General features: G+C 46.5%; 63 protein-coding genes and 1 riboswitch (1 of these 64 running past the window's edge). Of the genes, 53 read left to right on the top strand and 10 right to left on the bottom strand.

Annotated features, from left to right (window positions below; all coding sequences use genetic code 11):
* Positions 1-250 carry the 3' portion of a pyrimidine/purine nucleoside phosphorylase gene (gene ppnP / locus KJS65_RS22670; protein ID WP_213652120.1) on the top strand. It extends 68 nt beyond the left edge of the window, so only the last 250 of its 318 coding nucleotides appear in the window; its start codon lies off the left edge, out of view; the stop codon is at positions 248-250.
* Between the two features lie 135 nt (positions 251-385).
* On the opposite strand, the gene KJS65_RS22665 is transcribed toward ppnP, so the two are convergent.
* Positions 386-1,285: an NAD(P)-dependent oxidoreductase gene (locus tag KJS65_RS22665; protein ID WP_213652119.1), complete on the bottom strand. Its 900-nt coding sequence runs from the start codon at positions 1,283-1,285 to the stop codon at positions 386-388.
* 286 nt (positions 1,286-1,571) lie between these two features.
* Here KJS65_RS22665 and KJS65_RS22660 point away from each other — a divergent pair, with 286 nt between their 5' ends.
* The 3 genes from KJS65_RS22660 to KJS65_RS22650 all read left to right on the top strand — a co-directional run bounded on the left by KJS65_RS22660 (position 1,572) and on the right by KJS65_RS22650 (position 4,251).
* Complete coding sequence (locus KJS65_RS22660; RefSeq protein WP_213652118.1) at positions 1,572-2,927, top strand: glucose-6-phosphate isomerase; 1,356 nt, start codon at positions 1,572-1,574, stop codon at positions 2,925-2,927.
* A gap of 101 nt (positions 2,928-3,028) precedes the next feature.
* On the top strand, positions 3,029-3,661 hold the full coding sequence (locus KJS65_RS22655) for a YigZ family protein (protein WP_213652117.1): 633 nt from the start codon (positions 3,029-3,031) through the stop codon (positions 3,659-3,661).
* A gap of 5 nt (positions 3,662-3,666) precedes the next feature.
* Positions 3,667-4,251, top strand: coding sequence for a TetR/AcrR family transcriptional regulator (locus KJS65_RS22650; RefSeq protein ID WP_213652116.1), 585 nt, complete (start codon positions 3,667-3,669; stop codon positions 4,249-4,251).
* 140 nt (positions 4,252-4,391) lie between these two features.
* On the opposite strand, the gene KJS65_RS22645 is transcribed toward KJS65_RS22650, so the two are convergent.
* Complete coding sequence (locus KJS65_RS22645) at positions 4,392-4,793, bottom strand: secondary thiamine-phosphate synthase enzyme YjbQ (RefSeq protein WP_213652115.1); 402 nt, start codon at positions 4,791-4,793, stop codon at positions 4,392-4,394.
* Positions 4,794-5,117: 324 nt separating this feature from the next.
* Between KJS65_RS22645 and cysT the strand changes: the two genes are divergently transcribed.
* The 8 genes from cysT (at position 5,118) to melA (ending at position 13,600) form a co-directional block, all read left to right on the top strand.
* Entirely contained in the window at positions 5,118-5,933 is an 816-nt protein-coding gene (gene cysT / locus KJS65_RS22640) for a sulfate ABC transporter permease subunit CysT (protein ID WP_213652114.1), read from the top strand.
* Positions 5,930-6,727: a sulfate ABC transporter permease subunit gene (locus KJS65_RS22635; protein WP_213652113.1), complete on the top strand. Its 798-nt coding sequence runs from the start codon at positions 5,930-5,932 to the stop codon at positions 6,725-6,727. Before cysT ends, KJS65_RS22635 begins: the two co-directional genes overlap by 4 nt.
* A gap of 1 nt (position 6,728) precedes the next feature.
* Positions 6,729-7,793: a sulfate/molybdate ABC transporter ATP-binding protein gene (locus tag KJS65_RS22630; RefSeq protein WP_213652112.1), complete on the top strand. Its 1,065-nt coding sequence runs from the start codon at positions 6,729-6,731 to the stop codon at positions 7,791-7,793.
* 362 nt (positions 7,794-8,155) lie between these two features.
* Positions 8,156-9,223, top strand: a complete 1,068-nt coding sequence (locus KJS65_RS22625) for a sulfate ABC transporter substrate-binding protein (RefSeq protein WP_213652111.1) — start codon at positions 8,156-8,158, stop codon at positions 9,221-9,223.
* Positions 9,224-9,698: 475 nt separating this feature from the next.
* Positions 9,699-10,178, top strand: a complete 480-nt coding sequence (locus tag KJS65_RS22620; RefSeq protein WP_213652110.1) for a GNAT family N-acetyltransferase — start codon at positions 9,699-9,701, stop codon at positions 10,176-10,178.
* A 28-nt stretch (positions 10,179-10,206) separates the two neighbouring features.
* Positions 10,207-10,977: an MBL fold metallo-hydrolase gene (locus KJS65_RS22615; RefSeq protein ID WP_213652109.1), complete on the top strand. Its 771-nt coding sequence runs from the start codon at positions 10,207-10,209 to the stop codon at positions 10,975-10,977.
* Between the two features lie 88 nt (positions 10,978-11,065).
* The gene (locus KJS65_RS22610; RefSeq protein ID WP_244864730.1) at positions 11,066-11,968 is read left to right on the top strand and encodes an AraC family transcriptional regulator; all 903 of its coding nucleotides are present in this window, start codon (positions 11,066-11,068) and stop codon (positions 11,966-11,968) included.
* Positions 11,969-12,091: 123 nt separating this feature from the next.
* Positions 12,092-13,600: an alpha-glucosidase/alpha-galactosidase gene (melA, locus tag KJS65_RS22605; RefSeq protein WP_213652108.1), complete on the top strand. Its 1,509-nt coding sequence runs from the start codon at positions 12,092-12,094 to the stop codon at positions 13,598-13,600.
* 65 nt (positions 13,601-13,665) lie between these two features.
* Here melA and KJS65_RS22600 read toward each other — a convergent pair whose 3' ends face one another.
* On the bottom strand, positions 13,666-14,463 hold the full coding sequence (locus KJS65_RS22600; protein ID WP_213652107.1) for a Cof-type HAD-IIB family hydrolase: 798 nt from the start codon (positions 14,461-14,463) through the stop codon (positions 13,666-13,668).
* Between the two features lie 36 nt (positions 14,464-14,499).
* Positions 14,500-15,402: a DMT family transporter gene (locus tag KJS65_RS22595; RefSeq protein WP_213652106.1), complete on the bottom strand. Its 903-nt coding sequence runs from the start codon at positions 15,400-15,402 to the stop codon at positions 14,500-14,502.
* A gap of 162 nt (positions 15,403-15,564) precedes the next feature.
* Here KJS65_RS22595 and KJS65_RS22590 point away from each other — a divergent pair, with 162 nt between their 5' ends.
* Positions 15,565-15,825, top strand: coding sequence for a YqkE family protein (locus KJS65_RS22590; RefSeq protein ID WP_213652105.1), 261 nt, complete (start codon positions 15,565-15,567; stop codon positions 15,823-15,825).
* Between the two features lie 102 nt (positions 15,826-15,927).
* Here the strand turns inward: KJS65_RS22590 and KJS65_RS22585 are convergent, their stop codons facing one another.
* Positions 15,928-16,845, bottom strand: coding sequence for a hypothetical protein (locus tag KJS65_RS22585; protein ID WP_213652104.1), 918 nt, complete (start codon positions 16,843-16,845; stop codon positions 15,928-15,930).
* 147 nt (positions 16,846-16,992) lie between these two features.
* Entirely contained in the window at positions 16,993-17,997 is a 1,005-nt protein-coding gene (lplA, locus tag KJS65_RS22580) for a lipoate--protein ligase (protein ID WP_213652103.1), read from the bottom strand.
* Between the two features lie 188 nt (positions 17,998-18,185).
* On the opposite strand from lplA, the gene KJS65_RS22575 reads away from it, so the two are divergent.
* The 13 genes from KJS65_RS22575 (at position 18,186) to KJS65_RS22515 (ending at position 31,908) form a co-directional block, all read left to right on the top strand.
* Positions 18,186-19,262: a pyridoxal phosphate-dependent aminotransferase gene (locus tag KJS65_RS22575; RefSeq protein WP_213652102.1), complete on the top strand. Its 1,077-nt coding sequence runs from the start codon at positions 18,186-18,188 to the stop codon at positions 19,260-19,262.
* A gap of 30 nt (positions 19,263-19,292) precedes the next feature.
* Complete coding sequence (locus tag KJS65_RS22570; RefSeq protein ID WP_213652101.1) at positions 19,293-20,015, top strand: adenosylcobinamide amidohydrolase; 723 nt, start codon at positions 19,293-19,295, stop codon at positions 20,013-20,015.
* Complete coding sequence (gene cbiB, locus KJS65_RS22565; protein ID WP_213652100.1) at positions 19,997-20,977, top strand: adenosylcobinamide-phosphate synthase CbiB; 981 nt, start codon at positions 19,997-19,999, stop codon at positions 20,975-20,977. The genes KJS65_RS22570 and cbiB overlap by 19 nt, the downstream gene beginning before the upstream one ends.
* On the top strand, positions 20,968-21,594 hold the full coding sequence (locus KJS65_RS22560) for a histidine phosphatase family protein (RefSeq protein WP_213652099.1): 627 nt from the start codon (positions 20,968-20,970) through the stop codon (positions 21,592-21,594). Before cbiB ends, KJS65_RS22560 begins: the two co-directional genes overlap by 10 nt.
* Before the next feature lie 137 nt (positions 21,595-21,731).
* Positions 21,732-21,945: riboswitch (cobalamin riboswitch) on the top strand.
* Between the two features lie 302 nt (positions 21,946-22,247).
* A complete protein-coding gene (locus KJS65_RS22555; protein WP_213652098.1) occupies positions 22,248-23,255 on the top strand; it encodes an ABC transporter substrate-binding protein in 1,008 nt (335 codons plus the stop codon).
* Positions 23,255-24,301 carry a FecCD family ABC transporter permease gene (locus tag KJS65_RS22550; protein WP_213652097.1) on the top strand — a complete coding sequence of 349 codons (1,047 nt, stop codon included), beginning with the start codon at positions 23,255-23,257 and terminating at the stop codon, positions 24,299-24,301. The genes KJS65_RS22555 and KJS65_RS22550 overlap by 1 nt, the downstream gene beginning before the upstream one ends.
* The gene (locus KJS65_RS22545) at positions 24,298-25,080 is read left to right on the top strand and encodes an ABC transporter ATP-binding protein (RefSeq protein WP_213652096.1); all 783 of its coding nucleotides are present in this window, start codon (positions 24,298-24,300) and stop codon (positions 25,078-25,080) included. Before KJS65_RS22550 ends, KJS65_RS22545 begins: the two co-directional genes overlap by 4 nt.
* A 48-nt stretch (positions 25,081-25,128) precedes the next feature.
* Complete coding sequence (gene cobT, locus KJS65_RS22540) at positions 25,129-26,199, top strand: nicotinate-nucleotide--dimethylbenzimidazole phosphoribosyltransferase (protein ID WP_213652095.1); 1,071 nt, start codon at positions 25,129-25,131, stop codon at positions 26,197-26,199.
* Complete coding sequence (gene cobU / locus KJS65_RS22535) at positions 26,196-26,753, top strand: bifunctional adenosylcobinamide kinase/adenosylcobinamide-phosphate guanylyltransferase (protein ID WP_213652094.1); 558 nt, start codon at positions 26,196-26,198, stop codon at positions 26,751-26,753. Before cobT ends, cobU begins: the two co-directional genes overlap by 4 nt.
* Positions 26,750-27,559: an adenosylcobinamide-GDP ribazoletransferase gene (cobS, locus tag KJS65_RS22530; protein ID WP_213652093.1), complete on the top strand. Its 810-nt coding sequence runs from the start codon at positions 26,750-26,752 to the stop codon at positions 27,557-27,559. Before cobU ends, cobS begins: the two co-directional genes overlap by 4 nt.
* 20 nt (positions 27,560-27,579) lie before the next feature.
* Positions 27,580-29,172, top strand: a complete 1,593-nt coding sequence (locus KJS65_RS22525; RefSeq protein ID WP_244864728.1) for a cobyric acid synthase — start codon at positions 27,580-27,582, stop codon at positions 29,170-29,172.
* 395 nt (positions 29,173-29,567) lie between these two features.
* The gene (locus tag KJS65_RS22520) at positions 29,568-30,962 is read left to right on the top strand and encodes an L-cystine transporter (RefSeq protein WP_213652092.1); all 1,395 of its coding nucleotides are present in this window, start codon (positions 29,568-29,570) and stop codon (positions 30,960-30,962) included.
* 244 nt (positions 30,963-31,206) lie between these two features.
* Complete coding sequence (locus KJS65_RS22515; RefSeq protein ID WP_213652091.1) at positions 31,207-31,908, top strand: queuosine precursor transporter; 702 nt, start codon at positions 31,207-31,209, stop codon at positions 31,906-31,908.
* Positions 31,909-32,015: 107 nt separating this feature from the next.
* Here the strand turns inward: KJS65_RS22515 and KJS65_RS22510 are convergent, their stop codons facing one another.
* The 3 genes from KJS65_RS22510 to KJS65_RS22500 all read right to left on the bottom strand — a co-directional run bounded on the left by KJS65_RS22510 (position 32,016) and on the right by KJS65_RS22500 (position 34,597).
* Entirely contained in the window at positions 32,016-33,107 is a 1,092-nt protein-coding gene (locus KJS65_RS22510) for a M24 family metallopeptidase (RefSeq protein WP_213652090.1), read from the bottom strand.
* Positions 33,108-33,201: 94 nt separating this feature from the next.
* On the bottom strand, positions 33,202-33,936 hold the full coding sequence (locus tag KJS65_RS22505) for an MBL fold metallo-hydrolase (RefSeq protein ID WP_213652089.1): 735 nt from the start codon (positions 33,934-33,936) through the stop codon (positions 33,202-33,204).
* Positions 33,937-34,153: 217 nt separating this feature from the next.
* A complete protein-coding gene (locus KJS65_RS22500; RefSeq protein WP_213652088.1) occupies positions 34,154-34,597 on the bottom strand; it encodes a DUF2231 domain-containing protein in 444 nt (147 codons plus the stop codon).
* Between the two features lie 216 nt (positions 34,598-34,813).
* On the opposite strand from KJS65_RS22500, the gene KJS65_RS22495 reads away from it, so the two are divergent.
* From KJS65_RS22495 to KJS65_RS22375, 27 genes are all read left to right on the top strand, one after another.
* Complete coding sequence (locus tag KJS65_RS22495; protein WP_213652087.1) at positions 34,814-35,659, top strand: SDR family oxidoreductase; 846 nt, start codon at positions 34,814-34,816, stop codon at positions 35,657-35,659.
* A 78-nt stretch (positions 35,660-35,737) separates the two neighbouring features.
* Positions 35,738-36,253: a GNAT family N-acetyltransferase gene (locus KJS65_RS22490; protein ID WP_213652086.1), complete on the top strand. Its 516-nt coding sequence runs from the start codon at positions 35,738-35,740 to the stop codon at positions 36,251-36,253.
* A 262-nt stretch (positions 36,254-36,515) separates the two neighbouring features.
* Positions 36,516-38,051 (top strand): copper amine oxidase N-terminal domain-containing protein, encoded by a 1,536-nt coding sequence (locus KJS65_RS22485; RefSeq protein WP_213652085.1) that lies wholly within the window; start codon positions 36,516-36,518, stop codon positions 38,049-38,051.
* 100 nt (positions 38,052-38,151) lie between these two features.
* Complete coding sequence (locus KJS65_RS22480) at positions 38,152-38,799, top strand: nucleoside/nucleotide kinase family protein (protein ID WP_213652084.1); 648 nt, start codon at positions 38,152-38,154, stop codon at positions 38,797-38,799.
* Between the two features lie 182 nt (positions 38,800-38,981).
* On the top strand, positions 38,982-39,473 hold the full coding sequence (locus tag KJS65_RS22475; protein WP_213652083.1) for a DUF2199 domain-containing protein: 492 nt from the start codon (positions 38,982-38,984) through the stop codon (positions 39,471-39,473).
* Positions 39,474-39,542: 69 nt separating this feature from the next.
* A complete protein-coding gene (locus KJS65_RS22470) occupies positions 39,543-40,088 on the top strand; it encodes a GrpB family protein (RefSeq protein WP_213652082.1) in 546 nt (181 codons plus the stop codon).
* A 205-nt stretch (positions 40,089-40,293) separates the two neighbouring features.
* Complete coding sequence (locus tag KJS65_RS22465) at positions 40,294-40,746, top strand: VOC family protein (protein ID WP_213652081.1); 453 nt, start codon at positions 40,294-40,296, stop codon at positions 40,744-40,746.
* Positions 40,747-41,003: 257 nt separating this feature from the next.
* On the top strand, positions 41,004-41,099 hold the full coding sequence (locus tag KJS65_RS29970) for a putative holin-like toxin (RefSeq protein ID WP_244864726.1): 96 nt from the start codon (positions 41,004-41,006) through the stop codon (positions 41,097-41,099).
* Positions 41,100-41,309: 210 nt separating this feature from the next.
* Complete coding sequence (locus tag KJS65_RS22460; RefSeq protein ID WP_213652080.1) at positions 41,310-41,789, top strand: hypothetical protein; 480 nt, start codon at positions 41,310-41,312, stop codon at positions 41,787-41,789.
* A 295-nt stretch (positions 41,790-42,084) separates the two neighbouring features.
* Positions 42,085-42,798 carry a ferritin-like domain-containing protein gene (locus KJS65_RS22455; RefSeq protein ID WP_213652079.1) on the top strand — a complete coding sequence of 238 codons (714 nt, stop codon included), beginning with the start codon at positions 42,085-42,087 and terminating at the stop codon, positions 42,796-42,798.
* A 224-nt stretch (positions 42,799-43,022) separates the two neighbouring features.
* Entirely contained in the window at positions 43,023-43,556 is a 534-nt protein-coding gene (locus tag KJS65_RS22450) for a GNAT family N-acetyltransferase (RefSeq protein WP_213652078.1), read from the top strand.
* A gap of 274 nt (positions 43,557-43,830) precedes the next feature.
* Positions 43,831-43,953, top strand: a complete 123-nt coding sequence (locus KJS65_RS30120; protein WP_280531350.1) for a hypothetical protein — start codon at positions 43,831-43,833, stop codon at positions 43,951-43,953.
* Positions 43,950-44,267, top strand: coding sequence for a GNAT family N-acetyltransferase (locus tag KJS65_RS22445; RefSeq protein WP_244864724.1), 318 nt, complete (start codon positions 43,950-43,952; stop codon positions 44,265-44,267). The genes KJS65_RS30120 and KJS65_RS22445 overlap by 4 nt, the downstream gene beginning before the upstream one ends.
* A 285-nt stretch (positions 44,268-44,552) precedes the next feature.
* Positions 44,553-45,188: a histidine phosphatase family protein gene (locus KJS65_RS22440; RefSeq protein WP_213652077.1), complete on the top strand. Its 636-nt coding sequence runs from the start codon at positions 44,553-44,555 to the stop codon at positions 45,186-45,188.
* 233 nt (positions 45,189-45,421) lie between these two features.
* Entirely contained in the window at positions 45,422-46,555 is a 1,134-nt protein-coding gene (locus KJS65_RS22435) for a serine hydrolase domain-containing protein (RefSeq protein WP_213652076.1), read from the top strand.
* Positions 46,556-46,729: 174 nt separating this feature from the next.
* On the top strand, positions 46,730-47,089 hold the full coding sequence (locus KJS65_RS22430; RefSeq protein WP_213652075.1) for a hypothetical protein: 360 nt from the start codon (positions 46,730-46,732) through the stop codon (positions 47,087-47,089).
* Between the two features lie 74 nt (positions 47,090-47,163).
* Positions 47,164-47,715 carry a DinB family protein gene (locus KJS65_RS22425; RefSeq protein ID WP_213652074.1) on the top strand — a complete coding sequence of 184 codons (552 nt, stop codon included), beginning with the start codon at positions 47,164-47,166 and terminating at the stop codon, positions 47,713-47,715.
* Positions 47,716-47,736: 21 nt separating this feature from the next.
* On the top strand, positions 47,737-48,528 hold the full coding sequence (locus KJS65_RS22420) for a class I SAM-dependent methyltransferase (RefSeq protein ID WP_213652073.1): 792 nt from the start codon (positions 47,737-47,739) through the stop codon (positions 48,526-48,528).
* A 172-nt stretch (positions 48,529-48,700) separates the two neighbouring features.
* Positions 48,701-49,201 carry a GNAT family N-acetyltransferase gene (locus KJS65_RS22415; RefSeq protein WP_213652072.1) on the top strand — a complete coding sequence of 167 codons (501 nt, stop codon included), beginning with the start codon at positions 48,701-48,703 and terminating at the stop codon, positions 49,199-49,201.
* Between the two features lie 467 nt (positions 49,202-49,668).
* Positions 49,669-50,235 carry a chloramphenicol phosphotransferase CPT family protein gene (locus KJS65_RS22410; RefSeq protein ID WP_213652071.1) on the top strand — a complete coding sequence of 189 codons (567 nt, stop codon included), beginning with the start codon at positions 49,669-49,671 and terminating at the stop codon, positions 50,233-50,235.
* Positions 50,236-50,330: 95 nt separating this feature from the next.
* Positions 50,331-50,825, top strand: coding sequence for a CHAP domain-containing protein (locus KJS65_RS22405; RefSeq protein ID WP_213652070.1), 495 nt, complete (start codon positions 50,331-50,333; stop codon positions 50,823-50,825).
* 70 nt (positions 50,826-50,895) lie between these two features.
* Positions 50,896-51,765, top strand: coding sequence for a serine hydrolase domain-containing protein (locus KJS65_RS22400; RefSeq protein WP_280531349.1), 870 nt, complete (start codon positions 50,896-50,898; stop codon positions 51,763-51,765).
* A gap of 105 nt (positions 51,766-51,870) precedes the next feature.
* Positions 51,871-52,458 (top strand): HAD family hydrolase, encoded by a 588-nt coding sequence (locus KJS65_RS22395; protein ID WP_213652068.1) that lies wholly within the window; start codon positions 51,871-51,873, stop codon positions 52,456-52,458.
* A gap of 43 nt (positions 52,459-52,501) precedes the next feature.
* Positions 52,502-52,876 (top strand): RidA family protein, encoded by a 375-nt coding sequence (locus KJS65_RS22390; protein WP_213652067.1) that lies wholly within the window; start codon positions 52,502-52,504, stop codon positions 52,874-52,876.
* A gap of 103 nt (positions 52,877-52,979) precedes the next feature.
* Positions 52,980-53,468, top strand: a complete 489-nt coding sequence (locus KJS65_RS22385; RefSeq protein WP_306432987.1) for a group-specific protein — start codon at positions 52,980-52,982, stop codon at positions 53,466-53,468.
* A 133-nt stretch (positions 53,469-53,601) separates the two neighbouring features.
* Positions 53,602-54,204 (top strand): cysteine peptidase family C39 domain-containing protein, encoded by a 603-nt coding sequence (locus KJS65_RS22380; protein WP_213652066.1) that lies wholly within the window; start codon positions 53,602-53,604, stop codon positions 54,202-54,204.
* A gap of 44 nt (positions 54,205-54,248) precedes the next feature.
* The gene (locus KJS65_RS22375; RefSeq protein ID WP_213652065.1) at positions 54,249-54,728 is read left to right on the top strand and encodes an NUDIX hydrolase; all 480 of its coding nucleotides are present in this window, start codon (positions 54,249-54,251) and stop codon (positions 54,726-54,728) included.
* A 539-nt stretch (positions 54,729-55,267) separates the two neighbouring features.
* On the opposite strand, the gene KJS65_RS22370 is transcribed toward KJS65_RS22375, so the two are convergent.
* Positions 55,268-57,031 (bottom strand): sulfatase family protein, encoded by a 1,764-nt coding sequence (locus KJS65_RS22370; protein WP_213652064.1) that lies wholly within the window; start codon positions 57,029-57,031, stop codon positions 55,268-55,270.
* Between the last annotated feature and the right edge of the window lie 211 nt (positions 57,032-57,242).

The raw sequence follows: 57,242 nt of genomic DNA, 5'->3' as shown, positions 1-57,242 counted from the left end.
CCGGACCGTGATCCAAGAAGACGGAAGCAAGGTAACGCTCGGCATTATGCTTCCAGGCACTTATGAATTCGGTACGGACGGCCCGGAAATTATGGAGATTGTTTCCGGTCAGCTAAAAGTTCTTCTGCCCGGTGAAAACACGTGGCAGGAAATCAACGGATCGGCAACTTTCCATGTGCCTGCCCGTTCCAAGTTCGCTTTGGAAGTGTTCAGTGTAACGGATTACTGTTGCTCCTATCCGGCGGAATAATGAAGAAGGGTAAGATTGCCGAATCGGCAATCTTACCCTTCTTATCATCCATGCACACGGCGATTTGAACCTGCATGCCGCTTTTCTCGAAACGTTACTTGCTTTATGAATAGTTTGGATGGATACAAGTCAAACTTATTGCAGCGGCTTGCCGCCGATGGTTTGTCCGATCCAAGCCTCATAGCATTTGACAACGGCTGAGAGATCTTCGTCTCCATACCCTTGGGTTTGACCAGCCTGGAACAGGTTCTTGGTCAGATTGAGCAGAGGGGTTGGAATCCCGGAGCTGTCGGTCAGGGAAGAAGCAAGCTTTAGATCTTTCAGCATTAAAGCCAAAGAGAACTGGTTGCTGAAGTCTGCTTCAATAATTTTACGGCCTTTGAGATCAGCAGCTTTGCTGCCTGCAGAACCGAGCTGAACCAGCTCAAGGAAGTTGTCTGCAGGAATACCGGACTTGGTGGCAATTGCAAAGCCTTCGGCCAAGGCCAGGTTATTGATGCCGACCATGGTATTATGCGCCAGCTTGGCTACGGAGCCACTGCCGTTGGGTCCCATATGAATGACCTTTTTACCAAGTGTGTCAAAAATGTCGGAAGAGCTTTCCAGGGTGGAAGCTTCGCCACCGACCATAAATACGAGTGTCCCGTCCACAGCCGCCGGCTTGCTGCCGGTCACCGGCGCATCAAGGAATTCAGCACCTTTTTCCTGGACGGAAGAGGCGAGCTCTTTGACGAGTCCCGGAGAAATCGTGCTGGAGTCTATGACCGTCATGCCCGGTATAAGCGAATTCAGGATGCCGTTTTCACCGTAAAACACTTCACGGATGGAATCGTCATTGCTGACCATCGTGATGACAACATCGCGGCCTGCGGAAGCTTCTCGCGGAGTAGCAGCCGATGCTGCGCCTTCTGCAACAAGCGGTTCGCATTTGGAAGCCGTGCGGTTGTATACGGTCACTTCAAAACCTTTTTTAAGCAGATTGGAAGCCATTGGCGCTCCCATGGTTCCCAGTCCGACAAAGCCTATTTTTTTCATGAGATCACCTTTTCTATCAGAATGAGGATCACGCACAATGCTTTTCAAAAAAAGTATGTGTGAATCCCGAAAATGAAGTAGCTTTGTCTATTTTACCATGAGGCTTGCGGGTACACCATGAGGGACTGCTTCCGTAAAAACTTCCGTCAAACGCGGTCTGCCTGCTATGAATGTGCGCCGATAGACTTTTTTCTCATGCTTGCTAGTATCAGGAAATTACAGTATCCTATTCTAAAGCTATTTTTTCGGAGTGTAGAGTAGAGATGAAACCAGGAGGTAACGACAGATGTCTAACCCATTGAAATTTGATTACAGTAAAGCCCTCGAATTCATCAACCAACATGAAGTGGACTATTTTGCAGAACCGATCAAGCTGGCTCACGAGCAGCTACATAACAAAACCGGTGCAGGTTCCGATTATCTCGGATGGATCGACCTGCCGAGCGCATATGATAAAGAGGAATTTGCACGGATTCAAAAAGCAGCAAGCAAAATCCAAAGCGACTCGGATGTTCTGATTGTCATCGGAATCGGTGGTTCTTACCTTGGTGCACGTGCAGCCATCGAAGCACTGTCGCATTCCTTCTATAACTACCTGCCGAAGGACAAGCGTAAAACGCCTGAAATTTATTTTGCCGGAAACAACATCAGCTCGACTTATGTTACTCATTTGCTTGATCTGGTGGAAGGCAAGGATTTCTCCGTTAACGTGATTTCCAAATCCGGTACAACGACAGAGCCAGCAATCGCGTTCCGCATTTTCCGCGCAGCTTTGGAGAAGAAATACGGTAAGGAAGAAGCCAAAAAACGTATCTACGCAACAACAGATAGAGAAAAAGGCGCGCTCAAAACACTCGCAACAGAAGAAGGCTATGAATCCTTTATCATTCCGGATGACGTGGGTGGACGTTACTCTGTACTGACAGCTGTAGGTCTTCTTCCAATCGCTACTGCCGGCATCAATATTGATGAGATGATGAAGGGCGCAGCTGATGCTTCCAAGGAATTCAGCAACCCGAACGTTGCCGAGAACCAAGCTTACCAATATGCTGCCGTTCGTAATGCCCTGTACCGTAAAGGCAAAGCGATTGAAATTCTCGTAAACTACGAGCCTGCCCTGCATTATGTATCGGAATGGTGGAAGCAGCTTTTCGGCGAGAGCGAAGGCAAGGATTATAAAGGTATCTATCCAGCTTCCGTTGATTTCTCCACAGATCTGCACTCCATGGGTCAATTCATCCAGGAAGGCAGCCGGAATATTTTCGAAACCATCATTCAGGTGGAGAAGGTTGCTCATGAAATTACCATCGAGAGTGATCCGGATGATCTGGACGGATTGAACTTCCTGGAAGGCAAAACGATGGATTTCGTGAATAAAAAGGCTTTCCAAGGCACCATGCTGGCTCACACAGATGGACAGGTTCCAAACCTGATTGTAACTGTGCCTGATCTGACACCATATTCTTTCGGATATCTGGTTTATTTCTTTGAAAAAGCTTGCGGCATCAGCGGTTATCTGTCAGGCGTGAATCCATTCGATCAGCCGGGCGTTGAAGCTTACAAGAAAAATATGTTCGCATTGCTTGGCAAACCAGGCTATGAAAAAGAGAAGGCTGATCTGGAATCCAGACTTTCTGAATAACGAAGACTACTGAAAATAGACATAAGGCTGAAGGAAGCAGTTCACCGGTTGAGGATTATACGGGGGACTGCTTTCTTTCCAATCAGGGAAAGGGCTAAGGAATGATAGATCGTTACCGTACCGTTCGAAAAAGCGGCGACAAGGAAATCGTAATCAAGAAATCGCGGTTTATCGGCCACATTATGCCGGTAGAGAGCGAAGAGGATGCAAACGCTTTTATCGAGGATATCCGAAAAAAACATTGGAACGCAACGCATAACTGCTTTGCTTACATGATCGGTGAGCGTGACGAAATCCAGAAACAGTCGGATGATGGAGAGCCCAGCGGAACTGCGGGCAAGCCGATTCTTGAGGTGATCCGCCACCAAGGCCTGAAAAATGTGGCAGTCGTAGTCACCCGTTACTTTGGCGGAATTATGCTGGGGGCCGGCGGACTCATTCGTGCTTACACCGATGGTGCTGTGGCAGCCATTGAGGCAGGGGAAGCGATTACTCGTGTACTTCATCGTCAAATTTTTGTAGAATTAGATTATACGTGGCTAGGCAAGGTTGAAAATGAGCTTCGAAATCGAGAGGTGCGTATGGGGGAAACCCGCTTCACCGACAAGGTGACGCTGGAATGCCTGCCGCCCGATGCGGAGACTCAGGAGTTTATGTCGTGGATGGTTGATCTGACTCAGGGTCAATCTCTGGTTACGGAGGGTCAACAGCTTTATTTTACTGAAGGGGAATAAGGTCTATGGCAAGAAGAGCAGTGGAACAGGAGTTATCCAGGGAGAGGATTCTGGAAGCAGCCAGACATTTGTTCGTCACAAAGGGCTACAGGGCAATCTCCATGCGCAGTATAGGTCAGCATTTAGGTTACAGTCATGGTTCCTTGTATTATCATTTTAAGGAAAAGGCGGAGCTTTTTTACGCCATTGTCGTGGAGGATTTCAACAATCTTGCGGTTCAGCTGAATAAAGTTATCAAGGCATCTCCCGTTCAGGATTTAACGAAGGTGGAGCAGCTGATGATCGAGTTTATTCGTTTCGGTCTGGATCATCCGTACCAGTATGAAATTATGTTCATGATCCGGGATGAGGAGCTGTTGTCCTACTGCCGGACGGAACAGGGGCGCTGTCTGGAAATGTTTGCATCCATCGTGCGCCGTTACATGAATGAAGACACGCACGGTCCGGATTTTTGCCGAAACCTGCCGCTGACACTTTTTTTGGCCATGCACGGCTTCATATCCTATTACATTCAGGATCGAGTCACCTTTGAGGAAGTTAAACCCGCAGCGATGACGCATGTGAAAATATGCTGTGAGGGTCTGCGGTAGCCGTTTCTTTGCAGATATATACTTTATAGCGTTGAATTGGTATTGCGTAAAAGCGTACCGCTTGGATGGTGAAGGGGATAGGCAGGATTGCCTGAACCCCAACGCCAGTTTTGTTTTGCCCGGCTTATCTGACTGCCTGTCTATCCCTGCATGATCTTTACATGGTATTGTCTGCGGCGGGGGCCGTCAAATTCGCAAAAATAAATGCCCTGCCAGCGGCCCAGCAGCAGTTCACCCTCGGTGATGATAACGGTTTGGGAGGGGCCGGAGGTGATGGACTTCAGGTGGGAGGCGGTGTTGCCTTCAGCATGCCGGTATTTGGGATGCTTCCATGGATAGACCTCATCGAGGCGCATTAGCACATCCCGCTTTACGTCCGGATCCGCATTCTCGTTAATTGCAATCCCTGCGGTTGTATGAGGACAATAGATCAGTACCGTACCCTCCTTAACTCCGCTCTTATGAACAAGTGATATCAATTCCCGCGTAATATCCCTCATCTCATCACGGCCTGTTGTGGCCAGCTCAAGTGTATACAGCATGCAGATTCTCCTCTCTTTTGCTCCAGCTCAATCCTATGATTAAAGAATACAGAATTCTCCTTTTAGTGAGAATACGCCTAATGGCGTTATTTTCTAAAATTAGCCGCTAATATATGTATACCCCATTTTAAACACTGCAAAGAACATATCATTCTTTCCAACTTATATATTGACGATGACAGACAGTTTTTGGTAAAGTATCTCTAAGTAATTCTAAAACCAAGTATACAAATAGGAATTAACTTAATTGTAAGATTAAATAATCGTTTTGACAATGACTGAAATTGCCTATGACCGATTTCAAGTAAGCGGGGGGATAAGCGTATGAATATACTGCTGCGTCATAAAGGGTGGACATGGGGGTTCCGCAGCACCCTTCTGTTGTATTTTATGCTGCTGGTCATTCTTCCTTTGCTGGGGGTATACTACCATTCCCTTTCCGAAGGCTGGAATCTGTTTGTGGAAAGTATCACGGATCCTATTGCCTGGAAGGCGGTCCTGCTGACCGTTCGTCTGGCTCTTACGGCAGCGGTTGTGAATATCCTGATCGGCACGATGATTAGCTGGGTACTGGTACGCTGCCGTTTTCCGGGGAGATCGCTGCTGAACAGTTTAGTGGATCTGCCTTTTGCATTGCCTACCGCGGTGGGAGGACTGATGATCCTGCTGCTGCTGGGACCTGTAAGCTGGGTGGGCAAAGCTGCTGGAGCTCTGGGTTTAGAGATTGTATTCCACCCGCCGGCAATTATTATCGCGATGGTGTTCGTCACTTTCCCGTTTGTCATTCGTGCGGTTCAGCCGCTGCTGGAGGAGATTGATCCTTCCGAGGAAGAGGCAGCACGAACGCTTGGAGCATCAGGCGTGAAGGTCTTTTTCCAAGTGGTGCTTCCGTCCATGATGCCCGGTATCCTGAGCGGCGGTATGCTTGCCTTTTCCAGGGCGTTGGCCGAATTTGGCGCGGTAGTACTGGTTGCCGGAAATATTCCGGGCCGGACGCTGGTCGCTTCGGTCTATATATACGGAGAGGTTGAAAGCGATAATACAGCGGGAGCGGCAGCGGTGTCGGTGCTGCTCTTGACGCTTTCCTTTGTTATTCTATGGGTCGTGAACTGGGTACAAACACGGGGGAAAAGCCTATGAACAAGCTTTGGATTGCACTAACCTACGCTGTTTTTACCGTACTCTTGATTATTCCGCTGGGCAAAATGACGCTGGCCGCCTTCAGCGGCGGACTGGGTGAGCTCGGTGCGGCATTGTCGCGGCCAGAGGCTCTGCATGCATTTATGATGACGGCGCTCGTTGTCGTGACGGTCACACTGTTAAATACGCTGCTTGGGATGATGACCGCAGTCTATCTTGTGCGCGGCACCTGGATGAGCAGGGGGCTGAGACGACTGCTGAACAGCATTGTCGATCTTCCATACGCCGTGTCGCCGGTTATCGGCGGCTTAATGATCGTGCTGCTGCTTGGTCCGGGAAGCGCGGCGGGAACCTTCTTCGATCATATCGGATTCAAAATTGTATATGCATTCCCGGGGATGGTGATTGCGACGCTGTTTGTTACCTTTCCGCTGATGGTACGCGAAGTCATGCCTGTCCTTCAGGAAATCGGAACCCAGCAGGAGGAGGCGGCTTCGACGCTTGGCGCTTACAGCTGGACAACGTTCTGGAAGGTCACCTGGCCCTCCATCCGCTGGGCTGTTATATATGGTGTGGTGCTGACGATTGCCCGTGCCTTGGGGGAGTTCGGTGCCGTGCTGGTCGTTTCAGGCAACATCATTAATCGTACGCAGACCGCGACGACGCTGATCTATCAGGATGTCGAGAATTTTAATGTTACCTCAGCCAACGGTGCGGCACTGGTATTGGCGGCATTCTCCATAGGGTTGATGCTGATGATGGAATGGGCGAAAAAAAGAAGGGGAGTGCACTGATATGCATATTGAGGTCCGTGGTTTAAACAAGCATTTTGGAGATTTTCATGCTGTCAATGATGTAAGCTTCGACATTGCGAAAGGCCATTTGATCGGTCTTCTTGGTCCAAGCGGAGGCGGCAAAACCTCCGTCCTGCGGATGCTTGCCGGACTAGAGCAGCCAGACGACGGGGAAATACGCTTCCATGGTGAGCTGGTCAATCATTTGCTGCCGCAGGAGCGCGGGATCGGCTTTGTGTTTCAGAACTATGCGCTGTTCAAGCATATGACGGTGTTCGATAATATCGCTTTTGGGCTGAAGGTGAAAAAGGTCGCGAAGTCAGCCTTAAAGGAACGCGTAATGGAGCTGGTGGAGCTGACCGGTCTTTCAGGCTTTGAAAAGCGCTATCCCCATCAGCTTTCCGGCGGACAGCGGCAGCGTGTCGCTTTTGCCCGGGCGCTTGCACCCGAGCCGCAGCTGCTGCTGCTGGATGAGCCTTTTGCTGCCATCGATGCGAAAATCAGGCAGGAGCTGCGCTCCTGGCTGCGCGAGCTGATTGAGCGGGTAGGCATCACCTCCATTTTTGTGACCCATGACCAGGATGAGGCGATTGAGGTTGCCGATGAAATTATGATCATGAGCCATGGGCGTCTGGAACAGAAGGGAACGCCATGGGATATTTACAAGGAGCCGAAAACACCATTTGTCGCTTCATTTATCGGCGAATCCACGATGATCGATGATGTCTCTGAGCTGAAGGGCTTTGAGGAAGCGGGCTCCGGTTCAGAGACGCGGGCGCTGATTCGGCCGGAATATATCGAGGTAGGGGAGTCGCATGAATTCAAAATGCTCTCCGTCACGGAGGAAGGCGTCGTGCATCGACTGCATTTCCGCGGAAGCGAGTGGATGGTAGAAGTGGAGGTCGGCGGCCATAAGCTGATGACCTACCGTTCGCTGGAGAAGCCTGCGCTGACGCCGGGACAGCATGTAAGGGTGCTGGTGCATCGTGCATACTTGTTCAATAATGAGCGGAGCTGGATGGAGGAGAATCGGCTTAAGGTAGATCCGATGCCTGTGATTATTTAGGCAATGCTTGGCTGATTGGATTTAGAATAAGCTGAACATAGGGAAATAGATTTGTGTATGAAGCAAGTAGTAAGGGCGTAATAATCTCTATGCTCGAAGTTATCATTCATTGCGCAATCGTAGCGGAGGGGACGGAATCGTTCTGAAGAAGCGTTAGCGTTCGCCTTTGTCTCAGAATTCCTACCTTTTAAAAATAAGATCAAGAAATTGGGAGACAACAGCGATCGGAAGAATGATCCGTACGCGGAGCGGCCTCATTCACATGGCCAATAAATTGTTCGAAGCTTTCAGAAGATCATGCTTGGCATACTCATTCGCCAATCGTTATGAAAATAAGTATTGGTTCACAGGAGGAAGCACATATGAAACAATCCCGAGGCCGGTTTAACTTATATATGGCAAGTATGGTCAGCTTCCTTCTGCTGTTGTCCGTCATCCTCTCGGGCTGCGGCGGAGATCCTGCCAAGCAGGCGTCGGCCGCGGCTGCAAGCGGCAAGGAGGTCACGCTCGTCATTGGTGCTTATAGCATCGCCAAGGATGCACTTGCGGACATTCTGCCGAAGTTCCAGCAGGAGTGGAAGGCGAAGACCGGACAAACGGTAAAATTTCAGGAGTCCTATGAAGCCTCCGGGACCCAGGCAAGGGCTATTATTGGCGGCTTCGAGGCGGATGTGACGCTGCTCGCGATGGAGGGCGATGTCGACAAGCTGGTCAAGGCTGGTCTCGTCAGCAAAAAGTGGCGGGAAACACCGGATCAAGGTATGGTTACGCGTTCTATCGTCGTGCTGGGCACGCGGGAAGGCAATCCGCTTGGCATCCATGACTTTGAGGATCTGGCCAAACCGGGCGTTAAGGTGCTTTACCCGAACCCCCAAACTTCAGGCGGGGCACAGTGGGATATCAACGCCATCTATGGTGCGGGACTCAAACTGTCGGAGAAGCAAGGAACGAAGGATCCGGCTTACGCCAAGACCTTTCTGGAGAAGGTCCACCGGAACGTCGAGTCGCTGGACAAGAGCGGTAGAGCGTCGATGGCTGCTTTTGAATATGGCGTAGGTGATGTGGTGGTTACATACGAGAATGAACTGCTGGCCCGGATCAGGCAGGGGAAAAAATATGATGTGATTACCCCGGAGTACACCATCAAGATTGAAAATCCCGCAGCGGTTGTCGATAAGTATGCCGATCAGCATGGTACACGCAAGGTCGCTGAGGCTTTTGTGAACTATCTCCGGAGTAAAGAGGCGCAGTCCGTCTTTGCGGATTACGGCTTCCGCCCGGTGAATGAAGAGATCCTGAAAGCGAATGAAGGAAGATTCCAGGTTCCTGCCGGCCTCTTCGATATTTCCTACTTGGGAGGCTGGGATCAAGTTCGTCAAACCCTGTATTCCAAAAAAGGGATATGGTATCAGGTTCTCGCCGGACTGTAAGTGATCTGAGAGGTATGGATTTGCTAAGTATAACATATCGGGAAACCCGGTCCTTTTACGGACTCAGGGTTTCTTTTTTTATTCTAGAATCATTTCGGATAAGTGGTCACTCTCTGCAAAAGGTGCATTTACTAGGGTACGAAGAAGTGAGCAAATTGCAATATGGCTGTTCTTGATTGCATTAATGATCTCATTGGTCCTATTTTACATAGTATCAACCGGTCTGACGAAGCGGCTGTTCCTGATGGATAACGGGATCAGGTGGAATATTATTGGAACGGCTGAGCCGCTCCGGGAGATTCAGGGGGAACGATGAAATCGGTTATTTGGGCTGTGTTTTTAATGATATGATTGTATGGATAAGCAACTTGATTGAGGATGAGTATAAATCGGAGCTCACACGGGAAAAGTCCGAGTGATTTCCGGGTCGTCAATTATGCATCCAGGGGATTGGAGTAAAGGAGATCATAAAAAGATGATTCAGATTCGCAAATTTGAGGTGCAGGATGCCGGCCCGATCCTCGACCTTTTCTATGAAACGGTTCATACCGTAAACGTACGTGATTATACCAGAGAGCAGCTTGATGCATGGGCACCGCTTGGGGACAAGTCTGCTAAACGGCTGGGATGGGAACGGTCATTAGCAAGTCATATTACATATGTCGCCGAAATTGCCGGTACCATCGCAGGATTTGGCGATATGACAAACGAAGGTTATATTGACAGATTGTATGTTCATTCCCGTTATCAGAGACAAGGGATTGCCACAGCGCTCCTGAAGACACTTGAAGATGAAGCAATCCGGCTTGGGGCGGTTAAGCTGTTTACGGAAGCGAGCATTACGGCGAAACCTTTCTTTGAACGGCATGGATACAGCGTAGTGAAGGAACAAACGGTGATCCGCAGCGGGGTTTCGCTCATCAACTATCAGATGGTAAAGTCTATAGAGAAGTAGAATGACGAACGGATGAGGAGATGGAAGCATGGATACCTTAGTTTTTTTGGGAACCGGCGATGCGATGGGCGTTCCCCGGGTCTATTGCGATTGTGATGTGTGCGGGGAAGCCAGAACGACTGGAAGCAATCGCCGCCTGCGATCGCTGGTGATGATTCGGGGGCAGGATGGTGATTTTCTGATCGATTGCGGTCCGGATTGGCGCAGCCAGATGGAGATGCAGGGCCTGCGTTTTGCTGAAAAGATTCTGGTCACACATGCCCACTTTGATCATATCGGCGGACTTCCCGAGTGGGCGGATGCCTGCCGCTGGCTGGGGCGAAAAGGGGAGCTGTACGCTCCGCAGGAAGTCATCGATACGATCCTGAAGCAGTTCCCATGGCTTGCGAGGCATATGAAAATAATAGCAGTTGATGAGGGGATCGCGCTGTCTGGCTGGAATATCTCCGGATGGAAGGTATGCCATGGCGCCAACGGGTATTCCTATGCCTATCGCCTTGAAAAGGAAGGCTTCCGCTGGGTATATTGCTCCGATTCGATCGGTTTGAATGAGGAAGAAAAGAAGCCACTGCATAATCTCGATCTGCTGGTGCTCGGGACAAGCTTTTACCATGAAACAGCCCTATATTCGTCGCGCTCGGTGTATGACATGGTGGAAGCTGCGGAGCTGATCGCCGAGGTGACTCCGGGAAAAATCGTCTATACGCATATGTCCCATAACGTCGACGTGAACGCCGATTATCCGCTGCCGCCGAATGTAGTGCTTGCACGCAGCGGTTTAATGGTTCAGTTACATTAAAAGCTTGGCTGCTGCACAGGGGGCTGAAGATGAAAACGAAGGAGAAGCACAAAGGCTTCCCATGCTTTCCGGTGAAGGAGGATACGTCATGCCAAGCTGTGGTTTGTTCCCTGGCAAGCTGATGATTTTGGACTGCTGTCCTGAAGTCAGCGCCTATTATTTCAAAGAATGGAACGGGTTCGATATGGCATTTCATACGCATGATTCCTCGGAAATTATGTACGTGATCGACGGGAAATGTTCCGTTGGGCTGTTACCTTCCGGTGAAGACGAAGCGGTGGTCCGGCTCGCGAAAGGCGGCTTTATTTTGCTTGATGGGACCGTTCCTCACCGTCTGCTCGTACCGGATTCCTGCCGGATGCTGAATATCGAATTCCGGTTTGTGGAACGGGAGGGCGTGCTTCCTTCGATGAGGGAACTGGCACGACGTGAGATCGCGCTGGAGGCTCTTTTCCGGAATCCGGCCTCGTTCGTGGTGTTCCGGGAATTTCATGACGTGCATCAGTTGCTGAAAAGTCTCGTCATTGAACTGGATGCGGCAGGAACAGGTCTGAAGCTTATGCCGCAGCTCATGCTGGCGCAGCTTCTGATTCGGGTCGCTAGACTGCATCAGGAGTTTGCGGAAGCCGGGTTAGATGCTCTGAGCACGTATGTCCGGCAATGTATCGAGTTCTTGTACCAAAACTACGATCGCGGCATTCAGGTGAAGGATGTCGCCGAGCATGTCCGGCTTCACCCGGGCTACCTGCAGCGGATTTTTAAACAAAAAACGGGATTGTCCATCATGGAATACCTGAAGGATTACCGGATGGATAAAACGGCGATGCTGCTGCGCCAAACCGAGATTCCGGTCGCGGATATCGCTGATTACGTGGGCATCGGCAGCAGGCAGTATTTGCAAATGCTGTTTAAGAAGCATACGGGAAGGACGCCTGTGGAATACCGAAAAGCTTCCCGTATATCAGGTTATTTGGATGAAGGGGAAAAGTGAGAATCGTTGACACTTGGCAGACAAAGTGGTTATGAATTTGATAACGCTTTCCAAAGATAGGTTGCTACAATGTCCCTATGCAGGGTGTTCCCGGCAACTTATCTAGAAGGAGGCTGTTTTGCCGTGTCATTCAAAATTTCTTTTATCGGGGCAGGAAGCATCGGGTTTACCCGTGGCTTGCTGCGCGATCTGTTATCCGTTCCTGAATTTCATAATGTGGAAGTCGCTTTTACGGATATTAATCTGCATAATCTGCAAATGGTTACCGAACTGTGCCAGAGGGACATTCGGGAGAACGGCTTGAATATTTCCATACAAGCAACAACAGACCGGAGAGAAGCGTTGAAGGATGCCAAATATGTGATTTGCACGATTCGCGTCGGCGGGCTTGAAGCGTTTGCGACGGATGTGGACATTCCTCTGAAATACGGCGTGGATCAATGCGTCGGCGATACCCTCTGCGCCGGAGGCATCATGTACGGGCAGCGCGGTATCGTGGAGATGCTGAACATTTGCCGGGATATCAGGGAGACGGCTTCCCCAGACGTTCTGCTGCTCAATTACGCGAATCCGATGGCGATGCTGACATGGGCGTGCAACAAGTATGGAGGCGTCCGCACGGTCGGGCTTTGTCATGGCGTTCAAGGCGGACACTGGCAAATCGCCGAGGCGTTCGGCTTGAAACAGGAGGAAGTAGATATCATTTGCGCGGGCATTAATCACCAGACTTGGTATATCCAGATCCGCCACAACGGGGAGGATTTGACCGGCAAGCTGCTGGAGGCTTTCGAGAAACATCCGGAATTCAGCCGCACCGAAAAGGTGCGAATCGATATGCTGCGCCGTTTCGGCTACTACAGCACGGAGTCCAATGGACATTTAAGCGAGTATGTGCCGTGGTACCGCAAACGGGCAGACGAAATTGGCGACTGGATCGACCTGGGAAGCTGGATCAACGGGGAAACCGGGGGATATTTGCGTGTATGCACCGAAGGACGCCGCTGGTTTGAAACGGACTTTCCCAATTGGATGAAGGATAAACCGTTGGCTTATAGGCAGGAAGAACGCAGCCATGAACATGGCTCATACATTATTGAAGGGCTCGAGACCGGGCGCGTATACCGCGGTCACTTTAATATGGTGAACAGCGGAATCATTACGAATCTTCCAGATGATGCCGTGATTGAAGCCCCTGGGTATGTGGACCGCAACGGAATTTCCATGCCCGTTGTCGGTGAGCTTCCGTTGGGTCCGGCAGCCGTATGCAGTGCGAGCATTTCGGTACAGCGGCTGGCTGTCGAAGCGGCAGTTCAGGGCAATGACCAACTACTGCGGCAAGCGTTTATGATGGATCCGCTGGTGGGCGCCGTCTGCAATCCGCAGGAAATCTGGCAGATGGTCGACGAAATGCTTGTCGCGCAAGAACGGTGGCTGCCTCAGTTCGGGGAAGCGATTGCCGAAGCCTCCGTTCGGCTAGCTGCAGGTCATCTGATTCCGACGAGGGAAGGCTATCCGGGTGCGGCGCGTCTGAAGGCAAAGACCGTTGAAGAGATGCAGCTTGACCGGGATGCGGCCACCCAAAACGCCGGCGAATCCGACAAAGGAAAGGACCGGGCGAAGGCTGCAAAATAATCGGATGAACAAAAGACAGCCGGGCACATCCAGGGATAGGTCCTGGAATGGCCGGGCTGTCTTTTTTAAGCATTCAATACAAACCTATCGATGGCAGCTTTCACGCCGTCCTCATTATTGCTGAGCGTCACGAAGTCCGCGATATCCTTCAGCGCTTGAATGGCGTTGCCCATGGCGACGCCCAGTCCCGCAGCTTCCAGCATTTCATGGTCATTCCAGGAATCGCCAAGCGCCATCGTCTGCGCCATATCAACATTGAAATGGTTGGCGAGGAAGGTCAGGGCATGTCCCTTGGTGCCTTCGAAGTGCATGAATTCGAGAAAATGCGGTTTGGATTTGGTGATATGAACCTCGCTGCCAAGCAGCTCGCGCAGCACTGGGGCGATCTCGTCCAAATATGCCGGATCATCGATGATGAGCATTTTCGGCGTTTTTTGCGCAATCAGTTTCTCGAAGTCCGGCTCGATAAAGTAAGGCGTACGGTTCAACTCGCTGTAGTCTTTAAGCTTTTGATTTTCTTCCCGGGCATAGAGCTTATCATCAATGTACACCTGAAGATGCAGATTATGCTCGATGCAGTATTCGAACAGCTTGTGAGCGGCATCTTTAGGAACATAACGTTCATAGAGTACTTTTTCATCCATCAGATTCTTGATCAGGGCACCCTGATACGTAATGATCGGCACGTTTAGTCCGGTCTGACGGGCGATTTTCTGGGCGGATGCATAAGCGCGGCCGGTGGCCAGCGTCACGACTACATCCTTCGCTACCGCTTGCTCCAGAGCCTGCTGCGTAGCAGGGGTTACTTCCTTGTCGTCGTTAATCAGCGTATCGTCAATGTCGATGGCAATCAGTTTGTACATGGTTGTCTCTCCCTTTTTTCTCTAAGTATGGTCATTCTATTGTACCGTACGCGGCGCAGATTTCAATTCGGCAAGGATCATACCCGTAAAGATACATATACAGCCGAGGCCTGCCGCGATCCCCAGTCTTTCTCCACCAAACCAGAGGCCGGTCAAAGCAGCGAATACCGGTTCCATTGCGAAAATGACAGCAACCCGGGATGGACTGGTGTATTTTTGGCAGACGGTTTGTATCCAGAACGCGAAAGCACTGGTCGGTCCGATGGACACAAGCAGCGCCCACAGCACCTCCGGCTGCGCAAGCCGATCCATGGTCTGAGCAATGGGGCCGATATCCTCGAACAGAAGCGAACCGATGCAGCTCAGAACGCCGACCACGGCCATTTGCAGCGCAGCCAGTGGCAGCGCGGGATACTTTGGCGCGAAAATTCCGGTATAAGCGATATGCAGGGCAAAAGCGATCGCGCATAGAAATACGAGGAAATCCCCTTTGTTAAAGACAAGCGCTGCGCCGGCAAAGGTTAGCAGATACAATCCGCAGGCGGCCAGAAGCGCGCTCAGCCAGGTAAACCTGGAGATCGGGTGCTTCAGCAGAATCAACGCCAGAAAGGGCACCAGGACCACCGACAGTCCAGTGATAAAGCCAGTATTGGAGGTCGTGGTATACAGCAGGCCCACCGTTTGAAAAGCATAGCCCATAAATAAAAAAAGGCCCAGCAGGCAGGAATGAAGCAGCATCCGGCGGTTAATGGTACGCCACTGGCTGCGGTAAAGAATCGTGATGATCAGAGCCAGCAAAATAGCTGCACCTATGAAGCGGATACCGTTAAAAGCAAGCGGAGGCAGGACTCTGACCGCATGCTGTACGATTAAAAAAGTGCATCCCCACATCATGGCGACTATAAGCAGGCTGAGATCGGCAAGACGAGAGCGGTTCAATGAGGTCATTCCCTTCATGTTAAGCGAGGACTTTGCATAAATCTTGAAGCAAGTGACCAAATTGTATCGCAAATCCGGGAAGTGGACAAGGAATTATGCTGCAGCTGAACCTGACGTGTTCGCATAAACCTGCTATAATGTGGGTGAAACGGAGTTGATCATATGGCCAAGAAAAAAAGACAGGATTCGGCCGTGAAGCCGCAGGCGGCTGACAAGCCGGCAACGCTGAAGGATCTTCTGAGCAGCGATGTCCTGAATAAGCTGAAGCAGCAGTCGGAAGAGCTGAAGGCTGTGGAACAGCAGAAAAAGGATGCCCAACTGAAAAAAGCAGAGGAAGAGCGTAAAGCGGAGCAAAAGCGCCGCGACAACGACTTTGAGTATTTGCTGGAGAACAGCGGCATGGACTGGAAAAAATACAAATAAACTGTTGGGCGAAATCCCATATAAAGCATGAACAAAAAAGCTGCCTTGAGGGCAGCTTTTTTTGCGTGCAGAAGCAAGAGAATCCGAGCGTAAGCTTCATCACTAGTGATTGAGGATATAAGGGCTGAATTTTTGAAACTTATCGAATTCTTCACGGGTGAGATCCTTCACTTTGGTAACGGATGAATTAGCGAAGCGATAACGGTACAGCTTCATTTGGTCGGATGGATATTCACTGATATAGCTGACGCTTTGGCCATCTTTGCCCCACAGGATATAAGAGATGCTGATATAGCCGGTAAAGTCTTTCTCTGCAGGTACATAGGTGAATTTCTTCTGATCCAGATCGTATATGGAGATCCATAAGCTGGAGTCCCCGCCGTAAGCGAAGGCCAGACTGTTTCCTTGCGGTGACCAAGCGAAACTGGTAGTAATATCAGCCTGCTTAACGTTATTCTTCTTCAACGGATCCACGAGAGAAGTGAATGTCCCGTCTTTAAGATCAACTATAAAAGTTCGAGGGATTTCAAGATGATAAGTGCCTTCAATGGCGATATAAGATTCATCCGCGGACAAGGCCACGGAGGAGATACCGCTTGGCTTAGGATCAAGCTTCAGATCGAAGTGCTGATCTCCCTTATCAATAGAAGCAGAGCTGACCACCTGCACGCCCTCTGATTTACTCAAACTGGCTTTTAAAGTCACGCTGCCTTGCTTCCATACAAATTGGCTCTTATCGATTTCTTTTTCAACCGGTTGTTCACTTACGTAATACTGGGACAGGTCCATGGGATCTGCCGCGGAAACACTGCTGTCGGTTTCATTATTCTTGTTGCTGCCCGCAGGCTCTTCCTTCTTGTTGTCTTTTGTTGGAGAATCACTGTTATCCGAAGTCTTTTCGTTAGCTGCCGAATCCTTCGTCGCTGAATCCGGGGTATGATCAGATTTCTCCCCGCTTCCGCATGCGGCAAGCGACAGCATCAGAACCAGCAGGACCGATATGCTCGTCATTCGTTTCATAGTAGACTCCTCTGTTTTGATTTTGTTAATGATTAGACGACAGGAGAGCCGGATTAGTTTCTGAAAAATGATTATTTCTTCTAAAATATGGATTATTGAACATGAAAAAGGACCATGATCGCCATGGCCCTCTCGCTTTAGGTAATGCTATTCTTCTAAAAATACCAGCCCGATAAAATCATCCATTTCGATGTTGCCGAAGTAATGCTTGATATTGACATCAGCCAGAGCCTCGCGAACCTCGGATTCCTCATAGCGCTTGCCGCGAAGCTTGTCCTCAATATCCGCCACATCGCCTACACCGAAGAAGTCGCCGTATATTTTAATATCCTGAATGCGCGCATCCTTGATGTCCATCCGGATATCGATAATGCCGACAGGGAAACGCTTAGTATGCTTGACGTTGGACTCCGGGGACTGCCCGTAGTTCCATTCCCAGTTTTGGTAGCGTTCTTTGGAGATTTGATGGATCTTCTCCCAATCGGCTTCGGTCAGATGATACTGCGGCACGTCCTTTGGATCCATGTTGAAAATGGCGCGGAGCAGCTCGGAGCGGAACTCCTCAATGGTCATTTTGCCATCCATCAGGTCACTGATATTAGCTACTCGGCTGCGGACTGACTTGGTGCTCTTGGATTTGAACTTCTCGGGATTCGCATTCAGGGAAGCTTGTACATCATCCAGATTAAGGTTGAACATCAGCGTGCCGTGGCTGAACATCCGGCCCCGGGTAGCAAACTGGGCATTTCCGGAGATTTTCTGTTCGCCGACCTGCAGATCATTGCGTCCGCTCAGTTCGGCATTCACGCCCATGCCGTGCAGTGCATCGATGACCGGCTGGGTAAACTTCAGGAAGTTATGGAAGGACTGGCCGTCATCCTTGGTGATGAAGCTGAAATTCAGGTTGCCGAGATCATGATAGACCGCTCCACCGCCGGAAAGACGGCGCACGATTTGTATATTGTTATCCTTTACGTACTCTTGATTGATTTCTTCAATGGTGTTCTGATGCTTGCCGATGATGATGGAAGGACGGTTGATGTAAAACAGCAGGTAGCTGTCTTCTTCCATTGGCAAATGCTTCAGGGTGAATTCCTCGATGGCCAGGTTGATGGCCGGATCTGTGATTCCTTGATTATCAATAAACAGCATGGCTTGATTCCTCCGTTTAAGGGCCTGTTTAATAGTGGGGTGAATATCTGTTTTTTTCGTTCACTCTATACCATTGTAAACCAATCAATTGCAAGAAACAAAAAAGAATTTGGATTGACGGGGCCGAAAGGATGACGCAATAATGGAGTCAATCATGACCTTTGTCAAAAGACAGGAGGAAAGCATTCATGCTTGAGAGATACGGACATGGCGGAGATTTGGAGAGTGCTGCCGAGGCATATGGCCGGAGCGGCTTTTTGGATTTTAGCGCCAATATCAATCCGCTGGGGCCGCCTCCCGGAGTGATGAAGCAGTTGGAGCAGGCATTGCCTTCAATCATACGATACCCGGATCCGGGGCATCGCGGGTTAAAGGAACAGCTCAGTGCCAAAATAAATCTCCGTCCGGATCAGCTGTGCATTGGCAATGGGGCGGCGGAGTGCATGGCATTAATATTACTTGGACTTCATCCCCGGAGGGTTGGGATTGTGGAGCCATGCTTTTCGGAATATAGGCAGTTGTCTGAACAGTTTGGTGCACAGGTCCAGTCGGTGTTTGGAACCCGTGAGCATGGCTGGAGGGCAGATGCTGCAGAGATAGAAGGACTGCTGAAGGCGGTGGATCTCCTGTTTCTTGGACAGCCTAACAATCCGAACGGGATTCAGTATGATCTGAACATTCTGCGCCATTTGGCTGAGGAGGCCGAGCGCTGCGGTACATATCTGGTTGTGGATGAGGCCTTTATCGATTTTATTCCTGAAGAGAAAAGACAGACGCTGCTGCCGGAGCTTGGATCATATCCGCATACCATCCTGGTTCGGTCCATGACGAAATTTTATGCGATACCGGGACTGCGGCTTGGCTATGCGGTTGCTCATCGTGATGTGGTGCAGGCCATGACGGGCAAGCAGGTGACCTGGAGTGTCAATGGGCTTGCCCTTCTGGCAGGAGAAGCATGCCTGAACAGTGGCGAAAGCTATGAACATGATACGATTGGACTGATAACGGCGCAGAGACGATGGCTCACATTAGGCCTGCGGGAGCTGGGATGTGAAGTCAGCGAGGGTGAAGCCAATTTTCTGCTGGTCGGTCTACCGGCCCCATGGACTGCGGAGAGCATGCAGACTGAAATGGGCCGCATGGGAGTGCTGATCCGCAGCTGTGCCATGTATCCCGGACTGGGAGAAGAATATATACGGGTTGCGGTAAAAGCGCAGGAAGCCAATCAGCAGCTGCTGAAGGTTATGAACGAAGTTCTTGGCTAGTTTCTGATTAGATATAAGGGGGAAAATGAAGTGACAACACCATTTTTAGACGGACAGAGAACGGAATACGCATCTGAAGTATGGCCCGGTCTTGTACTGAAGCAGGGGGAGCGTCATCTGCTGCTGCAATCGCCGTCGATGCTGGAAGCGATGGGAAGCGCGGTTCACGGCGGGGGCGTGACACGGCTACGGAGAATGACCAACATTTATGTGGACCGCTTCTATGACTGCTCCGATCCGGTGCGTGATGTGATCGAGTGGCTGCGGGAATGGAGATATCCCATTGATACGACAGCGGGGCTATTAACCGCAGTACAGCTGCGGCATGCATCCGTGATGGAAGAGAAGAATGATGAGGCCGCTGTTTTTTGCTGCGTAACCTCCGGAACCTCCAACGCGGCAAGAGCGGGCTCGGAGCGGACAACATTTCCGGCGTACAGCCCGGGAACGGTCAACATTATGCTGCTCATTGATGCCAAGCTGACTCAGGCTGCAATGGTCAATGCGGTGATGACAGCCGTGGAGGCCAAGGCGGCAGCCCTTGCCGATCTGAATGTGCGTGATGCGGAGAACGGTCAGGTGGCGACAGGCACCACCTCGGATGCGATCATCCTGGGGGTAAGCCAGAGCGCAGCCTGTCCGGTTGAGCATCAATATGCGGGAACGGCAACGCATCTCGGCGCGATGATTGGACGAGCCGTATATGATGCGGTGAAGGAGGGACTCATCACGGCATGGGCGGAGCAGAGCTAACGGCGATTGTGATGTTGGCAGCGGCCTTTATTCTGGATCTGCTGATCGGCGATCCAAGGTGGATTCCGCATCCGGTCATTGGCATGGGAAAAGCGATCAAAAAACTGGAGGCATGGATTCGCCGCAGCTTTCAGCTCGAAAATCTGAAAAGGGCAGGTGTCCTGCTTCCGGTGCTGGTGGCTGGAGGCTCGCTCGTCATCACATGGGCGCTGCTAAAGCTGCTCAGCCTGATTCATCCCTGGCTTGCCTGGGCTGCAGAAGTGGTGCTGATCGCCACGACGATCGCCGTCAAAGGGCTGAAGGACGCTGGGCTGGAGGTATACCGTCATTTGAAACAAGGTGATCTGCCGGCTGCCCGAAACAGTCTTGGTATGATTGTCGGGCGGGAAACCTCCCATCTGGATGAGCCTGAGATAGTACGCGGGACGGTGGAAACGGTAGCTGAGAATATCGTGGATGCGGTGATTTCTCCGCTTTTGTATGCGCTGATCGGCGGGACTCCCCTGGCCATGGCATACCGTGCAGTGAACACATTGGACTCGATGGTAGGCTACAAGAATGAAAAATATATTCATCTCGGCTGGGCATCGGCAAGGCTCGACGATATTGCCAACTGGATTCCGGCAAGGCTGACGGCGCTTCTGCTAACGTTATCTGCGCTGATTCTCAGAATGGATTACAAACGCGCCTTCCGCATGGTACGCCGCGATGCAAGAAGGCATCCGAGCCCGAACAGCGGCTTTCCCGAATCGGCTGTTGCGGGTGCGCTGGGTATCCGGCTCGGGGGAACGAATGTGTACCATGGCGTTTCTTCGTTCCGGGCGTATATGGGCGATGCGACCAGACCCATGGAAGCCAGGGATATCCGGCTCACGAACCGGCTTCTGTTAACGGTTTCGGTATTGTTCGTCGTCCTTGAACTGCTGGTGGTTTGGGGAGCAGGGGGTACTTTATGGACATAAAGCGGATGGAGCTCGTACTCATGAGACATGGCTCCACCCTATGGAATGAACAGAAAAGATATTTGGGACACACGGATCTCAGCCTCAGCCTTCAAGGCCGTGAGGAGCTGATTTCTGCCAGCGGCAAATTAAAAGGAATTTCCTTCTGCAGCGTCTATTGCAGTGATCTTGCACGCTGCCGCGAAAGCTTACATGCAGTACGCCCGGATCTTTCTGCAGGCGCCATATACGATAGTGCCTTGCGTGAAATGGATTTTGGAGATTGGGAAGGACATACCTATGATCAGCTCAAGGATGTGGCCTTGTACCGGCAATGGCTGGATGATCCGCAGCATATTACGCCTCCGGAGGGTGAGGCTTGGGTATCGTTTGAACGAAGAATTGCAGCGTTTCTGGAATTTATGCTGAACTCAGCAGAACGGGAAAAGAAGCACAAATCCGCTTCACCAGCCTCCGTGCTTCTGGTGGCTCATGGCGGCGTAATCCGGCAAATCGTATCCCTCCTCATGCCCGGCAAGGGCTTTTGGGATATCCGAGTAGAGCCGGGCAATCTCCTCATTTTAACGATGAAACATAGAGGAGAGAGCTGGGCGGGCGTGGATCTTCGGATGATCTGACGTGGGCATGAAGGTTCCTCGTGAGGGGCAGCCACACATTAGTTCAAACATGCTGTTGTTATGAAATATGTCGTTGTAAGGATGTAGCATTTCACCTATAATCAGAAACTAGAGATGCATTGCCTGGACAATAAATGAATAATGATAACTGATGAGGTCCTGGAAAACGGCTGCTGCCGCTTATTTCTTTCCGGGTGAAAAGGGAAGCCGGTGCAAATCCGGCACGGTCCCGCCACTGTAAAACAGGTATATCCCCATACGCCACTGTTCCGCCTGTAGGAGGAATGGGAAGGCCGGGATGATATTGCCAAGCCTGTAAGTCAGGAGACCTGCCTCATGAGAATAATGACGGTCCTTCGAGGAAAGGATTACGATCTAGCACTTTTGTACACTGCCGAATTCACGTGCAGATTGGTGGCGCCGGCCTGACCGCGGCTGCTGCCTCAAAAGTCCGAGCAGACGTAATCCCTGGTTCTTGATACAAGAATCAGGGTTTTTTGTTGGGAAAGCCTATGCGCTCCTTCGGTATTTTTAACGCCGAAGGCTTGTTTTTCCTGTGATGTATTCCGTCAAGCAGTATTCATGGTAATCCATACCGCCAGGCCTCTTTTGTGTCAACAAATACCGAACCAAAAAGAGGAGAGAACCAGTACATGAACTTGAAATCGTCAGTAAAAAGATGGTCAACCGGCATTGCAGCGCTGCTGCTCGCATTATCGCTTGCGGCTTGCGGCAATGAATCCAAGGATAGCCAAGCGGCACAGCAGCCGGAAACTGCCAAACAGGAAACGACCCAGCCGGCCCAGACAGATAGTCTGAAAACCACATACCCATTAACCTTGCAGGATGCAACAGGACAATCCTTTACATTCAAGGAAGCTCCGAAGCATATCGTTTCGGTATCCCCGGCTGAAACCGAGGCACTATTCGCGATTGGACTGAATGATGAAATCGTGGGCGTGTCCGATTACGATGATTATCCAGAAACGGCAAAGTCCAAGCCTAAGATGGGCGGCATTATGAAGCCGAATGAGGAGGCAATCATTGCAGCCGAACCGGATGTGGTATTTACAGGTATCTCGATGAGTGAGGATGCGGTGAAGAAGCTTCGTGATCTCAGCATCCCGATTTTCAAAACCGATCCGAAGACCGTGGACGATGTCATTAAGAATATGGAGACATACGGACAAATTACAGATCATCAGGCTGAGGCTAAAAAAGTCATCGATCAGATGAAAGAGGAAGAGAGCAAGGTTGTAGAGGCTGTCAAATCTTTGACTGATGATCAGAAGAAAAAAGTATACATCGAGTTCTCTCCGGGCTGGACCGTAGGTAAAGGCGAGTTTATGGACGAACTGATTAATCTTGCCGGCGGAATCAATGTGGCCGCAGATACACAGGGCTGGAATGAAATCAGCGAAGAGAAGATTATTAAGGATAATCCTGATGTGATTTTGTTTGCTAAAAGCGTCATTGATGACAAAACCAAAAAGGGTCTGGGAGACATCATTAAGGGCCGCAGCGGCTGGGACCAGATTACAGCTGTGAAGAACGGGGCCGTTATCGGACTGGATGACAACTTGCTGAGCCGCCCGGGTCCGCGCGTAACGCAAGGCCTTCAGGAAGTAGCGAAAGCCATTTATCCGGAGCTGTTTAAATAATGAGCAAAAAACTGGCAGGTTACGGAGGGATTGGCATCGTACTGCTGCTGCTGACCCTGCTGATCTGTCTGGGGATCGGCTCGGTCGCACTGCCGATCAAGGATATTGCTCTCATTGTGCTTCACCGATTGCCTTGGATCGGAGATGCGATTCATCCGACATGGAATCCGTCCTTTGAGCAAATCATCATCAAGGTGCGGCTGCCCCGCGTGCTGCTAGGCATGCTGGTCGGTGCAGCCCTTGCGGTAGCGGGATCCGGTTTTCAAGGGGTCCTGCGGAATCCGCTCGCCGATCCGTTTACGCTTGGAGTATCCTCCGGCTCGGCGGTTGGCGCGTCGATTCTCATCTTTTTTGGTATGCAGTACTCGTTGATCGGGGCATGGACGCTGCCTGCGGTGGCCTTTGTCACCGGTTCAGTGACATTATGGAGCGTTATGGCTCTAGCCCGTGAGGGAGGCAAAATTCCAACGAACAGCCTGATTCTTTCAGGTGTTGTGATGCAGTCCTTCCTTGGGGCGATCGTTTCTTTTCTGACGGCGATGTCCAAGCAGACGGTCAATGAAATCTTATATTGGACAATGGGCAGCTTAAGCCTGCGTGGATGGTCGTATACGGCCATCCTTTTGCCGTATTTTCTGGTAGGATTCCTGCTCATCTGGAGCCGGGCACGTTCTCTGAATCTGCTGTCTCTCGGTGAGCATCAGGCGGCACATCTGGGTGTGAATGTAGAGGGACTTAAGATTGTTGTACTTCTGGTCAGCACGCTGCTGACGGCTGCCGCCGTGTCTATGGCCGGGGTGATCGGCTTTGTAGGATTGGTTATCCCGCATGCGATCCGGCTGATAACGGGTCCCGACTACCGGTATATTGTTCCGCTTTCGGCTATCGGCGGTGGTATATTTATGGTGTGGGCAGACACGCTTGCGCGTTCCGTACTTGCACCAACAGAGATTCCACTAGGCGTAGTGACTGCATTCGTAGGCGCACCGTTCTTTGGCTATCTGCTGTACCGCAGCAAGAAGCAGCGAAGGGGGAGAAGCACTTGATCGAGGTAAAGGGCGCAGGCAAACAGTTTGGGGGCATCTCCGCGCTGAATCGCCTGGATTGGACCATTGGTGAAGGCGAGTGGTGGGGCATCATAGGTCCGAACGGGAGCGGTAAATCAACGCTAATGCATCTGCTTTCGGGAGTTGAGCGGGTAAGTTCGGGGATGATTAACATCCGCGGCAGGAATGTCGCAGACTTTAGCCGCAAGCAGCTCTCGCGGATGATGGCCGTGCTTCAGCAGGAAGGAATCGCACCCGTTCATTATCCCGTGAGAGAAGTGCTTGAGATGGGGCGTTATCCGTATCTGGACTGGCTTGGACGCGACTCCAAGGAAGATGTGGATTCACTCCTCGAAGGCATTATGGATAAGCTGGAGCTGCATGAGCTTGCGGAACGCCCGCTTGATGAGTTGAGCGGCGGACAACGGCAGCGTGTGGCTTTGGGACAGGTAATGGCCCAGGAACCGCAAATTCTGCTGCTTGATGAACCGACAACCTTTCTCGATATCCGATATCAACAGCAGTTCATGGAGCTGGTGGCCAACTGGCGGAGAGAAACGGGAATAACCGTTATTGCCGTACTGCATGATCTCAATTTGGCTGCGTTATATTGCGACAAGCTGCTTGTTCTGCGTGACGGAAGAGAGGTTGGCATGGGTACACCTGAGGAAATGCTGACGGCGGATCGCATCCGATCCGTCTATGAGGTGGAGCCTGTCGTCGTTGCCCATCCCGCAAGCGGTGTGCCGCAGGTGCTTTTATCCAGACAGACTCCGTAGATATTCCGTAGATATATAATGAAATGATTGAACTTGGGAGGAAAACATATGAACTCATTTTTAGAACAATATGTTAAAGGGATCACGGGTCTCGACATTGAGGCTTCCCGCGCGGAAGCAGCACATATCAGTAATTTGACGGTTCCTCCCGGTGCCCTTGGGAAGCTGGAATCACTCGCTGTGCAGATGGCAGGAATAACGGGAGAAATCAAGCCTTCCTTTGAGAAAAGGGAAGTTATCGTCATGGCTGCAGACCACGGTGTATGTGAAGAAGGGATCAGTGCATTTCCACAGGAAGTCACAACGCAAATGATCTTTAACTTCCTGTCCGGCGGTGCGGCGGTCAATGTGCTGGCAAGACAAGCCGGAGCTGAAGTGGTGTGTGTGGATATCGGCGTAAATAATGATATTTCGCATCCGAATCTGGTCTCCCGCAAGGTTCGTTTCGGAACAGCCAATATGGCCAAAGGACCAGCAATGACGCGTGAGGAAGCAGAAAGCTCCATTGAGACCGGCATCCGGGTTGTGGAGGAAGCGGTACAGCGCGGCGTTCGTATTTTTGTAACCGGGGAAATGGGCATTGGCAATACGACGGCCAGCGCGGCGGTGATGTGCGCCCTGACTAATACGAAGCCCAGCGAAGCAGCCGGACGCGGTACAGGACTCGATGATGAGCGCCTGAAGCATAAAATTACCGTGATTGAAAAATCGCTAAATCTCAATGCGCCGGATGCGGCAGATCCTATCGACGTACTGTCCAAGGTTGGAGGACTCGAAATCGGCGGCCTGACAGGAGTTATCCTGGGTGCCGCAGCAAACCGATGCCCCGTCGTTATTGACGGGTTTATTTCTAGTGCAGCAGCACTTCTGGCACGGGCTATGTCTCCGGAAGCTGCCGCGTTTATGGTGGCATCCCATGCTTCTCATGAGCAGGGACATCGTTTGCTGCTGCAGGCGCTGGATCTGCGCCCGGGACTGGATCTGGATATGCGCATTGGTGAGGGAACCGGCGGGGTGCTCGGACTGACGCTGATTGATGCGGCTTGCCGAATCGTCAGCGAAATGGCTACCTTCGAGAGCGCAGGGATTTCCGGAAGCGAAGCACCGGAGCAGCTATGAGTATTCTGGTGACAGGCGGAGCAAGGAGCGGAAAAAGCTCCTTTGCGGAGCGGTGGATCATGGCGCATACGGATCAGGCGGTATATGTGGCGACAGCCCAGGCCTTTGATCAGGAGATGAAGGAACGGATCGCCCTGCATCAGGAGCAGCGGAATCAGACCGACTTTACCTGGCGAACGGTAGAAGAACCGCTGCATCTCTCTGAATTGCTTCAGTCCTGGCATTCGGGGTCGGAAGCACCAGCAGTGCTGGTGGACTGTCTGACCTTGTGGCTGTCCAATGTAATTTTAGCGGTTGAAGGGCAGCAAGACATGGAGCTTCGTATTCGTGAAGAAGTCGATACCCTGGTGGAGCAGATCAAGGCTTACCCGGGACCCCTTGTACTCGTGACTAACGAGGTCGGAGACGGTATTGTGCCGGAGTATGCTCTCGGCAGGTTGTTCAGGGATTACGCAGGTATATTGAATCAATTGGTGGCACGCGTATGCGACCAGGTGTTTCTCGTGACCGTCGGCATATCGGTGGAGCTGAAGAGCAGGGAGTACCGGCTATGAACAAGGGAACGCAGGCGCTGGCAGCCGCTTTTCAATTTCTATCCCGATTTCCCGTGAAAGCGCAGCTGGATTATACGCCGGAGCTTTTCCGGCAAAGCACGCGTTTCTACCCGTTGGTTGGTGCTGCGATTGGCGCGGTTGTTTGGTGCTTCGCAGCGGCAGCATCTTACCTGCTGCCGCCGTTGCCTGCGGCGGTACTGATTCTTGCGCTGTGGGTCGCCCTGACAGGCGGGTTGCATCTGGACGGCTGGATGGATACCGCGGATGGACTGCTGAGCTATAGATCGCGTGAGCAGATGCTGGAGATTATGAAGGACAGTCGTGTCGGTGCAATGGGGGTGCTCGCCTGCGTGCTGCTCCTGCTGCTCAAGACATCGCTGATTTATTCTCTGCTGACCGGCGGCTGGCCTCCCTTGATGATTCTACTGCCACCCGTATGGAGCCGTTGGTTCATGGTTCATGCGATGGCATCCTGGCCGATGGCACGGGGCAAAGAAGGGCTGGCCGGAAAGAACTTTAACGGTATGGAGAAGCGACACAGCTTACTGGCCGTACCGGGTGCAGCGCTTTTGACCGGCATTATAGCCGCCTTATTTCCATTGTGTGGAATCGGGGATTTTACATTCCTTCAGGCCGGCTTGTCCTGGCTGATGCTTCCAGTAGCAGCATGGGCTGCGGGAACATGGGCTGCACGGCGGATGACCAGAAAGCTCGGCGGCCTGACCGGAGACACCTACGGCGCACTGAATGAGGGAATCGAAACTGTACTTCTGCTCGTTCTTGTAATCATTCAATATCGCTTGTAAGTAGAGGAGGAACAGCCATCATGAAAAAGACAGAACATAGGGGCGCCGGAAGCGCGGCTGTGCTGATGCTTCAGGGAACGGCCTCGGATGTAGGCAAAAGCGTCATTACAGCCGCGCTTTGCCGTATCTTCATGCAGGACGGCTTCCGGACGGCTCCCTTCAAATCACAAAATATGGCGCTGAATTCCTATGTCACGGCTGACGGTAAAGAGATAGGACGTGCTCAGGGCATGCAGGCGGAAGCTTGCGGAATTGAAGCAACCACCGATATGAACCCCATCCTGATCAAGCCAACGCATGATATGCATTCCCAGATCGTGGTTCACGGGCGTCCTCTGGCGAATATGAGTGCAGCGGATTACCGCAGCAAGTATCTTCCAACAGCCAAGGATACGGTGATGGCAGCGCTCGAACGGCTTCGCTCCGAATACGATATTGTCGTGATGGAAGGCGCGGGAAGTCCCGCGGAAATCAACCTGAAGGACAGGGATATCGTCAACATGAATCTGGCCGGCTGGGCGGATGCACCCGTTGTGCTGGTGGCGGACATCGACCGCGGCGGCGTATTCGCTTTTCTGGTAGGCACCCTAGAGCTTCTGGAGCCGCATGAGCGTGAGCGAGTGAAGGGATTCATTATCAATAAATTCCGCGGGGATTTGTCACTGCTGCAGCCGGGGCTGGACTGGCTTGAGCAGCGGACAGGCATTCCGGTTCTGGGTGTACTGCCGTACATCCATGATATCCGCCTCGAAGCGGAGGACTCCGTGGTTTTGGACAACCGGACAGGGATTGGACAAACGGCAGAATCCGATGTTATCGATATTGCCGTAATCCGTAGCCCGCGTATCTCGAACTTTACGGATGTGGATCCGCTGCTGGAGGAGCCAGGTGTTTCTGTACGTTTCGTGAGCAGATCGGCAGAGCTTGGGAATCCGGATGTGATCATTTTACCCGGTACAAAAAGTACGATCGGAGATCTTGCGTACATCAGGAATCAAGGGTTCGAGACAGCGATCGCGCATACGATGCAGACCGGCGGAACCCAGCTGATCGGTATTTGCGGCGGATACCAGATGCTTGGCCGAAGGCTCAGTGATCCTCATGGACTCGAGAGCTCTGATACGGAGGAAGTTGAGGGCCTTGGGTACCTCCCGCTCACGACGATTTTTGCCGAGGAGAAGAGAACGGTCCGCGTCAGCGGTACACTGTTGACGGAGTCTCCGTTAAGTCTGGAAGGCTTGGATCGCAGCATTTCTGTGCCTGTAGAAGGCTATGAGATTCATATGGGAAGTACGAAAGTACTTGATGATGCGGGAGCTAGCGTATCTTCGTTGTTTCAGATTCAGGAGGCTGGCGGCGAGCTCAAGGCGGAGGGCTGCGGAGCAGAAGACGGGCGTGTATGGGGAACGTATTTACATGGTGTTTTTCATAATGATGAGTTCCGCAGAGGCTGGCTTAATGCTATTCGGGAGGCCAAAGGAATGCCTCAGGAAGAAAGCACCTTCTCGGTCAAAGAGCTGAAGGAGAAGGAATTTGACCGTGTGGCAGCATCCGTACGGCAGCATCTACGGTTGGAAGAAATTTATAAGCTGCTCGAAATGCGCATTGAATAGGTTATAATTTCATAAAAACGGGTACAAAGTGAATAGAAGCCATCCAGAAGTGATTCAAGGGATGGCTTCTTTTTTTAGATTCGGAATGTATGGGTTTTTCGTTTGTTATTCAATTTTATTCCAAAAATATACTCATAAAATTAATCCTATCCAAATAGTATGAATTATGCTAATATGAAAAAAAACTTATTTCGACATATTTTCACAAGACAATCCGCGTGTAGCGGAAGCTTTTCTGGAAAGACAGTTTCACAACCGACATGTGAAGCTTGACTATTTCCAAGGATTAAACTCACTTCCGGCAACATAATTTTAAATCAGGTCATGCGGACATCCGATCGGCTGCGGCTGGATGATCTGCACAAGCCTTACAATAAAGGGGTGCAAAAAAGAACATGAATACATTATGGGTTATTGTCAATGTGATCGTCATGCTGGCTCTCATCGGTTTGCTGCTCTGGATGCAGAAAAAGCATGTATCGTTCACGAAACGCGTTTTTGCCGGACTTGGACTCGGCGTCGTGTTTGGCGTTATTTTGCAGTTGATCTTCGGCGTTGATTCCGCCGTCATTACCAAGTCAACGGACTGGTTCAACTTGGCGGGCTACGGTTATGTCGGCCTGCTGCAAATGGTGGTTATTCCACTGATTATGGTTTCGATCATTTCCGCGATCATGAACTTGAAGGGCAGACAGAATCTCGGCAAAATGAGTGCATCGATTATCGCCGTACTGCTGATTACTGTAGCCATCGCTGCTGCAGTCAGTATCGCGACCAGCATCAGCTTTAACCTGAAAGCCATTGATATCAAAGCGGGCGACCGTGAAACACAGCAAGGACAAAAGCTGGAGCAGAAGCTCGGTGATGTTCAGGACAAAACGATTCCGCAGCAGATTCTGGAATTTGTGCCGACCAATCCGTTTGCGGATATGACAGGTGCGCGTCGTTCTTCCACGCTGGCTGTCGTTATTTTCTCCGCATTCATTGGCGTTGCCGTACTTGGCATTGACCGCAAGAAACCTGAACAGGCTGCAACCTTCCGTAAATTGGTCGAAGCGGTCTACGCCGTTGTGCTCAGGATCGTTACGCTCGTGTTGAGGCTGACGCCATACGGTATCCTGGCCTTGATCACGAAGACGGTGGCGACCACCAATGTCGATGAGATCCTGAAGCTGATCAAATTCGTGGGTGCATCGTACGTTGCCTTGATTGTTATGTTTATCATTCATTTGATTATCATTGCTCTCTTCGGATTCAATCCGATCCAATATGTGAGAAAAGTATTCCCTACTCTGACCTTTGCGTTCACTTCCCGTTCCAGTGCGGCAACGATCCCGCTGAACGTGGAGACGCAAACGAAGAAGCTTGGCGTATCCGAAGGGATTGCCAACTTGTCAGCTACCTTCGGCGCTACGATCGGACAGAACGGCTGCGCGGGTATTTATCCGGCTATGCTTGCCTGCATGATCGCACCAACGGTTGGTATTGATCCACTGAGCTGGGGCTTTATCGTGAAGCTGATCCTGATCGTGGTTATCAGTTCCTTCGGAGTAGCCGGTGTAGGCGGCGGGGCGACATTCGCTTCCCTGATCGTACTATCTACGATGAACCTTCCGGTAGCACTTGCCGGTCTCCTGATCTCGGTTGAACCGCTGATCGATATGGGCCGTACGGCGCTGAACGTCAACGACTCGATGGTGGCAGGGCTTGTATCCAGTAAGGTTTTGAAAGAAAACGACCATGATGTCTTCAATAACAATGTGGATCTGGATAATGCCGTTCAAGCCTAAGAAGAATTGAATAAGACAGGAAGCTTTCTTCCATAAAAGATAGTAAGCAGAGCCCCGGCAGGACGCCGGGGCTCTTTTCCTGTTCAGCAGCTTATTAATTGGAATATATGTAATTACGAAAAAAATCGTAGCCACAGGAAAGAGATTATGTTACATTAGATCATGTTTTTCAAGCGGCAAAGGCCTGTCTTGGACACCGCGGTTCGTAACCATCCCGCGTAATCAAAACTAGGAGGAAGTCATCATGTTCAATTTACTATGGGGTATCGTTTACGTACTCGTGAATTTTTCACTGTATTTGCTGTGTTACCGTCTGTTCGGCAAAAAGGGGTTGTATGCCTGGATCGGGGTGGCGACCGTTGTTGCTAACATTCAGGTAACCAAAACCATTGATATTTTCGGCATCGCCATGACACTCGGCAATACGATGTATGTCAGCCTGTATATGACAAGCGACCTGCTGAACGAGAAATACGGCAGGAAGGAAGCGCAGAAGGCAGTCTGGTTCGGTTTTTTTACACTGATCATGACCACGGTGCTCATGCAAATGGCTCTTTACTTCTCGCCGCTGGGCGGAAGTGATGATGAGATTCAGAAGGCATTGCAGAATATATTCGGCCTGATGCCGCGGCTTGCGCTGGGAAGTCTGACCGCATATTTTGTCAGTCAGTTCCTGGATGTGAAGCTGTACACCTGGATCCGAAAGTTCTACGGCAAACGTAATCAGTTCTGGATCCGAAACAACGGCAGTACGATGATCAGCTCGCTGGTGGATACGCTCATTTTTTGCCTCATCGCTTTTGCGGGAAGAGAAGGTTTTACTTTGACCATCTGGATGGAAGTTTTCGTGACGACGTATATTATCAAATTCGTGCTCACGGCTGTAGGTACACCGTTCCTATACATTGCACGCGACTTCAAATTTGCCGATGAGGATAAGGAATAGATGCTTTGATTCATTCATCATAAGATTGAAATAAAAAACCGGAGGCAGCATCCCCGTACGGGATGAAGCTTCCGGTTTTTTGATGGTTTAGGCAGTCAATACGACCATCAGCCTTCGAGGGGTATCAGATCTTTCGGGTAGGAGGTCAACACCTCGACACCGTTTTCCGTTACGAAAATATCGTCCTCGATCCGTACGCCGCCAAGTCCCGCCACATAGACCCCCGGCTCGACGGTAAATACCATGCCCGGCTGAACCAGGTCGGTATTGTTGCCGTGAACGGAAGGATATTCATGCACGTCCATGCCGAGTCCATGACCCAGGCGGTGAAGGAAATAAGGGCCATAGCCGGCTTTTTCGATGGCAGCTCGGGCTGCTTGGTCGACCGAGGCAAGCGTTACGCCAGGCTTGATGGCCTGAATACCCTGCAGATTGGCTTCCAGTACGGCGTTGTAAATGTTCTTCTGTTCAGGTGAAATCTCACCCACCGCAAAGGTGCGGGTGATATCGGAGGCATAGCCATCCGCATATACCCCCATGTCGAACATCAGCAGATCACCATGCTGGATCTTGCGGTCACCCGGCGTGCCGTGCGGCAGCGCGGTTTTAGGTCCGGACAATACCATCGTATCGAAGGAGGGACCCTGCGCACCGAGTTTCTTCATTAAATATTCCAGCTCGGCCACGATTTCAATTTCGGTTACGCCTACCTTTACGCTTTTCAGCCCTTGACGCAGCACTTCCTCGATGAGCTCCATCGCATGCTTCATGCGTTTGATCTCTTCCGGAGATTTATTGACACGCATGCTGCGGAGCAGCGGTCCGATATCGGCGTACTGCTTAGCCGGTACAGATTCCACGAGCTCCTCATAACGCGCCACGGTCAGCTGCTCTTTTTCAATGCCGAGGGTCCCGATGCTTCCCTTAAACTGCTGCTGCAGCAGCAGGTACGGATTATCCGTATCGCTGTGGGTTACGATCTTTTGTACGCTGGATGCGGCCGCGGCAGCCTCGGCGTCCAGTGCGGGCACGATCAGAAGCGGCTCTTCGCCGCGGATCAGCAGCAGGCCGAGAAAACGTTCATGCGGATTGCTCGCAAATCCGGTTAAATAATACACATGCTTGGGATCGGTAACGAGCAGGCTGTCCAGTCCCTTTTCATTTATGGATTGTTCCAATTGTTCCATACGGATACTCATATTCAGGTCTTCCTTTCTCAGCAAGGGTCTCTCGTTCATACATGTATTATAGCACTCCAGCTCTGTGAGCCTGAATGTCATTTAAAAGTTTATCTTAAGCCTGTTCAAGAATGTGAATGAGCTCGGCAATGCGCGCGGAGGTTTCATGAACATATAAACCGCCGTGGTAGCAGAACACTTTTTCCAGCGGCAGATCCGTTAGTTTATGCAGGCTCCGTACGGCTTCTTGCATATCTGGTGTAAAAGCTTCCGCCGGACCGACCAGCTCGCCGTCAACGACACGAAGTTCGTCCGCAGCCAGCAGCAGCTTTTCCTGGGGCAGGTACAGGCAGATGTGACCGGGTGTATGCCCTGGCGTATGGATGACGCGCATTCCCCCATGAATTTCAAGCATTTCGCCGTCCTTGATTACGCGGTTGATGCGAATGGAAGGCAGCTGGTTAAAAAAAGAGTGAAGCGCTGTCCGGGCAGCTTCAGGCATTTGAGAGAGCCTTTCATCTGTCATTTTAATCATACGCTTCTCTCCGGTGATGTAGGGAATATCGTCGGCATGCGCCCAGACCTCGATGTCCGGGTATGCCGCCGTTAATGCGGCCAGATTGCCGATATGGTCAATATCCTGATGCGTCACAATAATCCGTTTGATATCCGAAAGCTGAAGTCCGATATCCTGCACGGCTTTCGTGATTTGGTCCATTTGTCCGATATTGCCGGTGTCCACCAGCGTTGCCCCGTTCTCATCCCACAGCAGTACAGGCTGATATGCAGGCTCGGCAGAGCCAGGCTGCGCAAACAATTCTATAGAAGCGATTCGTTGTCCAAGTTTCATATATTTCCGGATGATAATCCGGTGCACCTCCTTTGGGATTAAGTTCCTTCTTATTATAATGCTGCGGACTGGAAAAATAAAAAAACACCGGTGTGCATTTAATGCAGACAGGTGTTTAGTGTACAAATGAGGTGGGGCAACGTTTGAGCTCGTCGGAAATAGGGTTCTAATGCCGCGTGAATCATGCCCTGCGGGATTTAGCGTTCTTAAACATGTCCTATTGTCCAATGCTGCTGTGATAGACGATCTCTCCACCATAATGACCGGTATAATAAATGAGTATAAGCCCGGCTAAGGAAATGATCAGCAGTAGTGGTGCAATCCAGCGAATCCCTGCTGCAAAATGTTTCTTTATCCAAGGCAGCCGAACCAGCACTTTTATAGCAAGCAGGACTCCAAAGACCACGAGGGTAAAGAAAGCGATATTTTCGTGTTTGTGAATCATGGCTCCAGTTGCACCGAATACGGTCTTGGCATAATCTTCTCCGCCATCACCCGTCATATAGGCTGCGATACCGCTGATGAATCCCAGCCCCAACAGGGCGTTTGCAGGCCAGTCAAACAGCCGTGGTCGCCATAGGGCAAGGATCTGTACAATAGCTGCCAGAAATAATAACGCGATTGGAAAATGGACGATCAGGGGATGCAGCGGCGTACTCATTCGGTTTCCTCCTCATATCAAATAGGCTTAGTCAAAGCTATCATAATGGGAGGAGATTAAAATTCGCTGAGAAAACATGAAGCTGGACATGGAAATAAAACGATTGATTTCCGGACTCTGTAATGTTTAATTACAATTAAGAATAACTATGGACCGTATCATGATCATAGGGATGCCGGCATAACATATGCAAAATTCTGGACAGGAGGAAAACCGATGGATAAGGTTGTGTTAGTGACCGGAGCGAATTCGGGCATGGGGCTGGCTTCTACGGTAGCGCTTGCCAAGCAGGGAGCAGAAGTCGTGATGGTGTGCCGCAGTGAACAACGGGGACAGGCCGCTCTGGCAGAGGCCATCCGGCAAAGCGGCTCGGAACGGATTCATCTAATGCTTTGCGATTTAGGCAGGTTGTCCAGCATTCGGGCGTTTGCAGCGGCTTTTACAGACCGGTATGAAAAACTGGATGTGCTGCTCAACAATGCTGGTGTGGTTATGATCAAACGCCAGGAGACGGCTGACGGTTTCGAAATGGATCTGGGTGTGAATCATCTGGGCCATTTTCTGCTGACGAATCTGCTGCTTGATACTTTGCGGGCTTCCAGTCAAGGAAGAGTGGTGACGGTGGCTTCCGGTGCCTATAAGGCTGGAAAAATCCACTTCGACGATCTATTCCTGAAGCGTGGATTCAATCCGGCCAAAGCGTATGCACAGTCCAAACTGGCGAATATTCTGTTCACGAAGGAGTTGGCTTCGCGCCTAACAGGCACGAATGTAACCGCGAACTGCGTTCATCCGGGGGCTGTAGGCACACAAATCGGGGTGAACCGCGACACCGGTTTTGGCAAAACGGTACTGGCGATGCTGAAGCCGTTCTTTTTGTCCCCTGAGCAGGGAGCAGACACGGCGGTGTATCTGGCTTCGGCATCGGAGCTTGCGAAGGTCAGCGGGCAGTATTTTTACAAGAGGAAGCCGCAGAAACTTTCGTCCAAAGCAGAAAGCAAAGAGGATGCCAAGCGGCTGTGGGAATGGAGCTGCGAGCAGGTGGGACTTAATGAAGCGTGATTCCAGATAGCGCATCCGGCATTCTTCCTATAAAATAAAAACAAACCAATCGGATACCGCAGGAGGAATGAATACATCATGAAACTGGACAACTATACGATCGAAAATGCACAGGCCGCAGATCTGCCCGCCATCGTTGACATTTATAACACGACTGTCGCCGGGCGAGTGGTAACCGCGGATCTGGACCCAGTGACTGTGGAGAGCCGCCAGCGCTGGTTTGAAGAGCATAACAGCCATCACCGTCCGCTGTGGGTTATGAAGTCGGAGGGAGAGACGTTAGCCTGGTTGAGCTTTCAATCTTTTTACGGACGCGCTGCCTATAACGGGACAGCTGAAATCAGCATTTATGTGTCTGAAGCCTGCCGTGGCAAGGGCGTGGGCGGTATTTTGCTGGAAAAGGCTTTTGAAGCCTGCCCGAGTCTTGGAATTAAGCGTTTGGTCGGCTTTGTCTTTGGTCACAATGATCCAAGTTTAAGGCTGCTGCGGAAGTACGGTTTTGAGGATTGGGGCTTCCTGCCGGGCGTGGCTGAGCTGGATGGAATGGAGCGCGATCTCGTTATCGTGGGCAAAAAGGTAGAGGCTTCGGCATAAGAGATTTTAGGCGAAGACTCTGGCAATAGTTTAAATCATACGGATATGGAACGAGATAAAGCCAACTCAAGGCGGTCTGCAGCAGGTCGCGCAAGGGTTGGCTTTTTACATAGGGAATGAAGTTTGGAGATAGAAGATACCAAATTCATGAAAAAATGTATTTACATGAACAGACAGGCGCTGGCATACTATATTTAATCGGAATAATTCCGGGGTGAGCTATTGTAGTAGAACTAATCATGAATACATAAGGAGGAATATAATGATGAAGCGATTCAAACTGGGACTGGCCGCGGCGCTGTCCCTGCTTTTGGTGCTGCTCGCGGGCTGTCAGGCTGTTGGCGGCGTGGATGTGAGTAAGGCAGCTCTCGGCACGCTGGATGTTAAGTCATCCATGTCCAAGCAGACCCTGTCCCTGCAGCTGGTTCCCGCAGACGGTAATTTGAAGGAAGAGGACCGGAAGGCCATCGAGATGTTTAATTCTTTTTCCGTGACGATCGATCAGGCCATCATGCAGGATACCAATAATGCGTCGATGGAAGGAACGGTTCAGTTTAAGGGCAAGAAGCTTCCATTCCATCTGTCTATGGACAAGAAGGCGTTGACTCTGTCGGTTGCTGGCATGACGCAGCCCGTGTCCGTTCCGCTTGAGCTCGAAAACTTGGATCTTGGTTTGGTGGGTCCAAATATGACGAATGAAAGCCTGATTCAAACGTACAAGGATGTGTTTGGATTCCTGCTCAAGCATACGCCGAACCCATCATCCATTTCAGTTACACCCGTAACCGATAAAGTGAACGGAGAGTCGCTCTCCCTGCAAAAGCTGCATATCGACATCCGCGGAGATGAGCTTGTGGGCTTGGCCAAAGGCTTCCTGACGAGCCTATCCAAGGATAAAGAAGGCGTGAAGCAGCTGATCAGCCGCTTGTATGACACGTATTATCCGATTTTTGAAGCTTATGCCGGAGCTCCGGAAGAAGCATCAGCTACACCAGACGCTGCAGAGAAAGAGAAAAACATTAATGATGCAGTAGATGAGCTGATGGGCATGCTGGATGAGCTGCTTCCCGATTACGACAAGAATGTAGATGAGCTGCTCGGAGAAACGCCAGAGCTTAGCGAGATTCTGGGTAAAAATACCGTGCTTTCTCTCGATTTCTTGCTCGATAGCAAACTGAATATCCGTAAGCAAAACATGGATCTGACCGTGCAGCTTCCAGCTAGTGAGGATCTGCCGATCAAACAGGTCAAGGTTCATTCCGAATCGGAAACCTGGAAAGTCAACGAGCCGGTTACCATTCATGCGGTGGACAGCTCGAAGGGAATCTGGGATGTGAATCCGATTGATGCAACACCAGGCGAGGTACTGCGCCATCTGGATCGTCAGTCCGACCTGTATCTTTTGCTGAAGGATGATATGAACATTACCCGCAAGTCCTTCACAATGTATACAGACGAAGATCCTAGCATGCTGTATGACGCCGGATATGAGCCGGTAATCGTGAACAATATCATGATGGTACCGGTGAAATATGTAGCCGATGAGCTCGATGCCCAGCTGCTGTGGGATCAGGCAACGAAGCAAATGACGCTGACCGATGACCTGACGGGTTCCAAAATCGTTCTGAAAATAGGTTCGAAGCAGGCGTCCATCGACGGAGTAAGCGAAACACTGACGCAGCCGGTGCAAAATATTGACGGATACGCCTACGTACCTATGCGTTTCATTACCAAAGCGCTTGGTGCGCAAGGATATTGGGATGCGAAAGAGCAAATCGTAACGATTGAAAGAAACTAAATAGGAAGCGCGATGTTTCCGAAAGAATTATGAATGCAAATGAGTCAGGACTCTTCAATGGAGTCCTGACTCATATTTTTATTTAGGAGATGATTATTAAATGAAAACCATGGTTATTGCAGTAAGCGGCTACTCCGGAGCAGGTAAAAGTACGGTAGTGTCACGTTTATCAAGGACATTTAATTGCGCAGCTCTTTTTTTTGATGACTATGCATCACGAAAGGATTTTCCAAATGATTTAGCCTCGTGGTTAAGAGACGGAGGAGATCCCAATGATATTACGACTCCATTACTTTACAACCACCTAATAAAATTAATAAGTGGTCAACCAATTGAATTAGTTAAAAGAAATGGTTGGGCGGAAGAATACGGAATAATTCATACGGAAGGAGAAGTACAGATCATAATGCCTAGCCCGTTGATAATCGTTGAAGAACCATTTGGAAGAGAACGACAGGAATTGAAGCATCTAATTGATTTTGTAATTTACCTGGATATTGAGCCTGAAATAGCTCTTGGTAGAAGGATACATGATTTAATTCAATATTTAAGAAATGATTCAGAAGTTTTAATAAACTTGCTGGATCATTTTTTATTTGATTACCTATATCAGGGAGTCAAGGACATGTATATTGATATCGGAAAGAGAGTAAAAGCTAACTCAAATTTAATTATAAATGCAAATAGAAATATTGATGATATCGTCTTAGAGATATCTGAATTGATTAGAAGGAAGAAAGGAGTTTAATGGTATAATCAGGAAGGAGTGTGCTTCAGCTATCGCAATATTCACGTTTCGGGCAATAAGGCCCTTGGTCCGGCAGAGGGAATTCGGAAGCGGGAAGCAACCGGACACACTTGGCATTCGCCAAGCGTAGTGAATACGGGAACGTTATAAGAAATCGGCGAAAATGATAAGGAGCAGAAAATATGAAATGTCCCCACTGTAACAACGAATTCAATGAACTTCCTTTATGTTACGGAATTGAAGCACCCTATTATTTTTACACTGTACCAGAGGAGAAAAGAACAGAATTAATTAGAGATTTTTGTGTAATTGATGAACAACATTTTTTTATTAGAGGACATATTGAAATACCAATAATTGATAATAAAGAGAAATTTATATGGAGTGTTTGGGTTACTCTTAGTGAAGAGAATTTTTTGAAATCTAATGAATTATTGCACGTTGAAGGAAGGGAGCATGAAAAACCTTATTTTGGATGGCTCTCGACTGAACTTTCAATATATCCATTAACCACATTATCGTTAAAGACAATGGTACATACGCAAGAAGTTGGTGCTGTCCCGTTAATAGAATTAGAACAAACGAATCATCCACTTGCGGTTGAACAAAGAGAAGGAATTACAATGGAGAGAGTTAAAGAAATTGCTCATTTAATAAATCATAGTCAGTACTAGTGCCTTAAGCCTCTCGGCTTCATGAATACAAGAACGTTATCTTTGTGAATAATTTCAAGGAGAATTTGAATGAAGAATCAAAAACCAGTAATTATTGAAGAATACAATGAAGAATGGCCACTAGCATTCAATGTAATAGAATCAATTTTATCAAATAATCTTAATGGTTTAGCATTACGAATTGAACATGTTGGAAGTACATCGGTCCCGAGTCTTGCAGCCAAGCCAATCATTGATGTTGATGTAGTAATTGAATCTATGGAGTACCTGCCAGGGGTAATCAAAAAGCTTGAGGAACTTGGATATGTACATGAAGGTGATTTGGGAATTAAGAACAGAGAAGCATTTGCAAGAACGGACGCATATGTACCTTACGGTAGTGATGGTAATGAGAAGTACGAACATCATCTATACGTATGCAATAAAGAAAGTGAAGAATTAAAAAGACATATAACATTTCGAGAAATATTAAGAAAGCATCCTTCTTTAGTATCAGAGTATGCGAATTTGAAGAGAGAACTTTCCAATAAGTTTACAAACAATCGCAAAGCTTATACCGATGGGAAGACAGAATTTGTTACGAGGGTAATGAATGAATTTAAAGATGATTTCTAATATATTTCAGGTAGACGAGACGAAGACATCTGATAACAATATGTTCCAGCTTCACGCTATAACCCAATTTCACATTTTCCAATACTATGACTTCTTATTGTTGTCAACAATTGTTACAAAGCATTTGTTTTAGATTTAATAATAATTCTTTGGAAAATAATGAAGATGATCAGGTAGTAAAATTTGTACACGAGGAGATAAAACGATGATAAAAAACAAATTACTAAGAATGGACAATGTCGGCATCGTTGTAGAATCCCTTGAAGACGCAATCTCTTTCTTCGAGGAAATTGGCTTGAAGCTCGAAGGTCGAGCTACTGTCGAAGGTGAATGGGCTGGCCGTGTAACCGGACTAGGTTCTCAGTGCGTAGAGATTGCTATGATGGTTACCCCAGATGGGCACAGCCGACTTGAGCTTTCGAAATTTCTGACCCCACCTACTATATCAGATCACCGGACTGCTCCTGTAAACTCCCTCGGTTATCTACGCGTCATGTTTACAGTTCAAGACATTGACGAAATGGTATCCAGACTCACTAAGTATGGTGCGCAGCTCGTTGGCGAAGTGGTTCAGTATGAGGACTCGTATAGGCTCTGCTACATTCGAGGAATCGAAGGACTTCTAATCGGTTTGGCGGAACAACTCGGTAACAAATAAGTAGGTGACGATTTATAAAAAGCATTTACTTATAATCATGGGAGATAACTCAGACGACACACGAGCCAACCTAAGATAGGAGCTATTTAAGGTTCCGGCTCGCGTCGTGAATATGGGAACGTTATATGAAATAGATGCAAGATATATATTACAAAAACAAAATTGAGAACGCTTGTACGCAGATGTGAATAAAGGTAAAATATAACTACAGTTGAATCTTGGGTGGGCGTGGTTTTCCTTCGAAAGGAGGTGAAGCCATGGAAATGAAAGATGCATTAACGATCATGTTCTTCTTTGGAACGTTCATTCTTGTTCTTTTAACATACATTAATCATAACAACAAGAGAAAGTAAAACCCACCCAAAGGTTGAGGCCAGAGGTGGGTTTTGTTCCTATGCGACTTAGAAGGAAATAAACCATCCAAGCCAATTGTACTGGCCAAGTGTTCGCAGCACTTGGTCTTTATTACGTATATAATAACACAAAGAAAAAAATGTATCAAAACGTGAAATAAAATGAAAAGTGACAATATAAAAATTAGTAATATGTTGAGGAGATATTATATGTTAGGACATTTAGGCTTCTCATATGTAGGTCTGATTTATTTATTGATGTTATTTATTCCAAATATCATTTGGAGTAAGAGTCAACCAATTGATAGTGAAAAAACTCATGAAAATAAAGTATTAATATGGTTTGAACGAGTTGGACAAGTAGGCTGTACAGGTAGTGTGTTAATTTTTAATGATTTTAACATTGCAACGTTTTCAGCTTGGAGTTTGTGGCTAATATCATCATTTTTACTAATGATTTTTTATGAAATTTGTTGGATTAGATATTTTACTAATGAGCATACAAAGGGAAAATTATATCGTAGTTTTTATGGGATTCCTGTACCTCTTGCGAGTCTGCCTGTTATGGCTTTTTTATTATTGGGCATTTATGGGGAAGTTATTTGGCTGATTGCATTTGGTATCATACTTGGTATAGGACATATCGGAGTACATATTCAGCATTTAAAAGCGATAAAAAAAGTTGAGTAAACTTTGGAGGATACAGATTGAAGAACGATGTTTTGAAGGCAATTCAGAGAACTAAGTTGAAAGACACTTTCTGGGGTACTTCGAAGAGGTCGTTGACTTCAGTTAACACAGTATTCCAGCTGCGCCGTTGACGCTCCTTGGTCTGTCCGAGGGCTTTCGATGAAGTGGATTCAGGCAGACAACCCTGCGAGGCTAAGTCCATCGGACCCAGTCGCATACACTTCTTTAAGTCTCTCGGGTTCAGAAATACGGATACGTTATATGACATAAACCTAATACATTTTAGGAGAAAACAATGAAAAACACTTCGAAATGGGTACAATACTTTGCAAGTAATAATCAAAACCTCAAATATATTCATTGGGATGACAACTACAAATTAACAACAAAAGAAAGAGAAACAGTAATAAAATCGATTCAACAGTTTCAATTAGGAGAGAATTCTGAAGGTAAACATCTAATTAAACGCGCACAAGAATATGTACAAAAGACAAAAGATGAGGATTACTATTTAGCACTTATAGAATTTATAAAAGAAGAACAGAGGCATGCTAGAGATCTTGGTAGATTTATGAGGGCGCAAGGGATTCCTCCCCTTCGTAAACATTGGGTAGATAATATATTTAGAAGATTTCGTCGAAATGCGAGTTTAGAACAATCAATTATAGTTCTAGTAACTGCTGAAATCATCGCGAAGATATACTATAAAGCCTTGCAAAAATCTACAAAGTCAAAAGTATTAATAGATTTATGCGATCAGATTTTGTGCGACGAGGGGAAACATGTTCAGTTTCAATCTGAAACACTTCATAAACTTTCTCAAAATAGAAGTGCTTTCTTTAACAGAATAGTATATATCCTTCGTAGATGCCTATTTGAAGGAACGTTAATCATAGTGTGGTATCAACATAAGCCTGTATTTAAAGCAGGGGGCTATAAACTCAAAAGTTATTATTATGAATGTCGTTATGAGTTTAACTTAACGAAGGAGCTTATAGCTAATTCATAGTATAGATTTACGTAAAATAAAACACCATATCCAGGTGTCTAAACAGTCAGCCCTCATGTCTGCCCGAGCATTTTCGAGGAAGCTGATCCAGACGGACAACTCTGTGAACCTAACCGCACCGAGCCGGCTCCTGGCAGCATTAAGTCGGTGAGACGTCGTGAAATACAATAACGATATATGAAACTGGTGCAGTTTATTAACATAATAAGGGGAGAGTAGTACATATGAAAATTATTGATCTTTTGAAAGATGATAAAAATAAAATTAATCAAACAGCAACTCTATTACATGAAAGTTTTGAAGCTTGGGGCACATTGGAATTGGCAATTAATGAAGTTATTGAATCACTACAAGAAAATAGAATAAGTCGTGTATTAATGAATGATAAGGGTGTTGTCATTGGATGGATTGGTGGTCAAAGCCAGTACAACGGAAATGTTTGGGAAATACATCCTCTAGTAATTAATAAAGCATATAGAAGAAATGGTTTTGGGAAAATGCTTGTTAATGATTTTGAGAAGCAAGTTGCACAACGTGGTGGAGTAACAATATTACTTGGTTCGGATGATGAAAACAATCAAACTAATGTTTCTAACCAAAACCTATACAGTGAGCTTCCTTCGTTTATCGAGAATTTCTATAGTGAAGCTCATCCAATTAATTTTTATCTGAAATTGGGATTCATCATTATTGGAATTATCCCAGATGCAAACGGGATTGGTAAACCAGATATATTAATGGCAAAGCAAGTGAAATGAAATTGAAGAAACCACCAGAATCGACACTGCTGGGCGTTTTCCCCTTGGTCAGTTCGAGGCATTTTGAAGAAGTAACTCCAAGCAGGTAACCCTGCGTGGCTAAGTTCGTCGGACCCGGTTGCATTGCTTCCTTAAGCTCAGCACAATGAACAGAAAAAACAAAAGCATTTAATTCTACTTGTTTTAACTAATGTGTAGTTTAATGGTAGGTTTCATTAAAAGTTCGTTGGATTTCTGACGAAGTAAGGATTATTCATATTATCGGAGGTGGCATATGGATATTGAAATTCGTGAAATTCAAGAAACTGATTATCCTGACGTAGTATTGTTATGGAATAATGACCTAGGTAGTCATACTGTCACTGCTGAAAATATATATGAACGGTTTGAAGATTGAATAAAGATGAAAATTACAAAACATTCGTTGCATTGTTTGAAAACAAGGTAGTAGGTTGTATTACGATGGTACAAACAATGGCATTGGAATACGAAGTAGGATACTTGAAAATTAATGGTCTTGTTGTACAAAAAGGTTTTCAACAAAAAGGGATTGGAGCTAGACTTCTTAACCATGCAGAAAGTTATGCATCAGAGAAAGAACTCTCTTACCTTATATTAAATTGTGGATTTCAACGAACAAATGCGCATGAATTTTATGAGTCCAAAGGTTATGATAAATTATCGTACTGTTTTACTAAAAAAGTCAGTTAAAAAGCAATTATACTTTCTCAATGTGTTAACGGGTACGATCAGCCGAATCTTGTTAGACTTCGAAGAGGGCACTGACATCATATAACAATGAGCTCACGCTTCAACAGATAGACTGGCTCGGTTCCAGAGGGGGGAATCGGAGAAGGGATTGCCTCAGGACACATCCGTACTAACTAAGCGCATCGCGGCAGGCTCCTGCGAAGCCTTAAGACGGTTGGACCTCGTGAATACAAAAACGTTATGGGAAAGCCCTTTAAAATCTATATAAAGGAGAACGGGACTTATATGAAGGATATCACAACAATTTATATAACAAGACATGGACAAACAGAATGGAACATTCAGAAACGTTTTCAAGGGCATAATGATTCGCCACTAACAGAACTTGGAGTTAGGCAAGCAACATGGCTCGGAGAATCTCTCCAAGATCATAAAATAGATCAAATTTACTCAAGCACAAGTCTAAGAGCAATTAATACTGCAGAAATAATTAGAGGTCAACGAGAGATACCTATTGAACGATATGACGCGTTTAAGGAGATAAATCTTGGGATATGGGAAGGTATTACTCAGGAAGAAGCAAAGAGCAGTAATGCCCTTCAGTTTAATTATTTTTGGAGTGATCCAGAAGCATTTCAAGTCGAAGAAAGCGAGACGTTTCAACAGGTATATGAGCGGGCGGTAAATAAGCTTCATGAAATTATGAGTAAGAATCAAGGTGAGTCTATTTTAGTAGTTACTCATACTGTGGTTATTAAATTATTGATGGCTTATTTTGAACAACGTGATTTAAAAAGTATTTGGGAACCACCATATATTCATCCAACCTGTTTATGTCAGATAGAAATTAATGAAGATAACCATTCAATCATTCTACATGGCGATATGAGCCACTATAGGGGAGGAGTAATTGAAAATTAATCGAGGAAGCCAGAGTCTTTGCATAACAGCATATTCACGCATCGGTCATTCGCCCCGTCTGGTACGGAGCTAGAATAAGCCGGACACTTCCACACAGGCTAACCGATCGCGGCAAGTTGCGAAAGAACTCACTTATTGTTGTTTGTATATTAAAGAAGGCCCCAACACGTTTAGGAATGGAACTACGAGTTAATTGCCGTGAACGTTAGTTGAAAAAGATTGGGGGAATAAGCTTGCCTTATTATTTCAAACTCATGGTTATCTTCAGCTTAGTTTTTGTAATTGCGTCATGTTCAGAAAAAAATGCGAATACATCGCTACCTCAAGAAAGCTTAACTACACAAAACAACAATAGTGAGCAAAACAGGCTATCACAAGCTAGCCCAGTTGAACAAAACGATAATATGGAACAAAAGCTTGATCAGTTTATGACCAACATGAAATTTTCAGGATCCGTAATGCTCGTCAAGGATAATAAAATTCAAACCGCCAAGGGATACGGCATAGCCGATAACCTGAGCAAACAACCGAACGGACCAGATACAATCTATCAAATCGGCTCCCTCACCAAAGCATTTACCGCTGCAGCTATCTTACAATTGCAAGAATCCGGTAAGCTCAACATCGATGATCCCGTACAGACCTACAAGAAGGATTATCCGAATGATAAAGTAACCCTCTATCAGTTGTTAACCCACACATCCGGAATTCCCGATTATACCGGGTTTACGGATTTTATAACTACCATGGACATACCCGTGAGCGTTGACGATCTCGTAGCCAAATTCATGGACAAGCCGCTTGAGTTTGAGCCAGGCAGTCAGTTCGCCTACAGCAACTCGGGCTATGTTCTCCTGGGAGCCATAATAGAAAAGGTCAGCGGTGAATCTTATGGTGATTATTTGAACAAACACATATTCAAGCCTCTTGGTATGGAACGAACAGGCTATCTAGATAAAAGTAATTTCAGCTCAAATGTTGCCGTCGGTTACTTTAGAAATATAGATGATGAATTGGTGCAAGCAGATCCAATAGATGTGACTGTTGCTTATGCTGCCGGTGGAGTCTACTCCACCGTTGAGGATCTTTATAAGTGGATTCAGGGGCTTGAGACTGGAAAGATCATCGGTGATGCTTCTTGGGAAGCGATGCGAACGCCGAATTTTGCAAAGTATGCAATGGGATGGGGGATACCTGATCAAAAACGGACGGTATATACTCATGGTGGGGCAATCAATGGTTTCTCCTCTATGATTTGGCGAGACATGTCACAGGGGACAGCAGTTATCATGCTCAGCAATTTAGAAGGAGCCTCGTTCGGGAGTATGATCGAAGTTTTGCAGGATCTGCTCAGTTCCGAAGAGTAAGCGCTTGTGGCTGACGCCCTTGGTTGCCTAATGTATAATTATGGAATATGGTTCAGACTACACACGAGCCTGCTTAAGATAGGAGTAACCTAAGGCCGGCTCGAGTCGTTATTTAGAGGTAAAGTTATGCAGAGTAAAATTGAAGAAATGCAATGCGCCTTTAGGAGGAACCCCATGAAAGTAATTTTTTTAATTATGGCAGTCATCATTATTCTTTCAGGCTGTAACGCTGGTAAAGTTGAAACTCTTCCTTTATCTAAACCATCTTTTATGTATTCTAACGTAGAAGGGAAATATTACGTTGCAGCATTTGGAACCACTGCCAAACAATTTCTTGAATTTCAACAAGTGTTTGACCAAAATATTGAAAAGATAACAGGGTATTATGAGACTGGAACTCCAAGTGATGAAGAATTACAAATGTTTAACATAAAGGATTTACCAGAGTACATCGTTTTCGATACAGAAAAAGAATTATTTCGAACGGATAACCTAGATAAACTTAATCAATTTCTTATGAAAAAGCATAATTAATTTATTTATTTCTAGATCTAACATCAACAACTAAACCTTATCGGATGATTCTAACTTACACGGAGGGTTCCAGTATGCTTTACGATTTAAAAGGTGAGGCAAAGATGTCACCCATTGTAGGCATGTTATTTTCAGCTGTCAAAGAAAACAACCAGCGATTAAAACTGATAACCGAAGGGATGTCGCAAGAAGAAGCAGATTATAAGGGTCCAAATAGCAACTTTAATAGTACAGCGCAGTTAATCAAACATCTCACGTATGTTGACCTGAACTGGGTTTACAGGCTTATGGGAGAACCACTTTCCAATGCTTTAATCGAGCAATATGGTCCCATGTTAGATGAGAATAACAAGCTTCCAATGATTCAGGGGAAATCGATAACCACACTTTTGGCAAACTACGAAGTTGTAATGAATATGTTGGAAGATACATGTACACAACTAACGGATTCTGATCTTGATAAAGTAGTGACATTTGGACATGGAAATGAAAAGCAAGCAACCCTTCGTTGGGGAATATGGCATATCGCGGACCATAGTCGATATCATCAAGCTCATATGAATCAGAATAGAAAGTGGTATAAGGAGTATGTTTATGTATTTCAAAGGGACGCTGACAATTTATAACTCTATACTCATGCTTCAACCATGTTGCCTTCGGCCCTGGAACAAAATTTAGAGGAGGTCATCAAGATCAACAAGCAGAGCGTTTATGAAACAAATAGCTTCTATTGGGATACCAAAGGGAATGAATTTTTAAGAGCCATCGTACTTCCTTTGTATGGAGCTTTTGTCTCAGAAGAAAAATGCCAACTTTTTGGCGATGTCTCTGGAAAAAAGATGTTGGAGATAGGCTGTGGTAATGGTCAGTCCTTGCAATATCAGGGGGAGCGAAAAGCATCTGAACTATGGGGAATGGATATATCAGAAAATCAAATTGAAAAGGCAAAGCAGCATTTGACGGCGTGCGGTCTTTCAGCAAAATTGATCTATTCTCCCATGGAGGAAGAATGTAACATACCCGTGGATTATTTCGACTTTGTATATTCGATTTACGCAATAGGCTGGACAACCGACCTTGAAGGTACATTCCGTAGGATCGCTTCTTATTTAAAAAAAGACGGCATTTTTATTTTCAGTTGGTCTCATCCTATACATAGATGTGTTATTGAAGAGAATAATAGATTTGTTTTTAACAAGCGTTATTTTGATGACTCTTGGTATTCGGTATCTCCTGAGTTTTGTCAAGGCGAGCTAACTTTATCTGATCGTAAACTATCCACTTATATCAATGCGTTGGCGAAAGCAGGGTTTGTTATTGAACAAATGGTGGAAGAAACCGACGATGAAATCATACATTTATATGATGAAAATAATGATTTGGTAAAAAGAGCGAAGATGTTTCCTGTAACCTTCGTGATCAAAGCAAGAAAACTTTAAGATTACTGAAGAGGCCCCAAGAATGAGCTAGCTCGAGAGAGGATGGGCATCAGCACGCATCGCGGGAGGGGGATTTCCGGGAAGTAAAGATAGCCGACCAACCCAGCAACCGCGCTGCGGTCAAACCATTAGACGAAAACCGTATCAAAATTTTTAGTGAGGATGGTGACACATGAAGATACAAGTAAAGGCTTTATCGGAGTCAGATGATCAATCTATTTTTGAAATGATTGAAGAAATTGGTCTAGGGGAGAATGGATATACTACAAATTTCCCAAATCATGATTATGAACAATTCAAAGCTAGTTTGCCTAGAATGATTGAAATATCTAAAGGAATAAATCTACCTGATGGTTACGTTCCACAGACAATATATTGGATGTATATTAATGATAGACCCGTCGCATACGGTAAATTAAGACATAAACTTAATAATAAATTACTTGAGTATGGAGGACATGTTGGATATATAGTCAGACCAAGTGAAAGAGGAAAGGGATATGGTAAGCTTTTTTTATCTGAACTAAAAAAATCTGCAAAGAATATTGGAATTGATGAACTTCTTATAACCTGTGATGAAACCAATCTAAGATCTAGAAGAGTCATTGAAAGTAACGGTGGTAATCTTGAAAGAGTCCATGAAGGAATATGCAAGTATTGGATTGAGTTATAGTTGGAAGTAGTTTGAAGGTAAGGCCCTTCACCGAAATAATAAAACAGAGAATACTTCATAGAAGTAATGGAAATGGTTATTGCGATTGGAAAACATCTATTAAGATCAATGAAATGATAAAGAAAAGAAACAAGAAAAAAGCTTCCCAATGAATATCGAATAAAAGAAATCAATCACCCAGAAACTATTGTTTGTGAAATTTTGGGAATCATGGATAGGCATGTTCCAATATCCTCAAAAGGAATGGAATTGAGCAGAATTGATTTTTTTAGCTACATCCAAAATTAAAGTTATAACCTGGTGTCTAATGTAGTTTCGGAGAGGTAATTGGCAGTAGGGAAGCGGGATCAGTCGGACACATCCGCATTGACTAAGCATCGCGCCAGGCGACTTCGTCCCTAAGTGGATGGCGTCGTGAAATATACGACATCCCAATGCAAATTTAAAACACGGAAAGGAAGAGATAAATGAATAAAGGACAAATTATTTTCTTGAACGGAACATCTAGTTCAGGAAAGACAAGCCTAACCAAAAAGCTGCAAGAAAGAAATAAAGATTTGTATTTTCATTTATCGTTAGATGTGTATGAAAATATGGCTCCAGAGAAAGATCTGGAAAACAACTATTGGGACACTCTTAGAGAGTGTGCTTCAGCGATGCACAACAGTATAAAAACTTTCAGTGATGCTGGGCTTAATGTAATTGTAGACCATGTTATTTTAGACATTCCCGAAGAGAAGGGGTGGCTTGAGGAATGTGTGACGCTTCTATCAAATTATCCAGTAATTTTTGTTCGGGTCAATTGTCCAATACATGAATTGGAACGCCGAGAAAGAGATAGAGGCGATAGAGATATTGGTCAGGCTAAATGGCAATCTGAAAGAATTCATGAACATGGAACATATGACTTAGAAGTAAACACATTTGAAAATACAATTGAAGAATGTGCTGAATTGATTATGAAAAATATATTACCGATAAACAACCCCAGTGCGTTTAAAAGATTGTATGAAAGAAATAAAGAGAAAATTTGAGAGTCTCCTCAAGATGACCTCGTATAACAATATTTTCACGCTTCGTGGGTTGCATCTCGATTATTACAGTGACAAAAGCCAAGGAGGGAAGACTGGTGAGCAGAAGAGAAATTCTAGCTGAGATAGCTGAAGGGTTAGCTTCAAGACCGTTAATAGGAAATGAAGATAAATATGGTCCGGATTTGGAACCAATAATTAACCGTTTTCCAAGAGAGAACCCAAAAATCGGTTTCGATTGGTGTGCTGCATTTGTATATCATTGTTGTAATGAGGCAGGTGTAAAGTTACCTATTCGATATCAAGAGCCAGTTTCACGTAATTTTGCATGGGTAGAAGCTTGGTTAGAATGGGGACAGTTATTTGATTTTTATTATCCTATAAGTGATTTGCTGTTTGTACCAGAAAAAGGGGATCTTATCATATTTGATAACATTTTGGGGAATGGCCCAAATGATCATATCGGAGTGGTGTTGAGAACTGAACAGAATAAGATCATTACGGCAGAAGGAAACTTTTATAATAAGTCAGGAATTTTTGAAAGGACAAAAGATCAAATAAATGGATATATAAGAATCGATGATAAGTATTAATGAATGTTAAAAGCATATTCCCTTGGAGGTCGAAATCATGACAGCATTAACTGATAACTAATTTTCACCTTTGATTTCATATACAGAAGAAGCCAAAGAGAAGTTTGGGTCTTCAGCTGCGTCTATTGTGATAATTCAAGACAACAAAATAGTAACAGAATGGTATTCAGGAAAACATCATTTTAAGAATGGATCTCTCGTCATAACAACTGATTCTATGTTTAACTTGTATTCACTAAGGAAGACGTATGTCGGACTCGCTACAGCAATTGCTGTTGTGGAAAGCAAATTGTCTGTTGACAGTAAAATTTCTGATGTTCTCAGAAAAACGCCTGAATACGAGTTGGGCGATACCACAATAAGAGATCTAGCAACAAAATCAGGAGCTAAATATTTTGGATCAAATCGTATTGAACGTGAGGAAGTAGCATGTGATCTCATTAAAGAGCTTACAGGATATAATATTGCTGAACTGATTACAGAACGAATATTTAAACCAATGAAGTTAACTGATACGGAATGGATTTCGGTGCCTAAAGAAAAATTAGTTTGTGATTTTCAAGCTGCAGACGGTTATGCATCCGTTAGAATTGAGTCAAATGAAGGTCATGAAAGAAATCTGTACTCAAGTGCGAGAGACCTGGCACAGTGGGGGGACCTACATCTAAATAGAGGTTTAATAAATCATAGTCAGTTAGTACCAATTGATGTTTTTAAGCTCATTGAAGAATTACGAATGGATACCGAAGATAAGAAGCGTATTTTTGGATGGTACTATCAGGATCAGTGCTATTATGCATCAGGTGCAGCAGGTTGTCACTGTGTCATTGTGCCCGAGTTTAATGCGGTAGGAGTTCGAATGTTAAATAGATATACAGAAAACTACGCTGAAGATCAGATTTCTTTTAATAAAATATTCTATAGCTGCCTTCAAGCATAATGAGAGAAGCCAACCAGCGCATACACGAGCTTTTCGGGTTCGGAGATACAAGAACGTTATACGATAGAACCGTAAAATACATATTAAAACGCAGGAGATGACTTCATGGAAAATAGGCCACAGCTAGTTTTGGACATAGCGGGTGTATTAGTGAATAATATATCATCTGTATTTTGGAAAGAACTTGTTGCAGTTTCAGGTGTTACTTTGCAAGTAATAAAAGAACAGTTTAATGAAATAAGAAGGAATCTATGGACTGGTAATCTTAAGGAAGAGCAGTTATGGGTATGGTTGGTTAATCGTTATCCTGGAATTAACACAGATAAAGCGAGAGAGATTCTGATTAAAACCCTAGAACCATTGCCTTCAGTTCAATATCTTGAACAATGGAGCCGAATAGCCGACATTCATCTTTTAAGTAATCATTGTAGAGAGTGGCTAGAGCCGATTTTAACAGTTCTTGAAAAGCACACAAAAAGTATAACTATTTCAAACCAGGTAGGGTTATGCAAACCGGATATCCAGATCTATGAAATGGTTGCATCGCATTTTGAATTTAATGAACGGGTTTTGTATGTGGATGATCAGGAAAAGAACTTAAAGCCGGCAATAAGTCTTGGGTGGGAGACATTACTTGCAGACGATAATAACCATTGGATTAAAGATATAGAACCGAAATTATTGCAAAATTAAAGTAACTAAAAGACAAGAATAAAAAAAAGAAGGTGGGTTTCATATGAGTGAAATTATTAGGTATGAAGTGAGCGAAGAATTAGCAAATTCAGGATTTGTTGAAGCGGGAGATTTTATCTTTCTAAGCTTCTGTGTAGGTAATGTCGGTGGAACAGTTGGAGAACAAGTAGAAGGTGCACTGGATAACATGTCTGATAGATTGAAACAGGTAAATTTAACACTTGAGTCAGTCGTTAAGGTCGATGTGATGTTAAGAGACGTTTGGGATATTCCTGTAATGGAGGAGGTATTCAGACGCCGCTTTAAGGGACAATATCCAGCAAGAAAAACGGTATCAACTGAGTTTGCACATAAAGGTGGTTCTAATGGACTCAAAGTACAAATTGATGGAATTGCATATAGAAAAAATAAAGCATGATATAAATGTGGTTGTTGATAAAGGAATACGAAACAACGGCTAATAACGTATATACGCTGTGACTACACCCTGGGTCAGATGAGGGGAGCGAAGAAGTGATTAAATGCATCAAAAACTTGGAGGATCAATGAAAAAGTTCTATATTGCATCAAGTCTTAAAAATATAGAAACAGTCCGATTTGTAAGTGAACTATTGAAACAAGAGGGATTTATTCATACATATGATTGGACTTTAAATGACAATATTACTTCAATTAATCAACTTAAAGATATAGGGAAGAAGGAAATAGATGCAGTAATGAGTTCGGATTTTATTGTAATTTTGTTTCCGGCAGGTAAAGGCAGTCATGTTGAATTAGGTATTGCGCTTGGAAATGGAATTAAAGCATATCTGTACTCCCAGAATGATGAAATAAATGACTTTGAAACGACGAGTACATTTTATCATTTGGACGAAATTTGCAAATATAAGGGACCAATAGAACAATTAATTCAAGTTATATTGAAGGATCAAAAAACGGAAGACATATCGAAATCAAGCGACAACTCCTCACCTATTAAGCGCATTGCGACGGGCTTCGGCCTTAAGTAGGTGAGGGTTTGTGAAATGCTTAGACGATATTAATGTAATTATGCTATAGCTGATCCAAAGCAGCGAAAGTTAAAAGCAACAATTTTATTTTGTATTTTTAATGCTTCAGGCGCTTGTTTACTAGGGAGGAACAATGGTGATTATTCTAATTTCGATTCTAGTCACAGGTATTTTTATAGCAGTCCTGTTTTCATTTTATTTGATTTTTCCAAGAAAAGACATAATTGATACAAGTGTTTTTCCGTATTCGTATTCGATACAAACTTTAAATAGGAGTGATATTCAACATAACTATGAATGTGCTGCATTTTCAAGTGCATTCGTACTTAGACATTTTGGGATAGAGGCGGATGGAAACGAACTTTATAAAAACTTTCCCAGAAGGCTATTGGATGGAACTGTTAGTCCTAAGGGCATTATTATATATTTTAAGAGGCTTGGTTACGATGTCTCTTTTTATAGTGGAAACATTAATACGTTAAAGAAGCAAGTGAATCAGGGTGTACCTGTTATTGCGTTCATAAGAGTTTTTACGGATAAGAGATATTTACACTTTGTACCAGTGGTTGGTTATGATCAAGAACACTTTTACTTGGCAGACTCTTTGGAACACACAATTAACTTTAATGGAGCTTATTATAACCGAAAGATATTAATTAGTGATTTTGAGGCAGTATGGAAAACTTGGGTGCCATTTTGTAAAAATACGTATATTGTTGTACGCAAAAGTACTTAGAAACATTAGAATATGTAAGATATTTATATATAAGGGGTGACTAAATGAGCGATTATATTCGAGAATTACGTTCATTAGTTGGAACAAGACCTTTAATTTTAGTTGGTGCAGTAGTTATTATCCAAAATAATAAAAACCAAATTCTTTTACAGCATCGCAAAGACGGGGATTGGGGATTACCAGGCGGCCTTATGGAGCCAGGGGAATTAATAGAGGAAACAGCAACTAGAGAAGTATATGAGGAAACAGGGCTAACGTTAAACCATTTAACCATGTTGGAGTTGTTTTCTGGTCCAGCTCTGTATCTAAAACTAAAAAACGGAGATGAGCTTTATTCTGTAACAGCAATGTATCTTTGCAATGATTACAGAGGTGAATTGGCGTGTGATTCAACCGAATCACATGAGATACGTTTTTTTGATGTGGGCGATCTACCAAATTTAAATCCTGCCAATACTATTTACCTTGCAAAATATTTAGAATCAGATTGTAATCCTTTGAACCTAACGAAGAGGGGGCTATGAGCTCCCTCTTTATTTGTTATATACCCTATGCAGAACCACATCATATCAGCATGAATATAACCAGGATGATAAGGAGACATAAAGCTGTTAATTCATGAATTCAAAAGTATAGATCGTCCATAGATCACCAATACACTCACAAGAACGAAAAAGCAGAGGAGTAACCAAGATGCGAGTTTCATGCTAAGCTACACCTACCTTGTCCGGTTCACTTGATGGATGGGCAGCTTTATCGTTTGACACAGATATTACGCCGATTAAAATTGTTGAATTTCGCAATGTTCGTTCCTCCCTAGAGACGATCCTTCTTCTCTTATCTGTATGTTGATGACAGAACCATCATAATATCCGTTTGTTACGTCAATGTGGCAAAAGCAAACGGCATTTGATTTGAAGGTACGGGATACATAGGCTTGGCCCATTCAATAGCAAAAAAATGTTGAGTAAGATGATGTAAAAGTCTCTCCAATTCTGATCTAAATTCTATACAGCTTGCTGACTTGGTTTCGGCACTACAGAAATAATTACTGGATTTGAGTTCATTGCGAGCTTGGTTCCAAACGTTTTTGTTGTCGTTGTTCTTCCAATAGATTAGCCATGAATTCTTGAATAGGTTTCGTTAGTGGCGTGGAAAATGAAGGATGTGCAAGGTTGCAGGTTTCAAGCGGGTCTGCAGTCAAGTTATACAGCTCGTATTCGTCTGGAACAGGTTGGGTTTTAACGGATGTGACACAAAAGGTATACGAGGTTGACTGCTGTCCGGGAGTGGGATCTGCCGCTGTTTGGGTAGTGATATCTTTACTGCCTGGATGGCTCCAAAATTGATCGTTATCAAAGTAGCGGGAGTACTTCCATAATTCTCTCGTATTGTTCCGATGTATGCTGGCGATAACCGTTTCGATATGATTGGGTTGGATAACGGAAGGATAGGGTTTCCCTAATGGATTGGTTTGGTGCTGGCCTCGTGTCACATCGTCATCGATCATAAAATAAACCGGGCTTTCGATGAAATCAAACTCATTTTCCCCTAAAACAAGAGGTGAGAGATCATGGCCGACCAAAGGATGAACTTCACTGAATCGTTGACGCAAGCGGCTTTGAATCTCTTCTACATTGGCATTAGCCAGTCCCAACATCGTAGGCAGCAAATCAACATGGCTTGTAAGTGAATTGAAGTTCTTTTTGGAGGGGAAAAGTGTTCTATTATGAATGACGAAGGGGACATGTAACATTTCTTCATATGCACAGTACCATTTTTGATGGAGATAGCCATGAGCACCGAGTAGTTCCCCGTGATCGGATGTGAAAATAACAATTGTATTGTCGTAGAAGGAAGAACGGGTTAAGGCTTCAAAAACCTTGCGCATCTGCATGTCGGCGTTTTTCTGCAGCTGATAGTACAGATTGCGGTAATGCGAAGAGTTGATAATGGGCTGCAAAGCTCTGGGATACAGCTGTTGATAGCTTGCTTGGCAGCGCGGCTTGGTATCCAAACGTTCATTGATCGTTGGCGGGGGAGCTACCCAAGGCATGGGATCCACATGGAAATTAAAATTCGGAAGATGTGCGGTGAGCGCACCATACAGAACAATATCATGAGGGTTCACGAATGAAGCAACAACAAGCCAAGGATTGGCATCGCTGTTGGTTTCTTTCTCACGATCGAGTGATTCGATGAGTTCAACCACATCGGATGCATTGACCACGTCTCTGCCGCTAACACCGAAGGCCGCGGAAGAAGCGGAGTTTCGCGGGTTTTTACCGTGAGGTTCTGGGCCAATCCAGCTGGAGAAACCAAAGTCGTTCAGGCGGTTGGCACGCAGGTATAATTCTTCTTGTTTTCTGTCAGGCACGCCGGTCATGGGATGATAGCTAGGAATGCCTTTATGCGTACCGGGAACAACAATATCTTCATAAGAAATATGCCACTTCCCTTTATAATAGGTCTGGTAGCCTGCCTCACGAAAATAATTCCCCATAGTCGGTACCGTGTTTCTTCCTAGCCAGAACATATCAGAGTCAAAGGTTTCCTTGGCAATCCCATCGGTTTGACTCACGCCGTGGAGAGAGGGATACTGACCTGTCAACAGTGTAGCCCGGCTTGGGCAACAAGCAGCACTTCCGATATAATGCCTATGAAATGTCATGCCATTCGATTGCAGAAGTTCATGAGTGATAAGATTTTGTCTGCGCCATGCTTTAATTTCCGCTTGCTCATAGACGGGGGGATAACGTTCCTCATCTACAAGGATCACAAGGAAATTAGGTTTTTCACCGTGGGATGGAGGGGGGTGGGCATTCAAGGCATACACATCCTGTGTTTTTGCCCTAGAATATGATGAAAAGTTCTAAAAAAGAAGTGATTTCTCTCAAAATCGATAACCCATTCATAGAAGATACATCGCTTCGTTGAATGGAGTTAAGTATCTTAGTCCTTTATTAATATGCAGCAGGACACGGTTATTGAGTCTGATTGTCAACTTCAAAAAATGAATGTATGATGGAATATAATTA

The organism is Paenibacillus sp. J23TS9 (genome assembly GCF_018403225.1).
Taxonomy (GTDB): domain Bacteria; phylum Bacillota; class Bacilli; order Paenibacillales; family Paenibacillaceae; genus Paenibacillus_AQ.
Note: the sequence above shows the minus strand (reverse complement) of the source record. Positions and strands in the feature narration are given on the sequence as shown.

Bases quoted from the DNA above. Each gene is read 5' to 3' on its own strand.
- KJS65_RS22665 (WP_213652119.1), bottom strand. From the start codon at position 1,285: ATGAAAAAAATAGGCTTTGTCGGACTGGGAACCATGGGAGCGCCAATG.
- KJS65_RS22660 (WP_213652118.1), top strand. From the start codon at position 1,572: ATGTCTAACCCATTGAAATTTGATTACAGTAAAGCCCTCGAATTCATC.
- KJS65_RS22655 (WP_213652117.1), top strand. From the start codon at position 3,029: ATGATAGATCGTTACCGTACCGTTCGAAAAAGCGGCGACAAGGAAATC.
- KJS65_RS22650 (WP_213652116.1), top strand. From the start codon at position 3,667: ATGGCAAGAAGAGCAGTGGAACAGGAGTTATCCAGGGAGAGGATTCTG.
- KJS65_RS22645 (WP_213652115.1), bottom strand. From the start codon at position 4,793: ATGCTGTATACACTTGAGCTGGCCACAACAGGCCGTGATGAGATGAGG.
- cysT (WP_213652114.1), top strand. From the start codon at position 5,118: ATGAATATACTGCTGCGTCATAAAGGGTGGACATGGGGGTTCCGCAGC.
- KJS65_RS22635 (WP_213652113.1), top strand. From the start codon at position 5,930: ATGAACAAGCTTTGGATTGCACTAACCTACGCTGTTTTTACCGTACTC.
- KJS65_RS22630 (WP_213652112.1), top strand. From the start codon at position 6,729: ATGCATATTGAGGTCCGTGGTTTAAACAAGCATTTTGGAGATTTTCAT.
- KJS65_RS22625 (WP_213652111.1), top strand. From the start codon at position 8,156: ATGAAACAATCCCGAGGCCGGTTTAACTTATATATGGCAAGTATGGTC.
- KJS65_RS22620 (WP_213652110.1), top strand. From the start codon at position 9,699: ATGATTCAGATTCGCAAATTTGAGGTGCAGGATGCCGGCCCGATCCTC.
- KJS65_RS22615 (WP_213652109.1), top strand. From the start codon at position 10,207: ATGGATACCTTAGTTTTTTTGGGAACCGGCGATGCGATGGGCGTTCCC.
- KJS65_RS22610 (WP_244864730.1), top strand. From the start codon at position 11,066: ATGCCAAGCTGTGGTTTGTTCCCTGGCAAGCTGATGATTTTGGACTGC.
- KJS65_RS22600 (WP_213652107.1), bottom strand. From the start codon at position 14,463: ATGTACAAACTGATTGCCATCGACATTGACGATACGCTGATTAACGAC.
- KJS65_RS22590 (WP_213652105.1), top strand. From the start codon at position 15,565: ATGGCCAAGAAAAAAAGACAGGATTCGGCCGTGAAGCCGCAGGCGGCT.
- KJS65_RS22585 (WP_213652104.1), bottom strand. From the start codon at position 16,845: ATGAAACGAATGACGAGCATATCGGTCCTGCTGGTTCTGATGCTGTCG.
- lplA (WP_213652103.1), bottom strand. From the start codon at position 17,997: ATGCTGTTTATTGATAATCAAGGAATCACAGATCCGGCCATCAACCTG.
- KJS65_RS22575 (WP_213652102.1), top strand. From the start codon at position 18,186: ATGCTTGAGAGATACGGACATGGCGGAGATTTGGAGAGTGCTGCCGAG.
- cbiB (WP_213652100.1), top strand. From the start codon at position 19,997: ATGGGCGGAGCAGAGCTAACGGCGATTGTGATGTTGGCAGCGGCCTTT.
- KJS65_RS22560 (WP_213652099.1), top strand. From the start codon at position 20,968: ATGGACATAAAGCGGATGGAGCTCGTACTCATGAGACATGGCTCCACC.
- KJS65_RS22555 (WP_213652098.1), top strand. From the start codon at position 22,248: ATGAACTTGAAATCGTCAGTAAAAAGATGGTCAACCGGCATTGCAGCG.
- KJS65_RS22550 (WP_213652097.1), top strand. From the start codon at position 23,255: ATGAGCAAAAAACTGGCAGGTTACGGAGGGATTGGCATCGTACTGCTG.
- cobT (WP_213652095.1), top strand. From the start codon at position 25,129: ATGAACTCATTTTTAGAACAATATGTTAAAGGGATCACGGGTCTCGAC.
- cobU (WP_213652094.1), top strand. From the start codon at position 26,196: ATGAGTATTCTGGTGACAGGCGGAGCAAGGAGCGGAAAAAGCTCCTTT.
- cobS (WP_213652093.1), top strand. From the start codon at position 26,750: ATGAACAAGGGAACGCAGGCGCTGGCAGCCGCTTTTCAATTTCTATCC.
- KJS65_RS22525 (WP_244864728.1), top strand. From the start codon at position 27,580: ATGAAAAAGACAGAACATAGGGGCGCCGGAAGCGCGGCTGTGCTGATG.
- KJS65_RS22520 (WP_213652092.1), top strand. From the start codon at position 29,568: ATGAATACATTATGGGTTATTGTCAATGTGATCGTCATGCTGGCTCTC.
- KJS65_RS22515 (WP_213652091.1), top strand. From the start codon at position 31,207: ATGTTCAATTTACTATGGGGTATCGTTTACGTACTCGTGAATTTTTCA.
- KJS65_RS22510 (WP_213652090.1), bottom strand. From the start codon at position 33,107: ATGAGTATCCGTATGGAACAATTGGAACAATCCATAAATGAAAAGGGA.
- KJS65_RS22505 (WP_213652089.1), bottom strand. From the start codon at position 33,936: ATGAAACTTGGACAACGAATCGCTTCTATAGAATTGTTTGCGCAGCCT.
- KJS65_RS22500 (WP_213652088.1), bottom strand. From the start codon at position 34,597: ATGAGTACGCCGCTGCATCCCCTGATCGTCCATTTTCCAATCGCGTTA.
- KJS65_RS22495 (WP_213652087.1), top strand. From the start codon at position 34,814: ATGGATAAGGTTGTGTTAGTGACCGGAGCGAATTCGGGCATGGGGCTG.
- KJS65_RS22490 (WP_213652086.1), top strand. From the start codon at position 35,738: ATGAAACTGGACAACTATACGATCGAAAATGCACAGGCCGCAGATCTG.
- KJS65_RS22485 (WP_213652085.1), top strand. From the start codon at position 36,516: ATGATGAAGCGATTCAAACTGGGACTGGCCGCGGCGCTGTCCCTGCTT.
- KJS65_RS22480 (WP_213652084.1), top strand. From the start codon at position 38,152: ATGAAAACCATGGTTATTGCAGTAAGCGGCTACTCCGGAGCAGGTAAA.
- KJS65_RS22475 (WP_213652083.1), top strand. From the start codon at position 38,982: ATGAAATGTCCCCACTGTAACAACGAATTCAATGAACTTCCTTTATGT.
- KJS65_RS22470 (WP_213652082.1), top strand. From the start codon at position 39,543: ATGAAGAATCAAAAACCAGTAATTATTGAAGAATACAATGAAGAATGG.
- KJS65_RS22465 (WP_213652081.1), top strand. From the start codon at position 40,294: ATGATAAAAAACAAATTACTAAGAATGGACAATGTCGGCATCGTTGTA.
- KJS65_RS29970 (WP_244864726.1), top strand. From the start codon at position 41,004: ATGGAAATGAAAGATGCATTAACGATCATGTTCTTCTTTGGAACGTTC.
- KJS65_RS22460 (WP_213652080.1), top strand. From the start codon at position 41,310: ATGTTAGGACATTTAGGCTTCTCATATGTAGGTCTGATTTATTTATTG.
- KJS65_RS22455 (WP_213652079.1), top strand. From the start codon at position 42,085: ATGAAAAACACTTCGAAATGGGTACAATACTTTGCAAGTAATAATCAA.
- KJS65_RS22450 (WP_213652078.1), top strand. From the start codon at position 43,023: ATGAAAATTATTGATCTTTTGAAAGATGATAAAAATAAAATTAATCAA.
- KJS65_RS30120 (WP_280531350.1), top strand. From the start codon at position 43,831: ATGGATATTGAAATTCGTGAAATTCAAGAAACTGATTATCCTGACGTA.
- KJS65_RS22440 (WP_213652077.1), top strand. From the start codon at position 44,553: ATGAAGGATATCACAACAATTTATATAACAAGACATGGACAAACAGAA.
- KJS65_RS22430 (WP_213652075.1), top strand. From the start codon at position 46,730: ATGAAAGTAATTTTTTTAATTATGGCAGTCATCATTATTCTTTCAGGC.
- KJS65_RS22425 (WP_213652074.1), top strand. From the start codon at position 47,164: ATGCTTTACGATTTAAAAGGTGAGGCAAAGATGTCACCCATTGTAGGC.
- KJS65_RS22420 (WP_213652073.1), top strand. From the start codon at position 47,737: ATGTTGCCTTCGGCCCTGGAACAAAATTTAGAGGAGGTCATCAAGATC.
- KJS65_RS22415 (WP_213652072.1), top strand. From the start codon at position 48,701: ATGAAGATACAAGTAAAGGCTTTATCGGAGTCAGATGATCAATCTATT.
- KJS65_RS22410 (WP_213652071.1), top strand. From the start codon at position 49,669: ATGAATAAAGGACAAATTATTTTCTTGAACGGAACATCTAGTTCAGGA.
- KJS65_RS22395 (WP_213652068.1), top strand. From the start codon at position 51,871: ATGGAAAATAGGCCACAGCTAGTTTTGGACATAGCGGGTGTATTAGTG.
- KJS65_RS22390 (WP_213652067.1), top strand. From the start codon at position 52,502: ATGAGTGAAATTATTAGGTATGAAGTGAGCGAAGAATTAGCAAATTCA.
- KJS65_RS22385 (WP_306432987.1), top strand. From the start codon at position 52,980: ATGCATCAAAAACTTGGAGGATCAATGAAAAAGTTCTATATTGCATCA.
- KJS65_RS22380 (WP_213652066.1), top strand. From the start codon at position 53,602: ATGGTGATTATTCTAATTTCGATTCTAGTCACAGGTATTTTTATAGCA.
- KJS65_RS22375 (WP_213652065.1), top strand. From the start codon at position 54,249: ATGAGCGATTATATTCGAGAATTACGTTCATTAGTTGGAACAAGACCT.